This is a genomic window from Dethiobacter alkaliphilus AHT 1 (genome assembly GCF_000174415.1).
Lineage (GTDB): Bacteria > Bacillota > Dethiobacteria > Dethiobacterales > Dethiobacteraceae > Dethiobacter > Dethiobacter alkaliphilus.
Genome location: NZ_ACJM01000017.1, coordinates 1 through 53,489 on the forward strand (window position 1 = coordinate 1; position 53,489 = coordinate 53,489).

General features: G+C 51.0%; 57 protein-coding genes, 6 tRNA genes, 1 rRNA gene, 1 riboswitch and 2 other annotated features. Of the genes, 8 read left to right on the top strand and 56 right to left on the bottom strand.

Annotated features, from left to right (window positions below; translation table 11 throughout):
* From DEALDRAFT_RS13115 to DEALDRAFT_RS13135, 5 genes are all read right to left on the bottom strand, one after another.
* Window positions 1-917: ribosomal RNA gene (locus DEALDRAFT_RS13115) — 16S ribosomal RNA — on the bottom strand; the annotation flags it as partial.
* A 458-nt stretch (window positions 918-1,375) separates the two neighbouring features.
* Complete coding sequence (locus DEALDRAFT_RS13120) at window positions 1,376-1,759, bottom strand: hypothetical protein (protein WP_040379133.1); 384 nt, start codon at window positions 1,757-1,759, stop codon at window positions 1,376-1,378.
* Complete coding sequence (locus DEALDRAFT_RS13125; protein WP_008518300.1) at window positions 1,759-2,301, bottom strand: DNA polymerase ligase N-terminal domain-containing protein; 543 nt, start codon at window positions 2,299-2,301, stop codon at window positions 1,759-1,761. Before DEALDRAFT_RS13125 ends, DEALDRAFT_RS13120 begins: the two co-directional genes overlap by 1 nt.
* Window positions 2,298-2,963: a 2Fe-2S iron-sulfur cluster-binding protein gene (locus DEALDRAFT_RS13130; protein ID WP_008518302.1), complete on the bottom strand. Its 666-nt coding sequence runs from the start codon at window positions 2,961-2,963 to the stop codon at window positions 2,298-2,300. Before DEALDRAFT_RS13130 ends, DEALDRAFT_RS13125 begins: the two co-directional genes overlap by 4 nt.
* Window positions 2,960-4,627, bottom strand: a complete 1,668-nt coding sequence (locus DEALDRAFT_RS13135) for an FAD-binding protein (protein ID WP_008518304.1) — start codon at window positions 4,625-4,627, stop codon at window positions 2,960-2,962. The genes DEALDRAFT_RS13130 and DEALDRAFT_RS13135 overlap by 4 nt, the downstream gene beginning before the upstream one ends.
* Window positions 4,628-4,789: 162 nt before the next feature.
* On the opposite strand from DEALDRAFT_RS13135, the gene DEALDRAFT_RS13140 reads away from it, so the two are divergent.
* From DEALDRAFT_RS13140 to DEALDRAFT_RS17450, 3 genes are all read left to right on the top strand, one after another.
* On the top strand, window positions 4,790-5,626 hold the full coding sequence (locus DEALDRAFT_RS13140; protein WP_008518305.1) for an amidohydrolase family protein: 837 nt from the start codon (window positions 4,790-4,792) through the stop codon (window positions 5,624-5,626).
* 38 nt (window positions 5,627-5,664) lie between these two features.
* Entirely contained in the window at window positions 5,665-6,582 is a 918-nt protein-coding gene (locus DEALDRAFT_RS13145) for a DMT family transporter (protein WP_008518308.1), read from the top strand.
* A gap of 101 nt (window positions 6,583-6,683) precedes the next feature.
* Window positions 6,684-6,818: a hypothetical protein gene (locus DEALDRAFT_RS17450; RefSeq protein WP_008518310.1), complete on the top strand. Its 135-nt coding sequence runs from the start codon at window positions 6,684-6,686 to the stop codon at window positions 6,816-6,818.
* A gap of 2 nt (window positions 6,819-6,820) precedes the next feature.
* Here the strand turns inward: DEALDRAFT_RS17450 and yunB are convergent, their stop codons facing one another.
* Window positions 6,821-7,513, bottom strand: a complete 693-nt coding sequence (gene yunB, locus DEALDRAFT_RS13150; protein WP_008518312.1) for a sporulation protein YunB — start codon at window positions 7,511-7,513, stop codon at window positions 6,821-6,823.
* Between the two features lie 106 nt (window positions 7,514-7,619).
* Here yunB and DEALDRAFT_RS13155 point away from each other — a divergent pair, with 106 nt between their 5' ends.
* Window positions 7,620-8,183: a 2'-5' RNA ligase family protein gene (locus tag DEALDRAFT_RS13155; protein WP_008518313.1), complete on the top strand. Its 564-nt coding sequence runs from the start codon at window positions 7,620-7,622 to the stop codon at window positions 8,181-8,183.
* Window positions 8,184-8,216: 33 nt separating this feature from the next.
* On the opposite strand, the gene DEALDRAFT_RS13160 is transcribed toward DEALDRAFT_RS13155, so the two are convergent.
* The 3 genes from DEALDRAFT_RS13160 to DEALDRAFT_RS13170 are packed head-to-tail and all read right to left on the bottom strand — an operon-like array spanning window position 8,217 to window position 10,361.
* On the bottom strand, window positions 8,217-8,948 hold the full coding sequence (locus DEALDRAFT_RS13160) for a P-II family nitrogen regulator (protein WP_040379136.1): 732 nt from the start codon (window positions 8,946-8,948) through the stop codon (window positions 8,217-8,219).
* On the bottom strand, window positions 8,872-9,672 hold the full coding sequence (locus DEALDRAFT_RS13165) for a DUF1538 domain-containing protein (protein ID WP_008518317.1): 801 nt from the start codon (window positions 9,670-9,672) through the stop codon (window positions 8,872-8,874). The genes DEALDRAFT_RS13160 and DEALDRAFT_RS13165 overlap by 77 nt, the downstream gene beginning before the upstream one ends.
* The gene (locus DEALDRAFT_RS13170; RefSeq protein WP_008518319.1) at window positions 9,669-10,361 is read right to left on the bottom strand and encodes a DUF1538 domain-containing protein; all 693 of its coding nucleotides are present in this window, start codon (window positions 10,359-10,361) and stop codon (window positions 9,669-9,671) included. The genes DEALDRAFT_RS13165 and DEALDRAFT_RS13170 overlap by 4 nt, the downstream gene beginning before the upstream one ends.
* A 416-nt stretch (window positions 10,362-10,777) precedes the next feature.
* Here DEALDRAFT_RS13170 and DEALDRAFT_RS13175 point away from each other — a divergent pair, with 416 nt between their 5' ends.
* On the top strand, window positions 10,778-13,456 hold the full coding sequence (locus DEALDRAFT_RS13175; protein WP_008518321.1) for a transglycosylase domain-containing protein: 2,679 nt from the start codon (window positions 10,778-10,780) through the stop codon (window positions 13,454-13,456).
* A 59-nt stretch (window positions 13,457-13,515) separates the two neighbouring features.
* Here DEALDRAFT_RS13175 and DEALDRAFT_RS13180 read toward each other — a convergent pair whose 3' ends face one another.
* Window positions 13,516-15,843 carry an endonuclease MutS2 gene (locus DEALDRAFT_RS13180; RefSeq protein WP_008518322.1) on the bottom strand — a complete coding sequence of 776 codons (2,328 nt, stop codon included), beginning with the start codon at window positions 15,841-15,843 and terminating at the stop codon, window positions 13,516-13,518.
* A 6-nt stretch (window positions 15,844-15,849) separates the two neighbouring features.
* Complete coding sequence (locus DEALDRAFT_RS13185; protein ID WP_008518324.1) at window positions 15,850-16,440, bottom strand: DNA-3-methyladenine glycosylase; 591 nt, start codon at window positions 16,438-16,440, stop codon at window positions 15,850-15,852.
* 78 nt (window positions 16,441-16,518) lie between these two features.
* Between DEALDRAFT_RS13185 and DEALDRAFT_RS13190 the strand changes: the two genes are divergently transcribed.
* Complete coding sequence (locus DEALDRAFT_RS13190) at window positions 16,519-16,962, top strand: hypothetical protein (protein ID WP_008518326.1); 444 nt, start codon at window positions 16,519-16,521, stop codon at window positions 16,960-16,962.
* A gap of 9 nt (window positions 16,963-16,971) precedes the next feature.
* Here DEALDRAFT_RS13190 and DEALDRAFT_RS13195 read toward each other — a convergent pair whose 3' ends face one another.
* From DEALDRAFT_RS13195 to DEALDRAFT_RS16575, 15 genes are all read right to left on the bottom strand, one after another.
* Window positions 16,972-18,513 (bottom strand): PHP domain-containing protein, encoded by a 1,542-nt coding sequence (locus DEALDRAFT_RS13195; protein ID WP_008518328.1) that lies wholly within the window; start codon window positions 18,511-18,513, stop codon window positions 16,972-16,974.
* A 133-nt stretch (window positions 18,514-18,646) separates the two neighbouring features.
* Complete coding sequence (locus DEALDRAFT_RS13200) at window positions 18,647-19,204, bottom strand: CvpA family protein (RefSeq protein WP_008518330.1); 558 nt, start codon at window positions 19,202-19,204, stop codon at window positions 18,647-18,649.
* On the bottom strand, window positions 19,201-19,485 hold the full coding sequence (locus DEALDRAFT_RS13205; RefSeq protein WP_008518332.1) for a cell division protein ZapA: 285 nt from the start codon (window positions 19,483-19,485) through the stop codon (window positions 19,201-19,203). Before DEALDRAFT_RS13205 ends, DEALDRAFT_RS13200 begins: the two co-directional genes overlap by 4 nt.
* Window positions 19,486-19,567: 82 nt before the next feature.
* Window positions 19,568-21,976 carry a phenylalanine--tRNA ligase subunit beta gene (gene pheT / locus DEALDRAFT_RS13210; RefSeq protein WP_008518333.1) on the bottom strand — a complete coding sequence of 803 codons (2,409 nt, stop codon included), beginning with the start codon at window positions 21,974-21,976 and terminating at the stop codon, window positions 19,568-19,570.
* Window positions 21,977-22,005: 29 nt separating this feature from the next.
* Window positions 22,006-23,031 (bottom strand): phenylalanine--tRNA ligase subunit alpha, encoded by a 1,026-nt coding sequence (gene pheS / locus DEALDRAFT_RS13215; protein ID WP_008518335.1) that lies wholly within the window; start codon window positions 23,029-23,031, stop codon window positions 22,006-22,008.
* Window positions 23,032-23,172: 141 nt separating this feature from the next.
* Window positions 23,173-23,391: a binding site (T-box leader), on the bottom strand.
* Between the two features lie 156 nt (window positions 23,392-23,547).
* A complete protein-coding gene (locus DEALDRAFT_RS13220; RefSeq protein ID WP_008518338.1) occupies window positions 23,548-24,342 on the bottom strand; it encodes a TrmH family RNA methyltransferase in 795 nt (264 codons plus the stop codon).
* Window positions 24,343-24,346: 4 nt separating this feature from the next.
* On the bottom strand, window positions 24,347-25,000 hold the full coding sequence (locus DEALDRAFT_RS13225; RefSeq protein WP_008518340.1) for a potassium channel family protein: 654 nt from the start codon (window positions 24,998-25,000) through the stop codon (window positions 24,347-24,349).
* A 12-nt stretch (window positions 25,001-25,012) separates the two neighbouring features.
* Window positions 25,013-26,356 (bottom strand): TrkH family potassium uptake protein, encoded by a 1,344-nt coding sequence (locus tag DEALDRAFT_RS13230; protein WP_008518342.1) that lies wholly within the window; start codon window positions 26,354-26,356, stop codon window positions 25,013-25,015.
* 68 nt (window positions 26,357-26,424) lie between these two features.
* Window positions 26,425-26,778, bottom strand: a complete 354-nt coding sequence (gene rplT / locus DEALDRAFT_RS13235; protein ID WP_008518344.1) for a 50S ribosomal protein L20 — start codon at window positions 26,776-26,778, stop codon at window positions 26,425-26,427.
* Between the two features lie 52 nt (window positions 26,779-26,830).
* On the bottom strand, window positions 26,831-27,025 hold the full coding sequence (gene rpmI / locus DEALDRAFT_RS13240) for a 50S ribosomal protein L35 (RefSeq protein WP_008518345.1): 195 nt from the start codon (window positions 27,023-27,025) through the stop codon (window positions 26,831-26,833).
* Window positions 27,026-27,037: 12 nt separating this feature from the next.
* The gene (gene infC, locus DEALDRAFT_RS13245; protein WP_164473698.1) at window positions 27,038-27,550 is read right to left on the bottom strand and encodes a translation initiation factor IF-3; all 513 of its coding nucleotides are present in this window, start codon (window positions 27,548-27,550) and stop codon (window positions 27,038-27,040) included.
* Window positions 27,551-27,738: 188 nt separating this feature from the next.
* Window positions 27,739-29,649 (bottom strand): threonine--tRNA ligase, encoded by a 1,911-nt coding sequence (gene thrS / locus DEALDRAFT_RS13250; protein ID WP_008518349.1) that lies wholly within the window; start codon window positions 29,647-29,649, stop codon window positions 27,739-27,741.
* Between the two features lie 61 nt (window positions 29,650-29,710).
* Window positions 29,711-30,304, bottom strand: coding sequence for a DUF445 domain-containing protein (locus tag DEALDRAFT_RS16230; RefSeq protein ID WP_008518350.1), 594 nt, complete (start codon window positions 30,302-30,304; stop codon window positions 29,711-29,713).
* 71 nt (window positions 30,305-30,375) lie between these two features.
* Window positions 30,376-31,158 (bottom strand): putative sporulation protein YtxC, encoded by a 783-nt coding sequence (ytxC, locus tag DEALDRAFT_RS13265; protein WP_083798802.1) that lies wholly within the window; start codon window positions 31,156-31,158, stop codon window positions 30,376-30,378.
* Window positions 31,159-31,417: 259 nt separating this feature from the next.
* Entirely contained in the window at window positions 31,418-31,588 is a 171-nt protein-coding gene (locus tag DEALDRAFT_RS16575; protein WP_008518356.1) for a DUF1540 domain-containing protein, read from the bottom strand.
* Between the two features lie 161 nt (window positions 31,589-31,749).
* On the opposite strand from DEALDRAFT_RS16575, the gene DEALDRAFT_RS13270 reads away from it, so the two are divergent.
* Window positions 31,750-31,824 (top strand) — tRNA-Val (locus DEALDRAFT_RS13270).
* Window positions 31,825-31,881: 57 nt separating this feature from the next.
* Here the strand turns inward: DEALDRAFT_RS13270 and DEALDRAFT_RS13275 are convergent.
* The 9 genes from DEALDRAFT_RS13275 to DEALDRAFT_RS13315 form a co-directional block, all read right to left on the bottom strand.
* On the bottom strand, window positions 31,882-32,229 hold the full coding sequence (locus tag DEALDRAFT_RS13275; protein WP_008518358.1) for a DUF4164 family protein: 348 nt from the start codon (window positions 32,227-32,229) through the stop codon (window positions 31,882-31,884).
* Window positions 32,230-32,411: 182 nt separating this feature from the next.
* Window positions 32,412-32,675 (bottom strand): hypothetical protein, encoded by a 264-nt coding sequence (locus DEALDRAFT_RS13280; RefSeq protein ID WP_008518360.1) that lies wholly within the window; start codon window positions 32,673-32,675, stop codon window positions 32,412-32,414.
* Between the two features lie 58 nt (window positions 32,676-32,733).
* A riboswitch (cyclic di-GMP riboswitch) is annotated at window positions 32,734-32,821 on the bottom strand.
* A 143-nt stretch (window positions 32,822-32,964) separates the two neighbouring features.
* Window positions 32,965-33,053, bottom strand: a tRNA-Leu gene (locus DEALDRAFT_RS13285).
* Between the two features lie 22 nt (window positions 33,054-33,075).
* Window positions 33,076-33,150, bottom strand: a tRNA-Cys gene (locus DEALDRAFT_RS13290).
* A 113-nt stretch (window positions 33,151-33,263) separates the two neighbouring features.
* Window positions 33,264-33,338: transfer RNA gene (locus DEALDRAFT_RS13295), tRNA-Gly, on the bottom strand.
* 1 nt (window position 33,339) lies between these two features.
* Window positions 33,340-33,415: transfer RNA gene (locus tag DEALDRAFT_RS13300), tRNA-Phe, on the bottom strand.
* Between the two features lie 8 nt (window positions 33,416-33,423).
* Window positions 33,424-33,500: transfer RNA gene (locus DEALDRAFT_RS13305), tRNA-Asp, on the bottom strand.
* 118 nt (window positions 33,501-33,618) lie between these two features.
* Window positions 33,619-34,266, bottom strand: a complete 648-nt coding sequence (locus DEALDRAFT_RS13310) for a redox-sensing transcriptional repressor Rex (RefSeq protein ID WP_008518362.1) — start codon at window positions 34,264-34,266, stop codon at window positions 33,619-33,621.
* A gap of 152 nt (window positions 34,267-34,418) precedes the next feature.
* Window positions 34,419-35,381, bottom strand: a complete 963-nt coding sequence (locus DEALDRAFT_RS13315) for a polyprenyl synthetase family protein (RefSeq protein ID WP_008518365.1) — start codon at window positions 35,379-35,381, stop codon at window positions 34,419-34,421.
* Window positions 35,382-35,537: 156 nt separating this feature from the next.
* Between DEALDRAFT_RS13315 and DEALDRAFT_RS13320 the strand changes: the two genes are divergently transcribed.
* Entirely contained in the window at window positions 35,538-36,263 is a 726-nt protein-coding gene (locus DEALDRAFT_RS13320; protein ID WP_008518367.1) for a 4Fe-4S double cluster binding domain-containing protein, read from the top strand.
* Here the strand turns inward: DEALDRAFT_RS13320 and DEALDRAFT_RS13325 are convergent.
* The 21 genes from DEALDRAFT_RS13325 to DEALDRAFT_RS13420 form a co-directional block, all read right to left on the bottom strand.
* Window positions 36,240-36,794 (bottom strand): tRNA (mnm(5)s(2)U34)-methyltransferase, encoded by a 555-nt coding sequence (locus tag DEALDRAFT_RS13325; RefSeq protein ID WP_008518369.1) that lies wholly within the window; start codon window positions 36,792-36,794, stop codon window positions 36,240-36,242. The genes DEALDRAFT_RS13320 and DEALDRAFT_RS13325 overlap by 24 nt on opposite strands.
* A 32-nt stretch (window positions 36,795-36,826) precedes the next feature.
* Window positions 36,827-37,522 (bottom strand): YetF domain-containing protein, encoded by a 696-nt coding sequence (locus DEALDRAFT_RS13330; protein WP_008518370.1) that lies wholly within the window; start codon window positions 37,520-37,522, stop codon window positions 36,827-36,829.
* Window positions 37,523-37,599: 77 nt separating this feature from the next.
* Window positions 37,600-37,968: a response regulator transcription factor gene (locus DEALDRAFT_RS13335; RefSeq protein WP_008518372.1), complete on the bottom strand. Its 369-nt coding sequence runs from the start codon at window positions 37,966-37,968 to the stop codon at window positions 37,600-37,602.
* Window positions 37,958-38,734 (bottom strand): sensor histidine kinase, encoded by a 777-nt coding sequence (locus DEALDRAFT_RS13340; protein ID WP_008518373.1) that lies wholly within the window; start codon window positions 38,732-38,734, stop codon window positions 37,958-37,960. The genes DEALDRAFT_RS13335 and DEALDRAFT_RS13340 overlap by 11 nt, the downstream gene beginning before the upstream one ends.
* Before the next feature lie 94 nt (window positions 38,735-38,828).
* Complete coding sequence (locus DEALDRAFT_RS16235) at window positions 38,829-39,050, bottom strand: PAS domain-containing protein (RefSeq protein WP_008518375.1); 222 nt, start codon at window positions 39,048-39,050, stop codon at window positions 38,829-38,831.
* 21 nt (window positions 39,051-39,071) lie between these two features.
* A complete protein-coding gene (locus tag DEALDRAFT_RS13345) occupies window positions 39,072-39,854 on the bottom strand; it encodes an epoxyqueuosine reductase (protein WP_008518376.1) in 783 nt (260 codons plus the stop codon).
* 28 nt (window positions 39,855-39,882) lie between these two features.
* On the bottom strand, window positions 39,883-41,178 hold the full coding sequence (locus tag DEALDRAFT_RS13350; RefSeq protein WP_008518377.1) for an MFS transporter: 1,296 nt from the start codon (window positions 41,176-41,178) through the stop codon (window positions 39,883-39,885).
* Between the two features lie 13 nt (window positions 41,179-41,191).
* Complete coding sequence (locus tag DEALDRAFT_RS13355) at window positions 41,192-42,892, bottom strand: long-chain-fatty-acid--CoA ligase (RefSeq protein ID WP_143753465.1); 1,701 nt, start codon at window positions 42,890-42,892, stop codon at window positions 41,192-41,194.
* 73 nt (window positions 42,893-42,965) lie between these two features.
* Window positions 42,966-43,748, bottom strand: a complete 783-nt coding sequence (locus tag DEALDRAFT_RS13360; protein ID WP_008518380.1) for a DUF169 domain-containing protein — start codon at window positions 43,746-43,748, stop codon at window positions 42,966-42,968.
* 142 nt (window positions 43,749-43,890) lie between these two features.
* On the bottom strand, window positions 43,891-44,436 hold the full coding sequence (gene pyrR / locus DEALDRAFT_RS13365; RefSeq protein WP_008518382.1) for a bifunctional pyr operon transcriptional regulator/uracil phosphoribosyltransferase PyrR: 546 nt from the start codon (window positions 44,434-44,436) through the stop codon (window positions 43,891-43,893).
* A complete protein-coding gene (locus tag DEALDRAFT_RS13370) occupies window positions 44,426-45,364 on the bottom strand; it encodes an RluA family pseudouridine synthase (protein WP_008518384.1) in 939 nt (312 codons plus the stop codon). Before DEALDRAFT_RS13370 ends, pyrR begins: the two co-directional genes overlap by 11 nt.
* Window positions 45,364-46,104, bottom strand: a complete 741-nt coding sequence (gene lgt, locus DEALDRAFT_RS13375) for a prolipoprotein diacylglyceryl transferase (protein WP_008518386.1) — start codon at window positions 46,102-46,104, stop codon at window positions 45,364-45,366. The genes DEALDRAFT_RS13370 and lgt overlap by 1 nt, the downstream gene beginning before the upstream one ends.
* A 1-nt stretch (window position 46,105) precedes the next feature.
* Window positions 46,106-46,561, bottom strand: coding sequence for a signal peptidase II (lspA, locus tag DEALDRAFT_RS13380; protein WP_395858053.1), 456 nt, complete (start codon window positions 46,559-46,561; stop codon window positions 46,106-46,108).
* Window positions 46,562-46,614: 53 nt separating this feature from the next.
* Window positions 46,615-47,226 carry a TraR/DksA C4-type zinc finger protein gene (locus DEALDRAFT_RS13385; RefSeq protein ID WP_008518390.1) on the bottom strand — a complete coding sequence of 204 codons (612 nt, stop codon included), beginning with the start codon at window positions 47,224-47,226 and terminating at the stop codon, window positions 46,615-46,617.
* A gap of 14 nt (window positions 47,227-47,240) precedes the next feature.
* A complete protein-coding gene (locus DEALDRAFT_RS13390) occupies window positions 47,241-47,543 on the bottom strand; it encodes a DUF5665 domain-containing protein (RefSeq protein ID WP_008518393.1) in 303 nt (100 codons plus the stop codon).
* A gap of 134 nt (window positions 47,544-47,677) precedes the next feature.
* Window positions 47,678-50,422 (bottom strand): isoleucine--tRNA ligase, encoded by a 2,745-nt coding sequence (gene ileS / locus DEALDRAFT_RS13395; RefSeq protein ID WP_008518396.1) that lies wholly within the window; start codon window positions 50,420-50,422, stop codon window positions 47,678-47,680.
* Between the two features lie 46 nt (window positions 50,423-50,468).
* Window positions 50,469-50,683 (bottom strand) — a binding site (T-box leader).
* Window positions 50,684-50,791: 108 nt separating this feature from the next.
* Window positions 50,792-51,292, bottom strand: a complete 501-nt coding sequence (locus DEALDRAFT_RS13400) for a DivIVA domain-containing protein (protein WP_395858054.1) — start codon at window positions 51,290-51,292, stop codon at window positions 50,792-50,794.
* Window positions 51,293-51,351: 59 nt separating this feature from the next.
* Window positions 51,352-52,137, bottom strand: a complete 786-nt coding sequence (locus DEALDRAFT_RS13405; protein ID WP_008518400.1) for a photosystem II S4 domain protein — start codon at window positions 52,135-52,137, stop codon at window positions 51,352-51,354.
* Window positions 52,138-52,163: 26 nt separating this feature from the next.
* Window positions 52,164-52,475, bottom strand: coding sequence for a YggT family protein (locus DEALDRAFT_RS13410; protein WP_008518402.1), 312 nt, complete (start codon window positions 52,473-52,475; stop codon window positions 52,164-52,166).
* Window positions 52,476-52,482: 7 nt separating this feature from the next.
* Window positions 52,483-52,905 (bottom strand): cell division protein SepF, encoded by a 423-nt coding sequence (locus tag DEALDRAFT_RS13415; RefSeq protein WP_008518404.1) that lies wholly within the window; start codon window positions 52,903-52,905, stop codon window positions 52,483-52,485.
* Window positions 52,906-52,922: 17 nt separating this feature from the next.
* On the bottom strand, window positions 52,923-53,489 hold a 567-nt coding region (locus DEALDRAFT_RS13420; protein ID WP_008518406.1), incomplete at its 5' end, for a YggS family pyridoxal phosphate-dependent enzyme.

Sequence of the window (53,489 nt, forward strand, 5' to 3'; positions counted from 1 at the left end):
GGGCCCCCGTCAATTCCTTTGAGTTTCAGCCTTGCGGCCGTACTCCCCAGGCCGCGGTACTTAATGTGGTAAACTGCGGCACAGAGGGCATCTAAACCCCCCTACACTAGTACCCATCGTTTACGGCTAGGACTACCAGGGTATCTAATCCTGTTTGCTCCCCTAGCTTTCGCGCCTCAGCGTCAGTTACAGGCCAGAAAGTCGCCTTCGCCACTGGTGTTCCTCCCAATATCTACGCATTTCACCGCTACACTGGGAATTCCACTTTCCTCTCCTGCACTCAAGTCAACCAGTTTCAAGTGCACGTCCAAGGTTGAGCCTTGGATTTTCACACCTGACTTGATTGGCCGCCTACACGCCCTTTACGCCCAGTAATTCCGGACAACGCTCGCTCCCTACGTATTACCGCGGCTGCTGGCACGTAGTTAGCCGGAGCTTCCTCCAGGGGTACCGTCAGAACTTCTTCCCCCTTGACAGAACTTTACGACCCTAAGGCCTTCATCGTTCACACGGCGTTGCTGCGTCAGGCTTTCGCCCATTGCGCAAGATTCCCCACTGCTGCCTCCCGTAGGAGTCTGGACCGTGTCTCAGTTCCAGTGTGGCTGATCGTCCTCTCAGACCAGCTACCCATCGTTGCCTTGGTGAGCCGTTACCTCACCAACTAGCTAATGGGACGCGGGCTCATCCGGAAGCGAAAAAACATTTCTTCACAGAGTCATGCGACTCCGCGAAGGTATCCGGTATTAGCAGCCCTTTCGGGCTGTTATCCCAGTCTTCCGGGCAGATTGCCCACGTGTTACTCACCCGTGCGCCACTAGGTCGGTCGGGTAGCAAGCTACCCTAGGACCCCGTTCGACTTGCATGTGTTAAGCACGCCGCCAGCGTTCGTCCTGAGCCAGGATCAAACTCTCCAAAAAGTATATCAGAACCGCTAAGCAGTCTGGTCTTCATTAGAGAAGATTTGAATGGCTCCAATTTGTTTTGAAGCATTGTTGTTCGTCCGGTTCAGGGTTACCCCTGCCTTGACAAAACGTAAAGTGTTACATCGTAATCGATGTTACTTCGCATGGCATTTCCTGTTTAGTTTTCAAAGAGCAAAACTCTCTTTACATCCTTGCCGCTCTCGCGACCGGAACTCTATCTTATCATATTCAAGGCCTTGAATCAAGAACCTTTTTTTGGAAGATGTCGTTCCGTGCTGGAAGCTGACAAGTATGTATCCCGTTGCGACAGGAAGTTAATTATACCATACTGACAACGCCCTTACAAGCATCATTTTCTGGTAATTTTCCCGGTTACTTGTGCAAATAACCTTGTCGCTTGCCGTTGCGGCACGAATCTTATATTACCATGGTTCGCGAAAGTTGTCAACCGGTTAAAGCATAATTTCGCAGGGGTTTTCGGCACTTGCTGCCAACCGCTTTAAAGCCTCACAAAACTGCGGCCAGCTTTCCGGGTACCCGTTGGTTCCGCGGGTTTGTATGCGACGATTACCCGCCTGTAAATCCAATGACCAGGTAGCTCCGTCCAGCATACAACAATGCATATAGTGTTCCTCCCACGCAAAGACACCGCTTTGTTCCGCTTCCTTAATAAAGGTATCGATTTCTGCAGCAGATATAGTTTTGGTCTTTTCCTGAACCACTTCACCGTTAGTGGACTTAACCCAGTATAGGGTGTCCCCTCGCACATCCAGCTGCCAGGACGGGCCAAAATAAGAATGCAGGGTAACCAATAACCTAAACTGCGGCACAGTCATCACTCCTCATCCCAAGAATCACTGCTAAGAGTCCCGTCTTCCTCTGTGATCTCTTCTATGCTTTTTCCCGAAACCACAGATTTCCGTTCCTTTTCAAGTATATCTTCCTCCGCAGCAAACTCATCCTTCTTTTTTATAAGCAACCAGGAATCTTCCCCGTATTGCTTGCTCTTGGTTTTAATCAGTGCCCACTGTCCTTTTAGCTTTTCACCATAAAGGGTAAATTCCAGCTTACCATCCGCCAGCCACGACCGGTGCAAATCTGCAGCGGGATCGGCTCCTGCCGGTTCGTAGTACCCGCTATCCCAGATAATTACCTTCCCTGCTCCGTAATCGTCACCGGTAATCACACCTTCAAAATCTTTGTAGCTGAACTCATGATCCACAACCCGGATAGCCAGCCGTTTATTAGCCGGGTTCAAACTGGGTCCTTTGGGGATAGCCCAGGAGACCAATACGCCGTCCATCTCCAGGCGAAAATCCCAGTGCATATGGGTGGCATCATGCTGCTGCACCACAAAGGATAATTTCTTTTTACTCATTCAACTTCCTCCGCCACCGTCTTATTACCCTTAAGGGATAAAATAGCCTTTTTTATAGGAATCCCGTTGGGACAACTGCACTTGCCGCAGTCTGCGCATTTATCTATCCCATTGGCCCTAGCCTGCGCCTGGCGGTCTGTTTCGTCCCGGGGATCCAGGTGAAGTTGGGCCAGCTTTACAAACACATAGGGATCCACAGAGGAGTTATCGCCTTCTGTATGTTGTGAGCAGGACGATACGCAGCAAAGGCATTCCAGACACTTCATTAAGTTTTTATGCAGCGAGTCCTCCTGCAGTTCACCCAACGGTTCAACGGCCCCGCCCTGTGGATACAAGGCCAGATCCTGCAGCTTTTTCATATAGCCGGAGCGATCCACCACCAGGCTGCGCAAAAGAGGCAGCCCTGTAAGCGGAGAGATTTCCGAGACTGAATCCAGCTTTACCTTGCAGGCCAGCCGGGGCTTGCCGTCAACCATCACGCCGCACAGTCCGCAGTGATTGTAGCGGCAGCCGTAGCGAAAGGCCAGTGACCCATCCAGCTCTTCATAGATATATTGCAGTGCCTGCAGTACGGTGGCCCCGGGCGAGTTGGGAACCTGATACTCCGTCTGTACCAGATCCTTTCTTTCGGGCACATATTGGTTTATTCTGATAGTCTTCATTGTTTATGTCCGCACCTTTCTTGGCAGTGCCTGATTTGACCGGAATCATCCTGCCAGAGGACAATATTTTGCTCCCAGTTGCTGCCGCCGTGTTGGGGAAAGTCGGAGCGCAGATGTGCACCACGTGATTCTTCCCGCTCCAAAGCGGAGATTAAAACCAGCTTGGCGGTCTGTAGCATAAAATCCAGTTCAACGGCATCACGCAGGTCACCGTTATAGACTTGCTCTTTGCTTACAGAGAGATCATGCGCTTCTGCCTGGAGTGCATCCACCCCGGCAAGGGCGATTAACAGGCCGTCACGGTCTCGGACCAATCCGGCATGGTGCCACATCAATTGCTGCAGCCTACGGCTTAAATGGGCCGGGCGGTGGCTGCCCTGAAGCCCGATTAACGGGGAAGGAACGCTGTCTGCAGAGAAAGAGGGTTGTACATGATCTTTGGCAAACTTAGCTGCCGCCCGGCCGGCGCGCAGGCCAAAGACCATAATTTCTGCCAACGCCGCCGATCCCAGTCGGTTTGCACCATGAACGCCTCCCATCACTTCACCCGCCGCATATAATCCGGGCACAGCGGTGGCGCCATCTGCATCGGCCTGAATTCCGCCCATAAAAAAGTGAGCGGTGGGCAGCACTTCCCAGGGCTTCTCCCAGTCGTAAGCTTTCTTCCCGTATGCAGGCAGCACGTTATCAGTTATACCGGAAGAACGGATGCGATGGCGAATTTCAGCTCCATTATCCAGCTTCATGTTCGGCGTTAAATCCAGCGTCAACCCACCATGCTCGGCGGTTTGTCCATTACCGATGGGCCTGGCCATGGCCCGTACCACCTCAGCACGGCTCATACTGTTAATAGCGCCGTCGAGCACCGTGTTTCCTTCACCATCTATAATCCGGCCTGCCGGGCCCGCCACCACCGGTTCTCCGCAGAGCAGGCCCCGGTAAGCATCGGGGTGGGTAATACCAAAGGGGATGGCCTGTACCTGTTCCATATCCTGCAACCGGGCGCCATGGCGAAGCGCCAGGGCGTAGCCGTCTCCGCAGGAGCCACGGTTATTGCTGGTCTGGGGATAGAAAAGCCAACTGCCTCCCCCGGTGGCCAATACCACAGCTCCCGCCTGCAGTGTATGCTCCAGACCCGTTGAAAGCTCCAGTATCCTCACGCCACAAACCATGTTTTCCCGGCGGCAAAGATCCAGCACAAAAGCATCTTCAATCAGGTCAATGGGAAATTTCTGCAAAGCGGTGCGCAGGATTTGCCCCATGCCCACTCCGCTTCCCGAACTATTGAGCGTCCGGGAACGGGTGTGGCCGCCTGCACGGTTTATTGCCTTACCTTCCAAATATCCCTCTTCATTGCGGACAAAGGTGTGGCCCAATTCCTCCAAAAAACCCAGTGCGTCCCGGGTTCCGTCCACCAGTGTCTCCACCAGTTGAGGATTACACAAACCATCACCCGATTTCAGCAAATCCTCTACAAATGCCTGCCGGTCATCTCCGGGCAGCCCGGCACAGGATGTGATACCCACCGCCATCCTGGTGTTGCCGTAACCGACGGGCTCTTTGCAAACTAAAGCTGTCTTGGCACCTGCCTGGGCGGCGGCTATGGCGGCCATTACTCCTGCACCGCCACCGCCGGCAATGATTACGTCATAGCGATTCTTCATTATTTCACCCGCATTCTATGTACTGGTTGTCTTAACCTTTATCTTATTACGATTGCAACAGAGGGTCAAACCATGAGCTTTTGAATATATGAGGATAAAGTTGAAATAAGGGCGTTTATGTTTTATTATAAAGATATGTCAGAATATTCAGGCGGTGGCTTTATGAAGCATATCGACACCCATATTCATATGTATCCGGAAAAACTGATGAATGCCATATATGGCTACTTTCAGCGTCTGGGCTGGGAGTTCCCCTTTAGCGGCAATGTAGAAGAAACGCTGCTACATCTGCAGGAAAATGAGGTGGAAAAAGCTTTTTTGCTGCTGTATGCCCATAAACCGGGCATGGCTTTGGAGATTAATCGTTGGGCGTATGAACTGTGCCGGAAAAACCCACATATTTATCCCTTTGGCTGCTTCTTTCCCGACGATGAAAATCCGGAAGCTAATGTGAGAAAGTGCCTGAGGGACTGGGGCTTTAGCGGCATGAAGCTGCACTTTAACGTTCAGCCCGCCGAGCCCGATGATCCCCGCTATTTCCCCGTTTACCGGCAAGCCCTGGAGTACGGCCGCGGTGTTATTATGCATATCGGCTCTTTTCCCGACCAAAGCGGTAACCAGCCGGGGACATATCATTTGCAAAAAGTATTGAAGCGCTTCCCCGGGCTAAAGGTTATCGTGGCCCATATGGGCTGCTACCGGACAGAAGATTTCTGGCGCCTTATGGACCGCAATCCCGGTGTATATCTGGATACTTCTTTTATTTTGGGCAACCCGCAGTTTCCAGACGGGCATACTCTGGTTGCCGACTCCCTGGCGCGCTTCCCGCACCGGATTCTCTACGGGAGTGACTTCCCTCTGATCCGCCACCGGCTCTCAGACGGCCTGGACTATATAACCCGTCTGCCCTGGGATGAAAAAACAAAGAATAATCTGCTGCGGGAAAATGCCCTCAGATTTTTGACGCAATCGGATATTGCCGCCTGCAAGCACCTATAGTATAATAGACCCGTTATTTTACTTAAAGGGGTCATATTTTGGAGACAAATAAAATTCGTGCCGTGGTGGCTGTTTTGGCCACAACTTTTTTTTGGGGTCTTTCGTTTTCCAGTACCAAGGTGCTCTTAACCAGCCTTACCGCTATCCAAATTGCTTTTTTTCGTTTAATACTGGCATCCGCCGTGCTGGGCCTGGTATTTTTAATGTCCCGCTCCGGCAGGGTTTCCCGCAGTGATTTGCCCCGCATGCTTGCCGGAGGAGTTTTTGGTATCTTTTTATACTTTATCCTGGAGAATAACGGCCTGCGCTTTACCACAGCAGGCACCGGGTCGCTGATTATTGCCACCATTCCTGTTTTGAATGTTTTGGCCGGCGTTTTCTTTTTCCGCGAGAAAAACTCCTGGGCTGGATGGGTGGGCGTCACCCTATCTTTTCTTGGTGCCTGGCTTTTGATTCGCTCCGGCAGTGGCGGCGCATTATCGCTGGCGGATTTGCGGGGCAATTTACTGGTCTTTGGCGCCGCCTGCTCCTGGGTGGTTTTTACCCGCATCAATGAACCGCTGATGCAAAAGTATAACAGCCTCACCATCAATCTGTATCAGTCGGTGGCGGGAATGGCGCTCTTAGGGCTGTTTATTGCTCCTGCCGGTGTAAATACCGCCCAGTTCACAGGGAGCGTCCTTTTTAACCTGGCCTATCTTGGGATCTTCTGCTCGGCGGTGGCCTACTTTTTGTACCTGTATGCCCTGAAAACACTGGGGTCTTCTGCCATCACCTGCTTTCTCAACCTGGTGCCGGTATTTGGGGTACTGGGCGGAGCCGTTATTTTAAAAGAGGCGCTGGGAACGGGACAAATCCTGGGAGGACTGGTGGTCATAACCGGAGTCACCCTGGTCACCATGGCCGGAAAACCTGCGGATAAGCCGAAAACCATTCAGGCCACAACCGAAGTGTAGAAGAAAAACACATCCATTGGCGGATGTGTTTTTTTATTTGCCGGTCATCTTCGGCCAGGATTTTTAATAATCTGTAACAAATCGCCTGAAGGAGGTTTTTTATGGATTATTCCAAGCGTTTAAAACAGGGATTCATGTTCGGCCTGGGTTTTTGGACCGCCGGCCTTGTCATCGGCCTGCCGCCGGTGTTGGTAATTTACTTTGTGGCCCGGGCTGTTTTATTACATATGCTTTAGCATTACGGCTCCGCAGGCAGCTGCGGCGAAGGAGGCAGGGGGGCAGTCTGGCCGGAGGGGAATTGCAGGTTAATCACCGTATCCGGCACTTCTCCGATATAGTTTGCGTCCACAATGGGCACGGTGGTGGAGACCTTTGTCACCTGGGAGACAAAGGGGATAATGATTTCCACCTCCGCATGAATATCCAGATAAATTTTGTGGCGCACCTGATTTATACCCGCTTCTTCAAACTGGTCTATAATTTCTGTGTTTACAAAACCAATGGGAATGAGGGTAATGGGGATGCGCGGGCCTACGTTTGCCAACAGATAACTGCCCAACGCCTGGCCCAGCGGTATGTATATTTTTTCTCCTTTGAGGCTGGTGAGAGTTTCCTGTACCCGCATGGTGGTTTCGGACATCAGACGGTTTACTTCCATATTGTTGGTCTGGGCCATCACAATGCGGCCTTCCCGGTCCTTCTCCAACAGAATCAGGTCCTGATAAAGTATATTCCGGGCCACTTTTTCAGATACTGCGCTGTTGATGGCTTCAGTGGCAATAATATCCGCCCGGGCGCTGGCTACAGATAAAATGGTGGGGCGCAGATTCCTGTCAAAGTACAGGAACATGCGAATTATGCCGAAAATAAAAACGGCAATAAGAAAAAAAATAAATGCTTCTCTGCTGACATAAACTTTTCGGCTAAGCACGCGAATCCCTCCCGTACATTGTATGCAAAAGAGGAAAAAAGGTGACAGTTAGAAAAATTTGCTACTTTATGATAGTATAGGAGGAGAGGCGAGAGGAGTGAGCGCGTTGCACCATAAGCCATTTTATCTGGTTGCCATTCCTGAAGGTGACATTATGGCGGACTTATCCCGCCTGCAAAAATTTATCTCCAGACGCTTTGGCATGTATTCGGCTCCCTACCCCGATCTTCATCTGACCGTGGGAGTTATTGAACCGCAGAAAAATATCGCCAAGTGCTACCCCATCCTGGACGAAGTTATTAAGAGGTCCCAACCGTTTTCCGTCCACATTGGTGGTGAGCGTTGTTTTGGCGAACCATATTCCTCGGTGGGCGTTGCCGTTACCTCGCCCATGCTGGCACGGCTGGCAGGAGAATTGGAGGGTGCCCTGACAAAAGCCGGATACGCTCCCCGGACTTTCTCCGAATGGGATTTCCATATCAGCCTGGTCACTCCCCTGTTTGCCCGCAGGCACTGGAGTCAGGAAGAATATCTGGAAGCTTGCCGTATTATCGCTGAGCATTCCCCCGCCGGGTGGTGCCGCCTAAACCACCTGGAACTCTGGGATCCGGATTTTCCCCCGCTGAAGGTAATTGAGAGATTTAGCTTTGCCAAAGACAGCTCCACTTAATTAAACAAAAAACCCGCCATGTGCGGGTTTTTCTTAGCTTTTTACCTTGGAGTCGCTCATCTTTTCACTGACCATTTTGTTCAGGATGTGATTGATGCCGGCCACCTGCTGTACTTCCAGTACAAAAGCAATGCCTTTTCCCGGTTGATCCAGTTTTGCTTTTTTAATAATGCCCTGCAACACATCGGAGGTTTGCTCCCGGTTAATTAAAGTCAGAACTATTTCTTTTTCCGGCTCAATGGAAATACCAAAAAGCTTAGCCTGTTCATGAATGCCTGTGCCGCGGCCAAAGAGAATGGTACCACCTTCAGCCCCCGCTTCTTTGGAAGCATCCACCACCAATTCGGCATTATCTTTGTTGACGATGGAGACAATCAGGTCATAAAGAATTGCGTTTTCCACGGGCTCCCCCCCTACATTACTTGGTGTACTGAGCACACACAGATGGCAAATTCCCGCCACCTGCTTAACATTTAGCACAAAGGATACGCCTTTTCCCGGCTTGTCCATACAGCCGGCCGCCACCACCGCATCCAACACTTGCTGCATATCTTTTTTCTGAATAACTGTAAAGATAATTTCTTTTTCCGGTTCCATGGAAATGCCCAGAAAACGATGCAGGCGTTTGGAGGCGGTGCCGCGCCCCATTATGGTGGTTCCTCCTTCAGCGCCTGCTTCTTTGGAGGCTTTAACCACTTTCCTGGCCATCCCTTTGTTGACGATGGTCATCAGGAGCGCGCAATCCATCTGCGGGCCTAGGCTCATTTTCTCTCTCCTTTCTGCCATACAGCAGTCCTAACACCAGTACCGATAAAATAGGGGCCAAAGCCACCAGGGATATCATGCCGAACCCTTCCAAGAGAGGGTCCCGACCCTCCAGGGTGGTGGCCACACCCAAAGCCACCGCGGAAATAAAGGTTACCGTCATGGGGCCGGTGGCTACACCCCCGGAATCAAAGGCAATGGCGGTAAAGGTGCGGGTGGAAAACCTGGTCATTATCAGCACCGTGGCATAACCAATAATAATAAAAGGCCACAAAGACAAGCCAAGCAGGATACGGGTCATGGAGACGGCGATGGAAGCGGCCACCCCCAACGACAAAGTGTAGAGCATAAGGGTCTGCGGTATATAGCCGCCGGAGGCCTTTTCCACTTCGTAGTTGAGCACCCGGACCGCCGGTTCGGCAAAGGTGGCCACAAAGCCCAGGACAAAGCCAATGGGAATCAGTATCCAGTTATATGACAGCGAAGCCAGAGCTGTCCCCATTTTCTGGCCCACCGGCAGAAAGCCCACGTATACGCCCTGCAAAAAAAGGGACAGGCCGGCAAAGGCCAAGACCAGGCCGATACCAATTTGTTTTAGTTTATACACAGGCATCTTTAAATAAGTAAGCTGAAAGAAAATAAACAGGACTAAGAGCGGCAAAAGCGCCGCCGCCACTTCCAGCAGAATGTGACTGAACCCGGCAAAAACCTTAATCTCGCTCATCCGTAAAACACTCCCAACAAGAGCACCGCCAGGATTGGGCCAATGGAAGCCAGCGCTACCAGGCCAAAGCCGTCGGATGAAGCGCTTTTGCCGCGCAAAACCGAAGCTACCCCTACTCCCAGGGCCAGAATAAAGGGCACCGTCATGGGTCCGGTGGTAACCCCGCCGGCATCAAAGGAGATGGGCACAAAATGTGCCGGAGTAAATGCGGCCAGGGCAAAAACCACCAGATATCCGCCCACTAGCAGATACTGCAGGGGGATGCCCAAAAAAGTTCGCAGCATGGCCAGGCCCACAAAAATGGCAACCCCCAGGGCCACAGTATAGATCAGCATATTTTTGGATACGGCGCCGGCGGAAACCAGGTCCACCTGTGTGGCCAGCACCCGGACATCCGGCTCGGCCACGGTAACCACAAAACCTAAAAGCAAGCCAAAAAAGACCACCAGCCAGACCTTCCCTGTTGCCGGCAAAGCGGCACCGATATGTTCCCCCACCGGGAGCATACCCATCTGCACGCCTAACAGAAATAAGATGAGTCCGGCCGTTACCATAATGACGCCCACCATGAACTGAATAAACTCCGCCAGAGGGAGCCAGATTAAAGTAAATTGTAAAATGATTACCACCACGGTAATGGGAAGCACCGCAAAGAGAACTTCTTTAACCGTTTCGTTAACAGTCTGCATGGGCACCTCCTGTACTCTTGGTTTCCCTGTATATAATTGTCCCCAAGAGCTAATAATTCCTGCCGGAAAAGCGGAAATGAAGCATCCTGAGACCGTGTCATCATAATTTGTTAAGACTTTTTTCTTTAAATATCGGGCTGCCGCTACTCACGGATTATTTAAGTTTTTTTAACAGCTCTTCTTCTCAGATAAACTCTATGGTATTATTCCTTATAATATGGTACTGTCGCCGAGCTTCCAGGAAACAAACCAGCGTATTTGGCTAAATAGGCGCCCTGAGTTCATTCTTATTCATTCTGCCAAGCCATTTGACGTTTTGCAAAGCAGCTCTCTGCCTGGCAAACAAATTGCTCGGTTACCGAATTTTGTAGTATATGGTATAATCATTTAGAAGTTTCTCTTGAAAGGAGAACCCTATGTCAAACGACCAAAGAAAAAATGGTAAAAACAAAATAAAAAAACAGCGCATCCTGCGCCTCTTACTTATTCTGGTTGCAATATTCATTGTGCTGGCAGTGGCCACCGGCTTTACCACCTATACCATAGTAGCCGCCTATATGGAGGACATCCCGGAATTTGATCCGGAACAGATTCTGCCTTCACAAACCTCTTTTATTTATGACAAAGACGGCAATGAAGTTACGCCGCTTTTGGGGGCGGAAAACCGCATCGCCGTCTCTCTGGATGAAATTTCTGAAGATCTGATTAACGCCTTTATTGCCATTGAAGACGAGCGGTTTTACGATCATCCCGGCTTTGATGTGCGGGGTATTACCCGCGCAGCGTACCACAACTTCTTTGGCGGCACCGGCACCATCCAGGGTGGCAGTACCATTACCCAGCAGTTAGTAAAAAACGCCTTTTTAACCACAGATCGCGAAATGAAGCGTAAGGTTCAGGAACTATACATCGCCTATCAAATGGAGCGCAGCTACACCAAAGAAGAAATTCTGGAATTCTATTTAAATCGTATTTTCTTTGATTTTAACGCCTACGGTGTGGAAGCTGCGGCGCAAACCTATTTTGGCAAGAGCGCTTCAGATGTAACCCTGGCGGAAGCCGCCATTTTAGCCGGCATCCCCAATTTGCCCGGCAGGTACTCCCCATACCGTAACCTGGAAGAATCTCAAAAAAGGCAGTCTCTGGTTTTAAACCGCATGGTTGACCTGGAGATGATCACTGCAGCGGAAGCACAGGAAGCGCGGGAGGAAGAACTGGAGCTTGTGGGTCCGCCCAAACGCAGCTATTCGTATCAGTGGTTCATCGACTCTGTGGTTCCGCCACCGGATCGCCGGGGAGCAAAGGATAATGTCCTGGCAATCCTGGCCTCTCTTCCCCAATATGACGGACTCTCCAGATCAGAACTCTATGATATCATTTATCGCGGCGGCCTGAGAATCTACACCACCTTAGACCCTGAAGCACAAAAGTTTGCAGAAGAGACAATTAACAATCCCGATCTCTATACCAAACGAGATATCCGTGAAGAAGGCAAGCCGGTGCAGAACCAGGCTGCCATGGTTATCGCCGACCCCAAAACCGGTTATGTATCAGCCATTGTTGGCGGCCGGGAATATGATGTCAGCACCAACCAGATAAACCGGGCCATCGAAGGAAGGTTACAGGCCGGCTCCACCATTAAACCCATTGTGGCCTTTGCCCCGGCCTTTAATGAAGGCGTTATCAGCCCCGGGACCGTTGTAGACGATGCTCCCAAATCCTGGCCCGGCTCTACCCGGGATTATCAGCCAAACAATTTTGACCGCCGCTATCAGGGACTGATGACTGTGCGCACAGCACTGCTCCGTTCCCGCAATATCCCTGCCGTAAGCGTACTGCACGAACTGGGCTTGAGCACAGGCAAAGATTACGCTCAAAGAATGGGGATTGAATCTTTGTCCGACGAAGGGTTGTCTGTTGCACTGGGTTCGGTAACAACAGGTACAAACCCCTATGAAATGGCACAGGCCTTTGCCGTGCTGGCCAATGAAGGTGTGCGCACCGACCTTACCACCGTTACCAGAATTGAGGACAGCAGAGGTAACGTGCTATATGAATACACACCAACCCATGAAGAAATCCTTTCCCCGCAGGCCGCCTGGCTCACCACCGATGTCCTGGTGGATGCGGTAAGGCACGGTACCGCCGCAGGCTTTCGCATCGGCCGCACCGTGGCGGCAAAAACCGGCACCAGTGACAATAAACAAAACGTCTGGCTGGCGGCATATACTCCCGACTATGTAGCAGTCTTCTGGCAGGGACGGGATCGCTGGGACGACAGGTATGAAGACGGCGGCTTAAGCTCAGGGGCCGATACAAATCCGTTCATGATTCCGATTATGAGACATATTCACGAGGATTTGCCCGACAGAGGTTTTGAGCGCCCCGACGGGCTGCGCAGGGTTTCCGTCTCCAACAAAAGCGGCCTGCTGCCCAGTGATTATTGTCCTAAAGATACCATTGTCAGTGACTGGTTCCTGCCGAAAAACGTCCCCACTAAAGTGTGTGACCTCCACGTGGAGCTGGAAATCTGCAGCGAAACCGGACTGTTGGCCAGCGACTACTGCCCGGCCGAACACAGGAAAACAAAAGTCTTCTTTGACCGGCCTGAATTTGAAAGCATTCAGGGACGTCCCAAGCCTGCCGATGCCGACGACGGCAAAAAACCGCCCAAAGAGGTCTGTGACCAACACACTTACAGGCCCGGCGATGTAAGTAACCTCAGAGGCAGCGGCAGTGATGACGGCAAGGTATCACTGTCCTGGGATGAGGCCAAAGATGCTTCCGGTTATCTCATTTTCCGGGAAAGGGGCAGCAACGGGGAATTGGAGCAGATTACTTCTAAACCAATAAAAGGCACCTCATATACCGATAAAAAACTTTCCCCCGGTGCCTACACTTACCAGGTTGTTGCCGTAAGCTCTGAAGGGGTAACCTCTTCTCCCGCCTCAGTCAGTGTCTTGGTAGATGAGCCGAAGCCCGAACCGGAGCCTGACCCGGAACCCGACGACGATGACAACGATGATGATAATGATGACAATGACAACGACAATAATGGTAATGAGAATCGAGGCAGAGGCAATAACAACAACTAACGGTTAGTTAAAGCCCCCGGTCAGTGTAACTGAAACTGATCCGGGGGCTTTTGTGTTTCTTATTTTATTTCAATTACCGTGGCACCGGTGCCGCCCTCTGCAGGCTGGCCCATCCGCATGGAGGCCACATGGGGGTGGCCCTTTAAATAATCCTGTAATCCGGCACGGAGTCGGCCCGTACCCTTACCGTGAATCAGCCGTACTTCCTTCAATCCGGCCAGAGCAGCTTCATCCAGATAAGTTTCCACTTTCATGGCCGCCTCATCTAAGGTGTGGCCACGCAAATCCAACTCGGGCGGCACATCCCGCCGGCTAACCATGGTTGTGGGCCGGGGGGATTCCTTTTTCGTTGGCTTCACATAGGACAGGTCGGCGGGCTCCACGGTAATCCGCATCATACCCACCTGCACCTGGATTTGGCTTTGCCCCGCCTTAACCACCGTGCCACGCTGCCCCAGGCTGTTGACATATACTTCACTGCCTTCTGTCAGCTCCTCGGCGGAAAGCGGTTTAGAGGTGGACTGGGAAACCTGCAGTTCTGTAAAATCAGTGTCCAGTTTACGAAGCTTTTCCGCTGCGTTTTCCACCTCCTCCTGGAGAGGAGAAGCGGCTGCAGCCATTTTGCGCAGCTGTTTTAAGAGCTGCTGGGCTTCCCTTTTGGCGGAAATCACCGTTTCCTGGGCATCACGTCTGGCTTTTTCCAGTATTTCGCTTTTGCGCCGGGCCAGGTCCTCTTTTTCCTGTTGGATTTGCAAAAGCAGTGCTTTTGATTGCTGCCTTTCATCTTCCACCTGGCGGGATACCACTTCAATGCGCTGGCGGTCGGCCACCAAATCGGCCACCACCTCCTCCAGACGGGTCTCCTCCTGGGAGAGAAACTCTTTGCCGCGACGGATAATGTCCTGATCCAAACCCAACCTTTGGGCAATGGCAAAGGCGTTGCTGACACCGGGAACGCCCACCAGAAGCTGATAGGTGGGGCGCAGTGTGGCCACATCAAACTCCACCGATGCGTTTTCCATGCCTTGGGTAACATAGGCAAAAGTCTTTAACTGACTGTAGTGGGTGGTGCCTACGGTAACCGCTCCGAAGTTATGCAGGTACTCCAGAATGGCCATGGCCAGGCCCGCTCCTTCGGTGGGATCGGTGCCGGCACCCACTTCGTCCAACAATACCAGGGAACCGGGGACCAGTTGCCCCAGGATGTCGATGATGTTTTTTAAGTGTCCGGAAAAAGTGGACAAGGACTGGGTGATATCCTGCTCATCACCGATATCGGCGAAGATGCGGGGAAACACGGCAAGTTCGCTGCCTTCCTCAGCCGGGACATGCAGCCCGCTTTGCGCCATAATGGAGAAAAGGCCCACAGTCTTTAAGGTAACTGTTTTTCCTCCCGTATTGGGCCCGGTAATAACCAGTGTGCGTAAATTCTCCCCCATTTCCAGGGAAATGGGTACCACGTCACCGGTCAACAGTGGATGCCGCCCCGAGAGGATATGCAGATAACCCCGGTCGTTTAATTTGGGCTCGCTGGCTTTTTGCGCCAGGCTCAGCCGTGCTTTGGCTATGATAAAATCCAGTTCCGCATAAAGGGTCAGGGACGTTACCAGCGTTTCCTTTTCACCGCCGGCCCATTGCGACAGCCTGACCAGGATTCTTTCCCTTTCCTTTTCCTCTTCCCGCCGCAGCACAGTAAGCCGGTTATTGGCCTCCACCGCCCAGAGCGGTTCGATAAACAGCGTGGCACCGCTGGCAGACTGGTCATGGACCACTCCGGGGACCTGAGACCTGTACTCCTGCCTAATAGGCACCACCAGCCGGTCTCCCCGTACCGTAACCAGGTTTTCCTGCAAAGCTTTATGATTGCCGGGGTTGCGGACAAAACGGTCAAAGCGCTCCCGCAAGTCCTGCTCTCCCCCATTGATACTGCGTCGCAGGCGCAACAGTTCGGCACTGGCCTGATCACGCAGGCGGCCTTCTTCATCCAGGGTATTTTTCAGCTCCTCACGCAGGTTAGGCAGAGCATCCATCTGCCGGGTGAGGCCGGTCAATACCGGATAGCCCTCTTTTTCCTTAAAGAAGCCTTTTAGCTTTGTCACCGCCTGCAGCAGGCGCCATACACCAAAAAGCTGTTCTTCCCCTAACATGCTGCCGCGGGCTGCCACATCCAGAATGCGGCGCAAATCCGGCACCCTCTCCAACCCAATCTGGTTGCGTTTAATTAAGGACACCGCTTCAGTGGTTTCAGCCTGCCAGCGCCGGGCCAGCTCCAGCTGGGATGTGGGGGTTAAATCCTCGGCCAGCTCCCTGCCCATGGGGGTAACTGTATAATCCATCAGAGCCTGTCGGATTGCGGCAAACTCCAATAAGCGAATCTCTCTCTCCATTTACTATCACTTCCTCGATACATAAGGGTTCCCGCTTACATAAAAGCGCAGCGGCAAATCCTCTGCCACTGAAATACCTATCCGGGTGGTGGTAATGATTTCCCCGGGTTCTTCTCCGTCATCGGCCAGAAACAAGGGCCCGGCGGTCAAATCCGCCTCGTTTAACGTTTTATCTATGGCCATGGCCTGGCACAATTTTCCCGGGCCGGAGGTCAATTGCCTTTTTACTTGTGTTTTCCGCCTTTGGGCCATTAATTCCAGGCCATAGACGGGCTCCAGTGCCCGGACCAGCACCGCTTCTCCCTCTCCCGGAGGCGCGGCGACCACATTAAAACAGTAATGAATCCCGTAAATTAAATAAACATAGGCGTACCCCGCCTCACCAAACATAGCCTGGTTGCGGGCTGTCATTCCCCGGCAGGCATGACATGCCGGATCATTATGAAACAGATAGGCTTCAGTCTCCACAATCCGGCCGGCAGTAATTCCTTGTGCAGATTTATGAACCAAAAGTTTGCCCAGCATCCGTCGGGCCACTTCTTCAGTAGGTTTACGGTAAAACGTTTTCGATAGGGGTTGTTGGAAAAATTGATCCATAGTACTCACCTTTACTTATAAACTGTATTATCTACGGCACACTAACAACAACGGCAGCAAAGATTTGAGGTGATAGATATGACAGTTCAGATGTGGGAACAAAAAGATCTGCAGGAAAACATTGAAAACCTGCACGGGGCCATTAAAGAGCAGCAGCAACTGGCCGAACAGGCGCTGCAGCAGACCCTGCAGAAAGCAGCAGCTCTGCAGGCCCAGCTGCAAAAAATCAAGGCCATGCACGCCCAGGTACTGGCCATGCAGGAGGTGTTGGAGGAGCAGGGCCCGCGCAACAATCCTCAATTCCTGCTGGAAATGGTCAAACAGCTGGCCAACAGCGTACAGGAGCAGCAGGAAGACTCGCAAAAGCAGGTAACGCAGGCTCTGCAGCTGGCAGTCTCCGCCCTGTCCGAATCACAAGGGGCGCTTTCAGAGAACCGCTGCTTCTCGCAAATGGCCCAGATGGTTAAAGAATGTGAAATTATGATGCAGCAAAACCATACTCATCAAAACCACATCCATTAAAACCGGCAATTACTGCCGGTTTAATTTTTTTCGTTGCAATAAAGGGAGTAGGTCTGAGGCAGAGCGGGTATTTACCACATTTTCCGCAGTAAGCCAGCCCCGGCGGGCGGTGGCAATACCCAGACCTACGTTGGCCAACTCCAACTGGCTGTGGGCATCGGTATTAATGGCAATCTTCACCCCTGTCTCTTTTGCCCTGCGGGCATAATCACCGTTGATATCCAGGCGGTCCGGAGAAGAGTTTATTTCCAGCACTGTGCCGGTGCCGGCAGCAGTACGGATTAACTCCTCCACATCCACATCATAGGGGTCCCGCTTGCCCAGCAGCCGTCCGGTGGCATGGCCGATAATCTGAACATACTTATTTTGCATGGCACGGCAAATTCGCTGCGTTAATTTCTGCCGGCTCTGCCTGAAACCGCTGTGCACCGAAGCCACCACCACATCCAGGCCGGAGAGGACCTCATCCGGAGCATCCACACTGCCGTCATCAAGGATATCGGCTTCAATCCCGGCCAAGATGCGGATATTCGGATATTTTTCCTGCAGGGAGGCGATAAACTTTTTCTGTTCCGCCAGCCGCTCCAAAGAAAGGCCGCGGGCAATTTTCAGGGTGCGGGAATGGTCTGTAACGGCAAGATATTCATAACCCAACTCCGCAGCCGCTTTAACCATTTTTTCCACATCCGCCGTACCGTCGCTCCAGTCGGTATGGACATGCAAATCACCGCGATACTGATCTGCAGTTATCAGGGCGGGAAGGGCTCCTTTGGCAGCTGCCGTCAGTTCACCGGCATCTTCCCGCAATTCCGGCGGCACGTACGACATTTCTGCCAGTTCATATATCTCCTCTTCCTCCATGAAGCTGTGCGGCATGGTTTTTGCTTCCTGGCTAAGCAGGTCATGGCCGGTAACCTTTTCTATGGCGGCGGCCACCTTCTGCACGTGATTTTTGCTGCCGGTGGTTACCCAATGTGTCAGGCAGAAATCATCCCGGTGGACAAGATACAGAGCCACTGGGATCCCGTAGCTGTGTATTGCCCGGCAAAAGTTGCCGTCCCAGCTTAGTTGATGCAGAAAGTCACTTTGCTTAAAAGATTCTCTGGCGGCGGCCAAATCATCTGCCCCCACCACCACAGCTACCTCTGACACCATTTCCCGGCTGCGGCGCACATCTCCGGTAACTTCCACCCGGCCCACGCCGGAGAGCTCCTTTAGCTGTGGGATAAGCTCCGACACTAAGGTCAGAGCCGATGCCAGCATAATTTGCCGATTCTGTTCAAGGGGTGGTAGTTTTCCCGTTTCCAGCCTCTCCAACAAGGGCAGCTTACCGGTCCTGACTATCTCCTTAATCTTGGCAGCCAGGCCACTACCCACTCCCTCCAGGGATTGCAGCCGGTTTTTACGGATTAACTGTTCAATTTCTTCCGGTGCTGATATTACTGCGCGGGCGGCCCGTTTATAAGCACGGACCCGATAACGGTTTTCGCCCCGCAGGGCAAGGATACGTGCAGCCCGGTCCAGCATCTCTGCCACATCACGATTGTGCATAACATTCACTCCAGCTGTGAGGTTTCTTCTATCTTACAGATTAACGGCTTTGCAAAAATTAAAGCAGTATTATATTTTACTAGAGAATAAAAAAGTAACCGTGTTTTCACACGGCTGTTAGCTTTACTTAAATTCAGAAAGTCACACTAATTTGATTCCCTAACAAGAAACGAACCATCTGGTCGTAGACCACAGGTAAAATGTCTAATAAAACAGAGGCCACCAGGGACTGCTGCATGGTCTGCTGCCAAAACGGGGTGCTGATGAGCTGCCCTGCCGCCACAATAATCAAGATAAGCAATAAGCCTTTGAGCATCCCCATAAGCATGCCGCCGGCGCCGTTGATGGTTCCCAACACCGGCAGACAAAAAATACTGTGCAGCAAACCGCCCACCACCCGAAAAACCAGGCGCACCGCAAAAAACAGGATAAAAAACCCCAGTAAACGAAGCAAAATCTCCCCCACCGCAAATCCCAAGGGAGAGGTTTCGCTAAACCAGGCAGGAAACCACTCGGCCAGTGGGATAAAGTTGTTTAGCCACAGAACAAATTCTCTGCCAAAAAACAAAGCCACCGCATAGGCGGCAATTACTGCAGCCACATCAAAGAGCTGACGGATCAATCCCCGGCGCCAGCCCATTGAAATGGAAAAAATAAAAAGCAATATAAGAAGTACATCAAGCCAGTTCATCGGCGGTTTCTATGCTCCTGTCGGTTCTTTTGTTCCATACGGGCCTTCATCTCCTGCAGTTCCTTACGGGCCCGAAATAGCTCATCGGCCAGATTAAGCGAAGTCAGCACCGCCACCTTGTTAATACCAAGACGGGTATTGGCCTGGCCGATTTCCTTCATTTTTTCATCTACATAATGCGCTATGCTCAACATATGTTCAGGCGTATTGGGTCCGCGCATCACATATTCTTCTCCGTAAATTTTTACATTTACGCGTGCTTTGTTGTCATCATGGGTCATGGCGGTCTACCTCCCCAGAAATTGCTATTTGGTAAAGAATTCGCCTCCATATGACAAATTTCCTGCCCGCTCTCCTTCTTTCTTAACGGCGCAGGCTGGCACCAAACCGGGAAGCCAACGCTTCTTCTATTTTCTGATGTTCTCGGGACACCACATCATCGCTTAGTGTCCGCGCCGCATCACGGTAGGTGACGGCAAAGGCCAGGCTGCGGCTGCCTTCAGGGATTTGCGGGCCGCGATACAAGTCAAAGAGGGTAATATCCTCCACAATTGACCCGCCGGCATCACGCATCAGGTCAATTACTTCCGCTGCGCTCACCGAATCGGGCACCACCACCGCTATATCCCGCAGAACCGCCGGATACCGGGGCAAACTGGTATATTGGGTAATGAGGCTGGCCTTATCCAGCAATTTTGCCAAGTCCAGCTCGGCCAGGTAAACCGGTTTTTCCAGGTCGTACTCATCCGCCACTTCCGGATGCACCCGGCCAATCCAGCCCAACTCCTCATTGTCCAGATACAAGAGAGCGGTCTGTCCGGGCTGACACCAGGGAAGCTCTGCTTCTGTAACCTGTACCCCATCAATTCCCAAAACCGACAGCACCGTCTCCACAACCCCTTTTACATCAAAGAAATCCACGGATACCGGTTTGTGACGCCAGTGTTCTTTGGGAAATTCTCCGGTCATGGCAATTCCCAGAATGGTCTTTTCTTCAGGCAACTCAACAAGAGGCAGTTCCTTGGGCAGGTACACCGCTCCCAGTTCAAAAACCTTGATGTTCTGTTCATTTCGGTTACTGTTATAGGACAAGGTATCCAGCAGGCCGCCGGTAAGCAGCGTACGCATCACGCTTTGCTCTTCAGACAGAGGATTGGCAATGGTCACCGCTTTTCTCAGCTGACTTTCGGCGGGAATCCGCAGTTTATCAGACATCTGCGGACTGACAAAGGAGTAATTGATTACTTCCGCCAGGCCGCAGGAAATCAGCGTTTCCCTCACTTTTTTTATGGCCCGTTGTTTTTCTGTCCTTCTGCCCTGGGTCATAGTCCCGGAAGGCAGAGTGGTACCGATTTTGTCATAACCGTGAATGCGGGCAACTTCTTCAATTAAGTCCACTTCTTCCTGCAAATCGGCCCTACGGGTGGGCGCCGTTACATGAAGCTGAGTACCTTCCTCCACTTTAAAGCCCTGACGCTGAAAAATGGTGGACATCTCCAGCTGGGAAATTTCCAGACCAATCAACTGCCGCGCCCGGTCGGGGCGCAGCCTGATTTTCTTGGGATATTGCGGCGCAACATATTCGTCCACCACATCTCCGTTCACCCGTCCTGCATTTAAAAGGTCAATAAGGCGGGCGGCACGACGGATAGCCTGGCCGCAGCCATTAACATCCACCCCTTTTTCAAAACGCTGCTGTGCTTCCGAATACATGCCCAGACTGCGACCGGTGCGGCGGATAGATACCGGGTTAAAATGGGCGGATTCCAACAGCACTGTATCGGTTGCCGCCGTCACTTCCGTGGCCAGGCCACCCATTACCCCGGCCAGCGCCACCGGTTCTTTGGCATCGGCAATAACCAGCATCTCAGAAGTCAGTTCACGCTCCTGATCATCCAAAGTTACCATGACCTCGCCCTCCCGGGCTTTGCGCACCACAATACTGTGTTCCGCCAGTGTATGGTAGTCAAAGGCATGCAGGGGCTGCCCCCATTCCCACATAACATAGTTTGTGATATCCACAATGTTACTGATGGGCCGCACTCCGGCCTGCAGCAGGCGGACCTGCATCCACACCGGCGCCATATCTACCCGGATATCGGAGAGCACCAGCCCGGCGTAGCGGGCACAGAGGTTTTCATCTTCTATGGAAATTTTGGGCACCGGCTGTGTGGCCTTTTCCACCGGCAGTGACGTATCGGGCATCTGCACCGCTTTTCCGGTGAGCGCCGCCACTTCGTGGGCCACACCCAATAAGCCCAGACAGTCGGCCCGGTTTGGCGTCAGTCCCAGCACCAATACCGGATCGTTTAAGTACAGCGCCTCTTCCAATGACACGCCCACAGGCGTTTCGCCGTCCAACACCAAAATACCGTGGACACCGGGATTTAGCTCCAGGCCCAACTCCTCTGCGGAGCAAAGCATCCCGTTGGACTCAATGCCCCGCAGTTTGGTGCGCCGGATTTTCAAATCACCGGGCAGCCTGGCGCCGGGTTTGGCCAGAGGCACTTTGTCCCCCGGAGAGAAATTATTAATGCCCGCCACCACGGTGCTTTCTTCAGTTCCGTCATGAACCTGCACCACAAACAGCTTATCTGCTTCCGGATGTTTATCCAGAGATTTTACTTCCGCCACCACCACATTGGTGAAAGCCGGTTTCAGCGTGGTTATTTCCTCCACTTCAATCCCGGCGTTAGTTAACATCTCTGCCAACTCCTGGGCAGAGTGTTCCAAGTCGATAAAATCTTTTAACCATGTATAAGGTACCCGCACTGGTGCTACCTCCTTTACCGTTTCGCTCTTTATCTGAATTGCCGCAGCATACGTACATCATTATTAAAAAACAGGCGCAAATCGTCAACACCGTACTTCAGCATAGCTATCCTCTCCACACCCATACCAAAGGCATAACCGGTAAACTGTTCCGGATCGTACCCGGACATTTCCAGTACCCGGGGGTGCACCATGCCCGAACCGAGAATCTCAATCCAACCCGTATCTTTACAGATCCGGCAGCCGTCCCCTGAGCACAGGAAACAGGAAATATCCACTTCCGCACTGGGCTCAGTGAAGGGGAAAAAGCTGGGCCGCAGGCGAACCTGTTGGTGAGGCCCAAACATTTGCTGTGCAAAAAGCAGAAGCGTCCCTTTCAAATCGGACAGAGAAATATTACGGTCAATTACCAGCCCTTCCACCTGGTGAAACATGGGGGAGTGGGTGGCATCATCATCGCGGCGATAAACTTTCCCGGGAGCAATAATGCGTACCGGCACCTCAGGGGCCACCTTTTCCATGGTTCTGACCTGCACCGGCGAGGTGTGGGTGCGCAACAGAATATCAGGTCTTATGTAGAAAGAATCCTGCATCTCTCTGGCCGGATGTTCTTTGGGAATATTCAGCGCTTCAAAGTTATAATAATCGGTCTCAATTTCCGGGCCCTCGGCAATGGTAAAGCCCATACCAAGAAAAATCTCGGCAATTTCATCCATCACCCGGGTCAAGGGATGCATATGACCCAATTCCTGCGGCCGGCCCGGCAGGGTAACGTCCACCCTCTGGGCCGCCATATCCTTCTGGCGCTCAGCGCTGCGCAGCTCTTCTTCCCGGGCGGCAAACAGCTCGGTCAGTTCATCACGAATCTGGTTTGCCAAACCGCCCACCACCGGCCGCTCCTCCGGCGGCAGCTTGCCCATGCCACGCAAAACAGCGGTCATTTCACCTTTTTTGCCTAAAAAGCGGACCTGGATTTCCTTTAACTCTTTTTCTGTCGCGGCAGCGGCAATCTCCTGCCGGGCGTTTTCGGCTATAGCCTTTAGCTTGTCCTGCATATCGTCAACTCCTTTACCAAAAACATCGGATAATAAAACGCGCTGCATTCGGTTAAACTGGCGCTTTGGGTACTGGTTTTCTTAGCAGCGTTACAAACTGCATAGAGTTATAATTTCCAGTATAAAAAAATATCGTCCCTCAAAAGGGACGAAAGCATACTTCCGCGGTACCACCCAACTTTAGCAGATTCCTACTCACTCTGATTCTGTAACGGGATTACCCGTACCGACCTACTCAAAAACTTTTCAGCCGGCTGCTCGGGGAGGAACTTCCGACCAACCCTACACAGAACGCTCTCAGTCTCGACGTTCCTTCCTGTGGTGCGGTTATTGGCGTACTCGTCCCGTCATCGCCTTTAGCATATTTTTGATGTCATCATCTGCTTATAAAGCAGGTACGCCGCTACAGAACCCGTCCTTTCAAACAAAACCCAAAATAATTCTGCATTTGCCATTTTTATGACCACTCCTTGCTTCTGGAATGGAACTGTTTTAATTATAGCATAAGGATTTCCCTTACACAAGCTTCCGACGCTGCCGGGCTGCTTCAAAAAAGATAACAGACATGGCAATGGCGGCATTTAATGATTCCACCGCTCCTGCCATGGGAATGGAAACTCTGGATTTGGCCGCTTCGGCCATAGCCGGTGAAACACCGGACCCTTCGTTACCAATCACAACGGCCACAGGGGTATTCCAGTCATAACGGTCATAGGCTACTTCAGCCCGGGCAGCGGTGGTCACCAGCGAAACCCCGTGTCCGGCAAGGGCCGAGAGACAATCTTGATGATTTGTTTCCACCACAGAAAGGGCAAAGTACGCCCCCATGGCAGCACGCAGCGCTTTGGGGTTTGTGGCATCCACGGTGCCGGGCAGCAAAATTGCGCCGTCAGCACCGGCGGCGGCGGCGGAACGCAGCATGGTACCCAAATTCCCCGGATCCTGCACGCCGTCTGCTACCAACAACAGGGCAGGTTTTTTGACAAACAGATCTGTCAAATCACTTTTGGGGCGCGGCGCCACCGCCAGAATGCCCTGTGGTGAATCGGTAAAAGCGGTACGGTCGAAAAGCTTCTCTGCGATACTCAGGACGGGAACCTGAGATTCCAGCGCCTGCAGAAACGGGAACTCCTCCGGCGTCAGGCCCTCACGCAGATAAACAACTTCCGGTAGAACCCGGCGCTCTATGGCGTCCCGGATTAGCTTCTCCCCTTCCAGTGGCACCAGATTTTGCTGGATCCTGATTTTTCGTTTTTCCAGACTGCGATACAGTTTAACGTACCGGTTCTGTGTACTGGAAATTACAGTCACGGCCTCACCTGCTCAGATTCTGGATTTTTTCATTTTCTCCCACCACAATCAACAGGTCCCCCTCTTTAATGTGATCGTGAGCTGCGGGAGATACATTTATCTTTTTATCTGCACCACGAATGGCCAACACGTTTACACCGTATTTGGCCCGCAAATCCAGCTCTCTGAGAGATTTATCCACCATATCACCGGGAGCAATAATTTCCACGATGCTGTAGTCGGGAGAAAGCTCAATAAAATCGATAACATTGGTGGCCACCAGGTTGTTTGCCACCCGGATGCCCATATCCCGCTCAGGGTAAATAATCCTGTCGGCCCCGATTTTTTGCAATACCTTACCGTGCAGGGAGGTCCTGGCCTTGGCCACGATATATTTTACATCCATTTCTTTAATCACCAGTGTGGTAAGAATGCTGGCCTGGATGTCCTGACCGATGGAAACAATGACCACGTCAAAATTTGTGATACCCAATGAGCGCAGCGCCGTTTCACTGGTACTGTCGGCCACCACTCCATGGGTTACCCGGTCAATTATTGCTTCAATTTTTGATTCACTGGTATCAATTACTAATACGTCATGACCCATATCATAAAGCGTGGTGGCCACACTGGCCCCAAAACGGCCGATACCAATAACTGCAAACTGTTTCACTTTCATTTGTTTCACTCCCTACCCCAGCATTATTCTTTCCGATGTATAGCGAATGGGGGATTTTTTTTGCATTCTGCGGGCCAGTGCAAACATCAGGGTCAGGGGACCCAGACGGCCGGCAAACATGGTGATAATTATGATAATCCGGCCCAGCGGAGACAATTCACCGGTTATGCCTGTAGAAAGACCCACCGTACCAAAGGCGGACATGGCTTCAAAAAAGACCGGCAGCAATTCGCCTCCCTCGGTAATTAACAGAAGCAGGGTTACCAGAAACACCAACGTAATGGAAATTACGGCAATGGATAATGCGCGGCGCAAGATTTCCACCGGGATTTGCTTTTTGAAAATAACCGGATCATCGCTGCCGCGAATGGTGGAGATGACCGCCACCAAAAGTCCGCCGAAAGTGGTGGTTTTAATGCCGCCCCCGGTGGAGCCCGGCGATGCACCGATAAACATCAGGGCCAGCATGAAAAATAACGTGGGGTGCAGCAGCCCGCCGGTGGGAACCGAGTTAAAACCGGCTGTCCGGGTGGTGGCTGAAGTAAAGAAAGCATTTAACACTTTTCCCAAAAAGCCCAGCTGCCCTAGTGTCTCCGGATTGTTGTATTCCATCACAAAAATTATCACTGTTCCCAAAACCAATAAAACAGAGGAAATGATGAGAACCATTTTTGTATGCAAAGTCAGCCTTCGCAGGCGTCTTTTCTGATAAAACTCCATCACCACGGAAAAGCCCAAACCACCCAGGATAAACAAAGCGGCAATGGTCAACAGGATCACCGGGTCATTGGCAAATGGGGTCAGGCTTCTCCCCTCTCCGATTAAATCAAACCCGGCATTACTAAAGGCGGAGACGGCATGAAAAACAGAATAAAAAAGGCCTGTCCCCAAACCATATTCAGGAATAAAGCGGGTACTTAAGAGTAATGCTCCCACTGCTTCCACGGCAAAGGTCAGCAAAATAACAATCTGCACCAGACGCACCAAACCTTCCATGGTAATCTGGTTCATGGCTTCCTTTATTACTAATCGCTCCCGCAGGGTAATCTTCTTTCCCAGCAGGATAAACACCACCGTGGCGGCTGTCATAATCCCCAGGCCGCCGATTTGAATCAGAATCATAATCACGGTCTGGCCGAAAACTGTAAAATATGTACCGGTATCCACCACCACCAGGCCGGTTACACAAACAGCGCTGGTGGCTGTAAAGAGCGCATCCAGAAACGAGATCTGACCGCTGTGCGTGGCTATGGGCAAAGTAAGCAGGAGGGCACCGATGAATATTACGGCAGCAAAGCCCACCACCAAAATCTTGGCCGGCGATACTTTAGGTGCCTGAAAGGGGTTAAGTTGCACTGTGGCTACCTCCAAACAAGTTTAAAAGGGAAAGCCAGAAGCTTGCGCTTCTGACTTACATTCTAACCCTATTGGTTTTCTTTTGCAACTCCAATTAACTGACTGAAGCCTTCCGCATCGTTTACTGCCAAATCGGCCAGCATTTTACGGTTGATATCAATCCCTGCACGCTTCAAGCCATACATCATGCGGCTGTAGGACATACCGTTTACACGTGCTGCGGCGTTAATCCTGGAAATCCATAACTTCCGATAGTCACGCTTGCGCAGACGACGATCGCGATAAGCGTTGGCCAGCGATTTCATAACCGCCTGATTTGCAGTTTTAAACAACTTGCTTTTGGCGCCAAAATAACCTTTGGCCAGTTTAATAACTCTTTTATGGCGTGCGCGCGTGGCCACACCCCGTTTAACCCTAGGCATGGGTAAAACCTCCCTGCATTGTTATATTTATAAATGTAGATGTAACCTGTTTTTAGTAGGGCAGCATTTTGTCCAAACGCTTGGTCTCTGCAGCGCAAACCACGGAGTTTTTGCGCAGACGACGCTTACGCTTGGGAGCTTTTTTCTCCAAAATATGGCTATGGTTAGCCCGGCTGCGCTTATACTTGCCGCTGCCGGTTTTCTTAAAGCGCTTTGCTGCACCACTGTGTGTTTTCATTTTAGGCATAGCTGTTCCCTCCTAGCTTGTTTTCGGCGTTAGAATCATAATCATGTTTCGCCCTTCCACTTTAGGAACGCGCTCCACATTGCCCAGGTCCTCTACATCCTTTGCGATGCGCAGAAGCAGCTTCTGCCCCAGCTCCGGGTGGGTAATTTCTCTCCCGCGGAACATGACCGTGGCTTTCACCTTATCACCGTTTTCCAGAAAACGGCGGGCATTCTTAAGCTTTACCTGGAAATCGTGTTCTTCAATGTTGGGACGAACTTTTACTTCCTTCATTGTGATGGTTTTCTGATTTTTGCGGGCTTCCTTTTCCCGCTTGCTCTGCTCGAACTTGTATTTCCCAAAATCCATAATGCGGCAGACAGGCGGTTTGGCAGAAAGCGACACAGCCACAAGATCCAGGTTTTTCTCCCCGGCAATCCGCAGCGCCTCTTTCAAGGGCATAATCCCCAGCTGGTTCCCTTCCTGATCAACAACCCGTACTTCCCGTGCCCGGATTTGTTCGTTAACAAGTGTGTCCTTACTAATTTTATATCACCTCCAAAATATCATACCAAAAACCAATAAGAAAAAGCAGGTGAGAATCCACCTGCTTTTCATAGCAAAATATACACACATAAACTGTGGTTATTGCTGACCCTTTCGGCTTTGCCTTGGGGTGAGAAGCGGTGGCTTCTGCTTGACGCAACTAACTATATCATATTTTTCCTCTTAAGTCAACGCTGCTTGTTGGCGATCTCTGCTGTGATCTTGGCCAGAAAAGCATCCACTTCCATGGAGCCCACATCTCCTGCAGCACGTTCCCGCACCGAAACTTGGCCGGCTTCCATTTCCTTGTCGCCCACCACCAGCATATAGGGAACTTTCTGTACCTGGGCTTCCCGGATTTTATAGCCTATTTTTTCATTGCGCACATCGGCCTCGGCACGAACACCGGCTTCTCTAAAGCGCTCCACCAGTGTCTGGGCGTACTGATGATGCTTGTCCGTAATGGGCAGCACCACAACCTGCTGCGGCGCCAGCCACACCGGAAAGGCTCCGGCAAAGTGTTCAATCAGTACCGCCATGAAGCGTTCAATGGAGCCGTAGATTACCCGGTGAATCACCGCCGGACGGTGCTTTTGACCGTCCTCACCCACATAGTGAATATCAAATTTCTCCGGCATCTGGAAATCCAGCTGGATAGTGCCGCACTGCCAGGTGCGGCCAATGGAATCCTGCAGGTGGAAGTCAATCTTTGGTCCGTAAAAAGCACCGTCTCCCTCATTTATCACAAACTGCATGCCGCGCTCCTCCAGCACCTCACGCAGCGCATTGGTGGCCACATCCCACATCTCATCGGAACCCATGGCTTTTTCCGGCTTGGTGGACAGTTCCACATGATAATCAAAGCCAAACACATTATATACCCGGTCGGTAAGCTCAATTACCTTGGCCACCTCTTCTTTAATCTGCGAAGGCAGCATAAAGATATGGGCGTCATCCTGGGTAAAAGCCCGGACCCGCATCATGCCGTGCAGTGTCCCGGAAAGCTCGTGGCGGTGGACCAGACCCAACTCTCCCATCCGCACCGGCAAATCACGGTAGGAATGCATTTTTGTTTTATAAACCAGCATGGATCCCGGACAGTTCATGGGCTTTACCGAAAAATCCTGCTCATCAATTTTGGTAAAGTACATATTTTCCTGATAATGGTCCCAGTGGCCGGAGCGTTCCCACAATACCCGGTTGAGAATTATGGGGGTCTTAATCTCATCATAGCCTGCTTTACGGTGCTCCTCACGCCAAAACTCCTCCAGCGCATTGCGGATAATCATGCCGCGGGGATGCAGCAGAGGAAATCCGGGGCCTTCATCCTGAATGCTAAACAAGTCCAACTCCCGGCCCAGTTTGCGATGATCGCGCTTTTTAGCCTCTTCCAACCGGTGCAGATACTCATCCAACTGCGAGCGCTTGGGAAAGGATGTGCCGTAAATCCGCTGCAGCATCGGATTATTTTCACTGCCCCGCCAGTACGCACCGGCCAGGTTTAAAAGTTTAACCGCCTTTACCCGTCCGGTGGTGGGCAGATGCGGACCGGCACAAAGATCCACAAACTCGCCGCAGCGGTAACAGCTAATCACCGCATCTTCCGGCAAATCCTGAATCAACTCCACCTTATAATCCTCACCCAGTTTGTTGAAATACTCCACCGCCTCCTGCCGCTCCAGTTCAAAACGCTCCAGCGGCAGGCTTTCCTTGATAATTTTCTCCATCTCTTTTTCGATTTTCTCCAGATCTGCCGGCACAAAAGACTCACTGTAGTCAAAATCGTAATAGAAGCCGTCTTTAATAGCCGGACCGATACCCAGCTTAACACCCTTAAACAGCCGCTTTACGGCCAGGGCCAGAATATGGCTGGAGGTGTGACGATACACCTCTGCCCCTTCATCATCGGCAAATGTGAGAAAACGCACCTCTGCATCCTCTGTAAGCGTGTATGTCAGATCCCTTACCACACCGTTAACCTTAGCCGCCACCGCCTCTTTTTTCAGCCGGCCGCCAAGATCTGCCACCACATCACTTACGGTGGTGCCGTCGGTATATTCACGTACTGATCCGTCAGGTAATGTAACTTTAGGCAACATCATCACTCCATCCTACATATGTCTGCAATCATCATAAAACCTGGAAAACAGCCTGTCAAGTTTAGACCAGCCAGAACACCAAAAGGGCCTGCAGCAAACCGATTATAAAACCCAACAGCGCACCCAGCCATTCAATCTGTTTTAGTTCACGCCGCGCCACGGTAATCACCATCTGTTCCACCTCAGCCAAAGAAAGGGCATTAATCTTATCCTCCACAATGGTGCGCACATTGACCTGCTCCCGCATACGGGAAAAAAACATCCCGGCCATCCGGGGAAACTGCCGGGCCACCTCTTCGGCCACCAAATCCCGCAATACATTGCTGCAGTACTGGCGCAGTGGGCCTGGGAACATTCCCATCCTTTCACCGCACCAATCCTGAACCGCCTCTTTCACCAACCGCTCCACTTCCAGCTGCATCTGAGGCATGTCCACCCGACCTGCCAGCTCGTCCACAGAGAATAGCTGTGCAGCCACCACTTCTCCCACGTTTTCAGCAATCTGGCCTCTTCTTTTGGGAATCAGGCCCTGCAGCACAATGGGGAACGGACCCAGCCGCACAGGCTCCAGCGGGCGAAACAAGAGGCGAATCGCCAGCACATTGGTAATCCAGCCAATAACCGCGCCTGTCAGAGGTAAAAGGACAAAAATCATTATCTCTCTCCTTCCACCCCTATATTTTACCACGTTCGCCACAAAGAAATAAAGACCGGCTGTCAGCCGGCCTATTTCTCCTTTAAAGTCAGGTGTTTACTTACTTCCTGACACAGTTTGCATCGCTTGCATAGTGTAACCCGGTTTTCAAAAACATGTTTTAAGGTGTCCGCCGCTTTGGGAAACCTGGCATGCACATTACGGTGCAGCATCACCCGATGCGGAGCCACGGTTATCAGCATACTTACCAACTGGTCTTCTTCGTCCACAAAGCTGTCGTCCCAGTCCCACTGCATATTATCCTCGGACCACTCAATGGCCTGATAATGTTCATCAAGCAAATTAATCTGTCCGTCCTCATTGGCGGTGACATGGATTAAATCCATCTTGGGCTCCTGCAGTGCCACAAAATACTTCAGCAATTTGATAAATTCCTGATATTCCTTTTCCAGCAAGAAATCATTTACCGCATTATCCACACATTTTCGCAGCAATTCCAGCCAAACCCGCAGGCGAAACACAATAAAGCCGTGCAGGTTAAAATATCTGCTGCCCTCCAAAAAACCGCGCATCTGTTCCAACACTTCGCTGTAAACCTGGCCGCCACCGTCTTTTACCCGCTCATTTTCATAGTGTTTCTGTGCCAGAGCAAGAATTTCCCGCCGTTCATCACTGGGAAAGTAAAAGTAGTAATGTGATAAAATATCCGCCAAATATGGCACAGACTGCTCACTCATCACAAATTCCGTTAAATTCTCAGCTAATATCCGCTTAAACAGCAAACCTGCCTCATAATCAGTTTCTGCGCCTTTCTTTTCCAGAACACAAAGATAGTGGGGCCAGTCGTTCATCATCTTCTCCCGAATCTGTACCCTACACCCCGTTTTTTTAAAAAAAACATGCCCTCTTCCAGTCTCTCTAACAGCCCAGGCGTGGTGTATTTTACAGCTATCGCAATCATTGCCAACGCTGTCAACTCCCTTCTCCTGTATTATATGACTGGAAGAAAAAATGTATACTTTTTCCCCACATCTTACCAAACCTAAGAAAGACGTGCTGTGAGCACGTCTTTTTGGGACACGGGGACAGGTCAACTGTCCCAAAACTTCTTTCCTAGTGCTTGGGACGGAATGTTGCGCAATCAGTTTCTTCCGTATCGGAAGCTGCGGGAGGCTGAATCTCAATATTTGAAGCCATGCAATGATCACCGTTATCCCAATACTCGCAACTGTCCACCACACATTTTACCCGTGTAATAGGATTCGATTCTCTTGAAGCGCTCATAAAATCCCCTCCTTTTCATATTCTGTTCTTATATTTTGCTTCTGTGGGCATCATTATTCCTTCCTTATTCACTATTCACCCTTCCAAAGATTTCTCCAAGAGAAACCTTGCTTTTCACCCCGTTTTCTGGTACAATAATTCTTGCGTTTAAAAATAAATATGGGTCGTTAGCTCAGGGGGAGAGCACTACCTTGACACGGTAGGGGCCACTGGTTCAAATCCAGTACGACCCACCATTATTAAAGATAAAACCTGTCCGGAAACGGACAGGTTTTTTGTTTAGCTTTATTATGTTAGCGAGCTATTTTCTTAAGTAATTCAATATCTGTCTCATGGCGCTGCAACGTTTTGACTGTCTCTTCCTGAAACCTCACCGTTGCTGTTTTAAATTCCAGCAAACCGGCAGTCTCCTCATAAATGTAGTCAACTTTTCTGCTCATTGCAGCCTGAGCATGCTCCAGGCGATCCATGCGGGAATCTTGCTGGTCCATCCGGCCTTCCAGCTTGTCCATCTGACCTTCCAGCCGATCCATGCGACCTTCCAGCCGGTCCATCCGGGCATCAAGCTTGTCTATTCGTCCCCCAAGTGAACTTTCCAGTCCATCGATCTTGTCTAGAATCTGGTTTAAAATCTGTTCCATACAGATTCCTCCAAAACACATATTTCCAACAGGGACATTATATCATGCCTTCATTAGATTTTAAACATATTTATCACCTCCCGAACACCTGTTTGCCTATAATTTAACATGAAATGTATTGTGCTGTCAATAGTACTTAAAAGAAAAAGAAGCCTTTATGTATAAGGCCTCTTAGGTATTCTTTAAGCGGGAAGCATGGCGGCAAAACGCTCCAGGCGCCGCTCCATCTTTTCTTTTTTATATGGTTCCCAATATCCTTTTTGCCTGCCCGCCGCATCTTTTATGTCTTCGTTTAATTGATTGACAATTGCGGCCTTTCCTTGGCGAATCCGTTCTTTTTCCTGAAGCAAATCAATACCTTCGGTTATTTCTTCCTGCAGTTCCCTGCATTCCTGACGCATCTGCTTCAATAAGCTGTTAAGCTGATAAACATCGGACTGGTACATATCGGCCTCCTTTTAGGCAATAAAAAAACTGCTTACCGAAAAGCAGGCTCAGAACCTGCCCGGCAACCGGCTGTCATCGCTGTAAAAACAGCATTAGACCCTTGGCTTTGCGTCCCTGCCTTTCGACAGGTTTGCCTTTTTCAAGCATAAAACTATATATTTTTCACCATAACCTATTCTGTAAAAACAGCTAATATCCTGCCTGTTTCGACAAATTTTTGACCAAGATTTAGACCAAAAAGACCATCCTGTTTGGATGGCCTGTAAGCATTGCGCTTTATATTATAAATGGTGCCGGAGACCGGAATCGAACCGGTACGGCCATGGTGGGCCGAGGGATTTTAAGTCCCTTGCGTCTGCCTGTTCCGCCACTCCGGCAAATAGTTCTTTACATAAAAAATGGAGGCGACACCCGGATTTGAACCGGGGAATAAAGGATTTGCAGTCCTCTGCCTTACCACTTGGCTATGTCGCCCCGCCTGTTATTTAGTTGGCATATCCATATTAGCATACGGAAGCCCGGCCGTCAAGTACGGCCAATATTTGGATTAATTAAGGCGCACGGTGTGCGCCTGAGTTAGTTTCTTATGGAGCGGAAGACGGGATTCGAACCCGCGACCCTCGCCTTGGCAAGGCGATGCTCTACCACTGAGCTACTTCCGCGTGGTGCCGAGACCCAGAATTGAACTGGGGACACGCGGATTTTCAGTCCGCTGCTCTACCTACTGAGCTATCTCGGCAAAATAAATGGCGGAGCTGACGGGAGTCGAACCCGCGATCTCCTGCGTGACAGGCAGGCATGTTAGGCCTCTACACCACAGCTCCGCAATCTTTTTGCGCACTCAATCTTGAGCACTTCTATAGTATACACAACGGCATATGAAAAGTCAACAGCTTCTATGCATGTTTTTTGCTGGAAATAAGAGTAAATTTGAGCGTAAATTTATTCGGCGTAATTCTTCTTTTCGTCTTCCAGAGTGTAATAAATAAGGCTCTGCAATTCAATGGTCAGATCAGCATTGTGCACATGGACTTCCTCCGGGACATGCAGCTTGGTGGGAGCAAAATTGAGAATTGCTGTGATGCCGTTTTCCACCAGTTGATCCACCACATCCTGGGCCGGCTCAGCGGGTACTGTGATCATGGCTACCTTTACATCATGCTCTTTGATTACTCGCGGCATTTCTTCCATGGACATCACTTTGTGGCCTTCAATTTCTGAGCCGTGCTCCTTAGGGTTGGCATCAAAGATACCCACCACTTTTACATATGGGTTTTTGGTAATATTGTAACGGGTCAGCGCTTTGCCCAGATGACCCACTCCCACAACAACTAACTTGGTCTCTTTGTCCAGGCCAATAATGCGTAGGAGCTTTTCACGCAGATAGGTGGTATTATATCCGGTGCCACGGGTGCCAAAGGCTCCGAAGTAAGCAAGGTCTTTACGTATCTGCTCTGCGGTAAATCCGGTTTCCTCACTTAGGACACGGGATGAAATGATTTCCACGTCCCTGCGAATCAGGTTATCCAATATTCGCAGATAAACCGGCAACCTTTTAATTACTGATTTTGGGGCATTCCGACGAGACATTCTTTTTCCTCCTCCTTCACGATCCTGCTTCTTTTTTTTTTATTATTTCACATATAGCATGCAGTACTGGTTGTAAAGAGTGATTACCAAACTTGTTAATATTTTAACACATTCCATGGAATAAAAACACAAAAAATTTTATATTTCGGCAATTAAAACCATCTTTCTACGATGAAGCGGGAAGCTGTGTCTAATGTCTGACGGCATGGGTTCCGGGGCAACGGCTCTAGCGCCCGCTGAGCAGCCTTTACATATTGCCAGGCGTAATTTTTGACAAATTCTGCGCAACCATGTCGTTCCATTTCGGTTGTTAGAGTTGAGAGTAGTGAATCATCTATCTGACGGGATGCAATCTGAGCGGAGAACTCCCTGCCATGAGGTGAAACCTGCAATACATGGAGGATTGGCAGGGTTATGACGCCTTGGCGCAAGTCTTCGCCCAAAGGCTTGCCAATGGTGTCTTCATTGCCGGTCACATCAAGCAGATCATCGATTAGCTGAAAGGCCATCCCCACATTATAACCGTAGTTTTCCAGGGCACAGATAGCTTCGGTATCCTGGGGCCGGGCCACAATCCCTCCGCTTTTGGCACAGACCATAAAGAAACGGGCAGTTTTTTTGGCAATACGCTGCAAATAGTTTTTTATATCTAAATCGGTGCAAAACCGTTGAGCCTGTTGTTGAATTTCTCCTTCACTCATATCGCGCACTAACGCGGACATCTCTTTAATCAGAGAAATATTGCCGTATTCGGTCAGTAACTCAAACGCCCTGGCAAAAAGATAGTCTCCCGTTAAAACAGCAGTATGATTTCCCCAGGCTTCATTTATGCTGGGCTTGCCGCGGCGCACTTTTGAAGCATCCACCACATCATCATGAACCAACGTGGCGGAATGGATCAGTTCCAGGGCCACAGCTACCGACAAGTGTTCTTGCGGCTCTTCTTTCCACAGTGCCAGGGACAGAAAAAAAAGGGCAGGACGGATGCGCTTTCCCGGTGTTTCCAGAAGATATTTGTTGATTTCCTGAACCACAGGTTCCTGGGAAGTTAGTATCAAAGACAGTTCCTCTTCCAGTTTTGCCAGAGGACCTGAAATCTGTGAAGTAAAATCCAAAACCACACCACCTTTGGTAACCGCAATGTTTAGATTTATTCAAGATTTTCTAAAAGAACTCCTTCTTTAGTGCCTGTAGTAATTATATGACTCATAGCAGGGAACAATTGCATTTGCAGCAATTTTTTGTTATTCTGCAATAAAGGTGGGGTGAAAATGACAAAAAAAGCTGAACAACTAAAAGAAGAAATAATATGTACGCTAAAAAGCGGCGGTGCTCCCTATGCGGGCATTGCTGATTTAACTAAGGCAGAAAACGGCATGAACCTTCACGTGGAGCCCAGACTAAAGCGTTTTGAGCGGGCTGTGTCCTTCATAATACCTTTTCCCCGCTCCGTTATTGAAGAACTGCTGGAGGGGCCCACTCATACATACCTGCACTATTACCGTGCAGTAAACACTTTGATTGATGATTTATCCATCCGCCTGTGCGCCTTAATTGAGGCGCATGGTTTTGAAGCATTTCCTGTTCCATCTTCTCAGCGAACCGGCAAACACCGACTCGACAGTATTTTCCCGCACCGGATTGCCGCCTTTTTGGCCGGCATGGGCTGGATTGGCAAAAGCGGCTGCCTGGTAAATCCCACCTTCGGGCCACGGGTCCGTTTGGGAACGGTGCTGACCACCGCTCCTCTTGTGCCCGATGAACCCCTTGAGGTCCGCTGCGGAGAATGTACCCGCTGCGCCGAGGCCTGTCCTGCCCAGGCCATCAAAGGCAGGCTGTTTGCTCCGGACATACCGCTTACTGAGCGCCTGGCACCGGAGCGCTGCGACAGCTATCAGAATGAAGTAAGAGATAGGTTTGGTAAGCGTGTCTGTGGTTTATGCCTGGCGGCCTGTCCGTACGGAAAGCCGCATTCAGCGGCGGGTAATGGCCAGTAACAGCGGCGGCCGGTTAATCTGGTTTATTAGCTGATATTCCAGCACAATGTAGTCCCTCTGCGGCAGGGTGGCGGCAAATTTGCGCACCGCCTGGTATTCCTCCGGGCCACCGGCATGGCCGGTGTAGACCACCAGAGTTATTATGCCGTTTTTGTTTAGTTTTTCCACCGCAACTCCCAGGGCAGCCACTGTTGTTTGGGGCTGAGTGACAACCTCATGGTCGCTGCCGGGCAGATACCCCAGGTTAAACATCATGGCGTCAATGCCGCTTTGGACATAATCGTCAAGATTGGCATGGCTGTCGGTATAGAGCTGTACTCTGTCCAAAAGGGCTGCTTCTGCCAGCCTTTCTTTTGTGGCATCAACGGCCTGCTGTTGAATATCAAAGGCCAGGACGGTGCCGCCTGGACCCACTTGCTGGGCCAGAAACAGCGTATCATGCCCGTTGCCGCAGGTGGCATCCACGGCAACGCCGCCGGTAGGCAGCTTTTCTGCAATCAACTCCCGTGCAAAAAGTAACGGTTTTTTCATTATATCACCCGGTTTTCTTAAAAAGCCTGCCGCTAGTCGGCAGGCTTTCTTGATGATTCTTTTTCACTGATGTAGAGATTGCCGTCGGTATCCAGGCTGGCAAAAAGCACATCTTCAATGCGGTCCACCCCTTTTTTCTGCACCTCTTTTAACAGCCATTGTTCATCAAGATGAAGTCCGCGCAGGTTGTTGAAGTGGATATGACCGTCAAAAACCAGGGGCGTGGGCATACCCTCATACTTGGTGGGCAAACCCAGATCCTGGGGAGTTACCGGACGTTTCTCCGGCCTGAGAATTACACTCAGTTCTCCGGAAGTTTCCAGCACCGCATATTGGACGTCCGCAATATTGGGAACGTCCTTTACGCGCAGTTGAGTAAGTAAATCGGACATATTATAGCGGAGTTTGCGCATTTCCTTTTCAATAATCTTGCCGTTGGCAATAACTATACTGGGTCCTCCGTCCACAATGCCGCGGATAGTATGGCTTTTCATACTTAAAAAGGCAAATAAAATCTCCAGAGCCACCAGCGTAAAAATGGGAATCAGGCCTTCATGGAGGGGCATATCAATTTGTTCCATGGACATGGCCGCCAATTCGGCAATCATAATGGCCACCACCAGGTCAAAAGCCGATAGTTGCCCCACTTCCCTTTTGCCCATGATGCGGATGGCAAGCAAAACCGCCAGATATAAAATCGCTGACCGTGTGAACAAAGCCCATTCCAAGTAAAGCACTCCCTTAATTTTGGTACTACATTAGCTTTACCAGGAAGAGACTCTTTATGCTGTTTTGCGGCTTTGGGTTACCGTCCCAGCACGCGGTCAATTACCGCCAGCAGCTCATCGGGACGGAAAGGCTTGGCCATATAATCATTGGCGCCCAAATCCATGGCGCGCTGGATATCCTCCTCCTGTGCACGGGCACTGAGGACAATTACCGGGATATCCTTCATTTCTTCCTTCTCTTTCATAATCTGCAGGGCATCCAATCCATTAAGCTTGGGCATCACCAAATCAAGAAGCACCAGCGCCGGTTTTTCTGCTTCAATTTTACGCAAGGCATCTGCTCCGTCTTCGGCCACTTCCACCTCCAGGCCTTCACTGCGCAGGCAGATGGTAACACCAAGTACAATGTTCTTTTCGTCTTCAACTAACAGAATCTTATTGCTCATGTATTTTTTCCTCCTCCTCTTTTACCGGTAGCGTAAACTTAAAGCAGGCACCCTTATCCAGGTCACTCTCCACCCAGATACGGCCTCCGTGGGCCTCTACTATCTCTTTGGCAATGGCCAGGCCCAGTCCGGCGCCTCCGGCACTGCCGTTACCTTTCACCTGTGCGTATTTGTCGAATATTTTTTTATGATTACTCGGTTCAATGCCCACACCGCTGTCACAGACAGAGATGAAAACTTTCCTGTCCCTATGCCAGGCAAAGATATTAATATCGCCTTCTTCCGGCGTGTAGCGGATAGCATTACCCACCAGATTGGTAACAATCCAGGTGGCTTTTGTGGCGTCCACCAAAACGTTGGGCAGATCCTCAGGGATCTCAATATTTAACTTAATACCCTTTTCCTTTAGCTGAAGCTCCAGCGGGCCGATGGCGGCCGTAACCATTTCACACACCCGGGCGCTCTCCAGCTCCATTTTAATTTCCCCTTCTTCCAGCTTGGACAGGTTTAAAAGGTTGCTGACCAACCGGGTCAGCCTCTGGGCATCATCACGGATAGCCTGGGTCAGGGCCAGCCCCTCGCCGCTTAGTTCCACCTGTTTTCCCGCCAAAAGCAATTCCGCCGCCATGACGATGGAAGTTAGGGGATTGCGAAACTCATGGGAAACGGTGGCCACAAATTGGGTTTTAAGCCTGTCTGCCCGCTCGTAGTGGGTAACATCGGTGACAAGCAGCACGGTACCCACCAGTTTACCGTCCTCCATCATGGGAGAGACCTCAACCTTGAAATATTGCTCCTTGCCGTTGATGGTTACATTCAGAGTTTTCGGCGCCCCATCCTGATGCCACTGCCCGCCGGCATCAATTTATTTTTTTTATGGTCCGGTTAATTTTGCGATGGCCAAAAACGTTAATAAAGGGTTGTCCCACCGCGGCAGCCACATCCACCGCGAAAATCTCTGCGGCACGTTTATTGATGAAGCGGATTGTAGCGTTAGCATCGGTGACAATAGTTCCTTCCGGCAAGCTTTGCAACACCGCCTCCGCCTGAATTACGGGAAGCTGCCGCTTGGATTTGGACATCTTCAGACCCCCTCTGACTTATTAACAGGACCCGGGACCATCCCAGGCTGGGCAGGCATTTATGCAGCGGAAGCAGTTATAGTACATACCCAAAGCCAGCGCCTGATAGTAGTTCCACCAATTAGGGTCACCTAATGCAGCTTGTGCCCCCTGTGGATTTTCCATCTGTTTGGCCAACCAGATATTGAAATTAGCCAATCCGTATGGTTGGACATGTGTCAGACATTTAAACACATCCACCTTGCCGCTGTCATGAATGGCCTGCACCGGGCATGCTTTAACACAGGCACAGCAGTCCTCACAGGGCGATTCATCTGTCATTTCATGGTCCGGCACCAACTCCGCTGTGGTAACAATGGCAGCCAGCCTGACACGCGATCCAAATTCTTTTGTCAACAGCAAACCGCTACGGCCTATTTTTCCCAGACCGGCAGCCACAGCCAGATGCTTAAGCGATAGGTCTCCCGACATCCCTTTGCGCTCCCGGCTCATTTCGATGGGAAGCATCAGGGGAAGTGTGGCGGCCTGATAATTCATCCGCTCCAGAAAGCAGCCCGCTTCATAACAATCCCGCTCCAGCTGCCTATAGTGTGAATTGCTGTGTGCCGTGGAGACACGGGGGCTGGGACTTTCAATGGATCCCCGCAGCATGCGGCGGCCGATCACTACAACAGAACGGGCGCCGGGCAGAACATCTTCCACAACCCGCGGTGGATGATAGGACGGGATCTCATCAATAGCTGCAATACCGACCAAGTCAACACCTTGCCTGTACAAAAAGTCCTTAACTTCTCCGGTCATCATGATACAACATCCCCTTCCTGATCTGATCTTACTTTTTTTCTACATAACAATTTTTTCCGTATGTTTCTTTGGCAAGTAACGCCCCGATTACCGCCAGGGCCATAAAGGCCAGTCCAAAGCTAAATGCCCAGAAGTAAGCCTGTTGGGGATAAATTTTTACCCCTTCCCGTAAAACTCCGTCCCACTGCAGGTCCAAAAGAAAGCCCAACAAGGGCTGCATCAGGGCAATCCCCAGAAACCCGCCGATATTTACCACCGCAACTGCGGTACCTGCAAATTCAGGGGGATTTACTTCCTTGCCCAGCGTAAAGGTCAGCGTCATACCGCCGCCGGCGACGCCAAATAAGAAGCAGATGGGGTACAGTGCGGCCACAGGCGGGCGTCCCTGGTTCCAGAAAACAAGCAGTGCCCAGCATAATGTCCCCAAAGCTGCCAGGAATATATAAGGTGCTTTGCGCCGGGCCAAACGGTCTGAGAAGAAGCCGATAAGGGGTGATCCCACCGCCATGCCGGCACCCACCAACAACATCAGGTTGGCCGCAGCGGTCCTGCCCATACCATAAACCTGCATCAAATAAGGCACGCCCCACATGCCCTGGAAAGTTATCAGGGTGCCGTAAAGGCCAAAAGCCACCAAAAAAAGCGGCCAGGTTCGCCAGTTACGGATTACCAGCGTCATCTGCACAAGATTTTCTCTCAGCCGCACACCTATGGGGCGGGTTTCTGCGGCTACAACCACATTTGGCGGTACATCCCGCACAATAATCCAGGAAGCCACCGCAATCACCAGGGAAAAAGCGCCGATTACCACAAAGGAAAACTGCCAACTGGTGGCGTCAACTAAAAACGCCAGCGGAGTAGTGGCCAGCATGGCACCAAAGTTTCCCACCAACAACAGTAATCCGGTGATAAAAGCAAACTCCCGCGGCAAAAACCAGACTGCGTGGAATTTAAGAATGGAAACAAAAATAATGGAAACGCCAAGCCCTACCAGGAACCTGCCGAAAAAAGCCATGGAAATGGTGGGCGCAGCAGCAAATAAAAGAGACCCAAGGCCGGCAAACAGCACCCCGATGGTGACAGTGGCCCTGGGGCCCAGTGAATCGGCCATTAAGCCGCTGGGCAGCTGCATAACGGCATAAACATAAAAATACATGGCAGCCAGGCTGCCCAGCACCGCGCCGTCACGAATGGCAAATGTTTCCATCAATTGATCGGCCACCACACTGGGGGCTACCCGGTGAATATAAACAATAATATACGCCAGCGCCAGAGCGGCCCACATCAGCCAGCGTCCGGCGCTTTGTCTTGTCTCTTCAGTCAAAAAAACACCTCGTTTAGAACCCCGACGGACGACTTTTCTCTTCCTCAACCAGCATGCGGCGTAGTGTTTTGCCCACCATGTTTTTGGGCAACTCCCGGCGAAAATCAAGGAGCCGGGGAATCTTATAAGCCGCCAGCCGTTCCTTGCAATGGGACAGAATATCTGCCTTGGTCAGGTTCGCGTTTTCTTTCAGTACAATGTAAGCCTTCAGTGTTTCGCCACGGTAGCGGTCGGGGATGCCCACCACCGCCACATCTTCCACTTCAGGCATTTCCAGAATCACTTCTTCAATGTCCTGCGGGTAAATATTATATCCCCCGGAAATAATCATATCTTTTTTCCGGTCCACAATAAAAGTATATCCTGATTTATCAAGACGTGCAATATCACCGGTATATAACCAGCCGTCCCGCAGCGTCTCTTCTGTTTCTTCCGGCTTGTTCCAGTACCCTTTCATCACCTGGGGGCCCCGGATAATCAACTCTCCGGCCACACCCACCGGCATCTCTTTTGTTCCATACTCCAAATCCACAATTTTACACTCCGTATCCGGCATGGGAACTCCCACACTGCCCGGTTTACGCTCCTTGGTCAACGGGTTACAATGTGTAACCGGCGAGGCCTCGGTAAGGCCGTATCCCTCCACCAACATGCCGCCTGTAATCTCTTCAAACGCATAGGCTACATCGGGGGAAAGTGCCGCCGCACCACTTACGCTGACGCGCACCGAAGACAAATCGCGAAACGGTGTATCTTTATGCGAATTAATGGCCACATACATGGCCGGTGCGCCGGGGAAAATGGAGACCCTGTAGCGCTCTATGTCTTTTAGGGCATGTTCGGTATAAAACCGGGGATGCAGCACCATGGTGGCCCCCATCTCCAGAGCCACGTTCATCACACAGGTCATACCGTAAACATGAAAGAAAGGCAGCGCAGCTAAAAAGACTTCCTTTCCCTCTTCGCACCCCACAAACCATTCTTTAATCTGCAGCGCATTGGCTACCAGATTGAAGTGGGTCAGCATGGCCGCCTTCAGTGTTCCTGTGGTTCCGCCGGTATACTGCAGGACTGCCAAATCGTTTTGCGGATCTATTTCTGCCCGGGGAGCTTTTGGGGCGGACTTTTCCAGCAGATCAGAGAAATTAAGCACGCCCGCTTCCGGCTCCACAGTAAGGGACAAGCCTTTGCGGTACTGTCGGTAGCGGTAATTAAATGAGGCAATATAGGGCATAAAATCCTGCAGCCCGGTATAGATGGCATTCTCAATACCCGCTTCCTCACGGACCGACCGGATCAATGGATGGCGGGTGTCAAGATAAATAATGGTCTTACAGCCCACCTCCGTCAACTGCGGCACCAACTCACGGCCCACATTGACCGGATTAATGGGAACCACCACCGCACCCAAATGCAATACGGCAAAATAGCTAATTATGGTTTGCGGGCAGTTGGGCAGCATCACTGCTACCCGGTCACCTTTTTTAATGCCCAGTTCAGCCAGTGCTGCGGCAAAGCGCTCCACAGCATCAGCCAGTTCGGCATAAGTCATTTTTTTGCCAAAAAATATTGTGGCCGTTTGATTAGGCCATTGGGAGACGGCGCGCTCCAAAAAAACAGACAACGACTGCTCAGGATACTGCAAATTAGCCCTCACATCAGAAGGGTACGACTTCAGCCAGGAAAACGGTTTTGCCTCACGCAACTGCCTCACCCCCAAGCAAATTCATTACCATTGTATTCGCCCTGAAACTGAAATATCCTGCGCACAGCGGACGTAGAGCGCTTTAATCTTCGATGCCAAACTGTTTTGCCACCTCATAATACTTTTCCGGATACATGGGCTCGGCACGCATACCCATAAACGGCGTGGGAATCCGGGCAATGCCGCTTTTATGGGTTGTTTCCACCCCAAAAGCAACCTCGTCCAGCTTGCAGGCCGGAATGGCAAAGACCAACTCGTCATCGGCGGTATGGGCAAAAACCCTCTCTCCGCCACCGGGTATAATTACTTTGCATTCCTGGGTTTGATAAGGCACCACGATTTCGCTGCCGCAGGCGCCCCGGCCGGTAAAGCTGGAGTCAATTTTTCCACCATTGCGGTAGAGCGCTCCCTGAACCAAACGAATGATTTGCGCAGAATTGCCGTACACCAGCACCACGTCGGCGGCAAAATCAGCCTTGGCAAGGGGTGCGGCCACAATTCCTTTCACCGAATCAAGGGGCAGGCGGGGGGTCATTTCCTGGGTCTTTTTGCCCGCCTCCGCAGTTTCTGCATAATAAGGATAGACGATTTCCCCTTCTTTTACCGCTTCCGGCTCTTCCTCATAGCCAAATATCATCATGGCCACTATACAGGAATGGTCTTCCCGCCTAAAACCTACTTTCCAGCCCACACGACGGGCCATGGAAATTCCCTGACACAGCGCCCAACGTCCGGCCACATCTTTGGGGAAGCGGGTTTTTGCCGGAAAATCCTCTCCTTCTTTTATTAACTTCACAGCCACCGGATATGTCAGCGGACGAATATAATCTTCAACCACCTGTAGGAACTTGTTTTGACAAAGCATATCTACCACTCCTTCTATGTATTTTTGCTTCAAAGATTATTTCTGTTTTGAGAGGCAAATTCCCTGCACGTTGTCGAAATATTGGGACTATTTTGCGCACAGCACCAGCTATCGTGCCGCTTCCAACAAAAGCGATAACACTTTAATGACCGGATTCGGTAATTAAGGCCTGATCCGGCTCGTTATCCACTTCTTCCAGTACCACGGCGATGTTCTCGCGGTGGCTGGTGGGGACATTCTTGCCCACATAATCGGCGCGGATGGGTAGTTCGCGATGTCCACGATCCACCAGCACAGCAAGCTGAATGCACTGCGGGCGCCCCCAATCAATGACCGCATCCATGGCAGCACGGATTGTGCGTCCGGTAAACAGCACATCATCCACCAAAATCACCTTACTGTCTGTAATGGGCACATTCACTTTTGTCTGAGCCGCTGGCGGCTTCTCCTCAAAATAGGTCAAATCATCACGATAAAGGGTGATGTCCACATACCCCACAGGGGGCATGGTCCCCTCAATGATACTTATTTTTCGCGCAATCCGTTCGGCCAGAGGTACGCCGCGGGTGCGGATTCCCAACAGCACCAGCCCTTCGGTGCCTTTATTTCGTTCCACAATTTCATGGGCAATACGGGTCAGGGCACGCCGCACACCTTCGGCATCCATAATCTGTTTCTTAATCCTCATCCTGGGCTTCTCCTTTCCCCCGCAACAAATTTAACAGTCGCCTGAATTCCTCCGGCGGCTCACCGGCAAACTCCAGGTAGCGGTGGTCTGTCGGGTGATTAAACCCCAGCAGGCGGGCATGCAGGGCCTGTCCGGACAACTTAAATTTCTGCTTTTTATAGCCATAGACCGGGTCTCCCACAACCGGGTGCCCCAGAGAAGAAAGATGCACCCGGATCTGATGAGTACGGCCCGTTTCCAAACGCAATGCCAGATAAGAGTATTCTCCAAAACGATCCAGAACTTTAAAATGAGTGACGGCGCGACGGCCTTTTTCCGCCGTGGTCAGAGCCATCTTCTTTCTTTCCTTAGGATGACGGGCAATGGCGGCATCAATGGTCCCCTGCTCCACCGCAGGTTCACCATGCACTATGGCCACGTACTCCCGGGTGACACTGTGTGCTTTAAATTGCCGGGAAAGGGACAAATGAGCCCGGTCGTTTTTGGCCACCACCATCACTCCCGATGTGTCTTTATCCAGCCGGTGCACAATACCGGGGCGGGCTTCCCCACCTATGCCTGATAAATCATCACAGTGATGCAAAAGGGCATTAACCAGTGTCCCCCCCGCATGGCCGGCGGCGGGATGAATCACCAGTCCCTTAGGTTTGTTAAGAACCAACACATCCTGATCCTCATATAAAATATCCAGGTCTATTTTTTCCGCGGCAATTTCCGCCGGTTTTACCTCCGGTACTGTTACTTCCACCGTTTCACCGGCCCGGAGTCGATAATTTGCTTTTTGCGGCTTACCGTCCACCTGCACATAATCTTCTGCAATGAGCTTTTGCACCCTGGCTCGGGTCAGCTCTTCAACATGGCGGGACACCGCCACATCCAACCGTTCACCGGCCAAAACCTCATCCACGGTGATAAATGATGTGGCCATCAGGCTTTCCTCCCCAGGGGCCAGATGCGGATGGCCACAAAGGCGCCCACCGCACCAATCAGGCTGACGGCCTGCCCCAGTGTGAGAAAACCGGCGTAGGCGCTGACTTCACGGAAATGCTCCACCACAAAACGATAAATACTGTAGTATAGGATAAATTCCAAAAACAACTGGCCGTCAAAACGGGTTTTATTTCTCCGCCACATTAACACTGCAAAAATCAACATGGAAGCCAAAAAAGCATAGAGCTGAGTGGGATGGCGCAGGGCATCATCCACATAAGAGGCGGGAAGAGCCCAGGCAACATCGCTGCGCCGGCCAAAACAGCAGCCGTTTAACAGGCAGCCGATGCGCACTATGCCATAGCCCAGCATCAAAAACGGCGCCACCAGGTCCGCCACTTTACCCGGCGGCATGTTATGGCGCCGGGAATACCAAATACCTACGGCGATTCCGGCAATAAGACCGCCGTGAAAAGAAAGCCCGCCGCTGCGGACATGAAACACCGTAATGGGATCCGCCAGATATCTGGGCAGCTCCAGCAATATATAGAGGATGCGGGAGCCCAGAATGGCAGCAATCATTATCCAGATAACCATCTCAAAGAGCCTGTCTTCAGAGAGTCCCGCCCGTTTTCCTTCCCGGGTCAGTCCCCACACACCCACAGCAAAGGCAATGGCCAGCATGGCTCCATATCCGTAAACACTCAAACCGCCAACCTCAAACAAAATCGGATGCATATTAAATTCCTTCCTCCCGGGATGTCCTGATTAAGTCAAAAAGAAGCAGGCCAATACCCACCACAATGGCTATATCGGCCACATTAAACACCGGCCAGACACGAAAATCGAAAAAATCGATCACAAAACCAAAACGCAGCCGGTCTATCAAATTACCAATGGCCCCGGCCAGCTGAAGAGCCAGAGCCACACGCATCAGCCGATATTCTGCAGGCAGTTTGCGCAAAAAGCCAATAATTAAAAGTACCACCGCCACCGTAATAATAACAAATAATCCGGTTCGGTGGGCCAAAATACCAAAAGCAGCCCCATAATTCCGCACATATGTAATATGAAACACATTGGGAATTACGGGGACACTTTCGGTCAGGTTCATAGAATTAATCACCAAATACTTTGTTAGCTGGTCCAGAAAAACCATTACTGCAGTAATTATAAATATTGTCAAATTTAGCACCCCAACTGTTGCATATTTCACTTTATTTTACCACAGGGGTGCTGTGGGCACAACTAATCTGGCAGCTGCTCCTCAAATTCATCGTTGGAGATACGGTCCGTATCCTCCACCGCTCCGATGGTTTCATCATTTTCATCCGCCGTCTCTTCATAAAAAACATGATTCAACTTATTATACTGCGCCACATCCTGCCAGGCATCCTCGCCGTCATAGCCGGTATAATCCTTATCCCCCATATAGGAGCGGGCAAAGGGCGAATTAAGGTTCAACTCTTCCACCGGCCGGGGATAATCATGGGGAACACCTTCCGACTTCTTTTTACATTGCACGCAAAACTCCGCATACGGCAACGCATCCAGCCTCTCTTCCGGAATGGGCTTGCCGCAGTTCTCACACATTCCATAGATATCGTTATCCAACTTTTCCAAAGCTTCCTCTACTTTATCCAGTACCATTTGATTTTTTTCATGCAGGGAAATATCCTTGGCCCGTTCATAATTTTCGCTCCCCACATCGGCGGGGTGATTGTCAATTACCGACAGCTCCTGGGTAGCATCACGCAGTCCTTCGTGTTCCTGCATCCCTTCGGTAAACTCGGTCTGCTCCAGCAAATCCTTTTTCAACTGTTCCAACTGCAGCCTGTGACGGATTAAATTCTTGTCCATATTCGTCCCCTTCTCTACAATTGATTTTGTACAATCTTTACGATTTCTGCAATGTAATCACCGATAATGGGCAAATTCAAAACAACCATACGCTGCATGACAAAAATGATGACGGCGGCAACAACGGTGGCGCCCAAAGCCGCACCCACACCGCGGCCCACGCCACCCAGAAAGTTCACCCAGAAAAAACGGCGCGGGTTATTTAAAAGCAGCATGTATTCCGCGATATTAAACTTGTCGATCTCCTGCAGCATCCGGCTTACACGCTGATTTAAACGATTCAGCAGGAATTCGTCATGGCGCGATGGTCCATCCATTTTATCGCCTCCTTCTCCTTAAATTCTCCAATCCGGCAAATAAAATTACAAGCAAAGCGTTATGATTTCCGGCACAGTAAAAACGAAACCAGCCTGAAGAAATCTCCGGGCTGGTTTCGGTAAAATATTGTTTTTTAGAGGACACCGCTGCAGCGGGGGCAGAGGGTGGGATGCTCCGCGCTATCCCCAACGCCTGGATGAATCATCCAGCAGCGTTCACATTTCTCACCTGCTGCGGTACTTACTTTAACGTCCAGGCCCTTATTTCCGGTGGGCTCGTGGAGAGTGCAGGCGGAGACGATGAAAATCTCCGGCAGGCGGTCTTTAAACGGCGCCAAAGCCGCAAAAGCTTCTTCATCGGGATAAAGATCCAGGGCCGCACTTAAGGAAGCTCCGATGAGCTTTTCCTTGCGGGCCTCTTCCAGGCGCCGGGTTACCACATCGCGGTAGTCCAAAAGCTTCTGCCAGCGGTTGGCCAGTTCTTCGTCTTTGTACTCCGGACGGCTTTGCGGCCAGTTGGAAAGCTGAACCGATTCTTCTTTTTCTCCCGGCAGATAGCCCCACACTTCCTCGGAAGTAAACGTAAGGACCGGAGCAATAAGCTTGGTGAGGGTAACCAGAATTTCATGCATCACCGTCTGAGCAGAGCGGCGTCCCGGTGAGGCGGCCGGCGAGGTATAAAGACGATCCTTTAGCACATCCATATAGAAATTGGACATTTCAATGACACAGAAGTTATGGATGGCATGAAAAACCACGTGGAATTCAAAATCATCATAGGCGCCGCTGACCCGCTCCACCAGCACCTGCAAACGGTGCAGGGCATAGCGGTCCAACTCATCTAAAGCATCGTAGCTTAGCGCATGGGCCTGGGGGTTAAAATCATGGCAGTTACCCAGCATATAACGAATAGTGTTGCGGATTTTCCTATATACTTCCGCCAACTGTTTTAGGATGTCCTGGGAAACCCGCACATCACTTCTAAAGTCGGTGGAGGACACCCACAGACGCAGGATATCGGCACCGTACTGCTTGATGATGTGCTCCGGCGCCACCACGTTGCCCAGGGATTTGGACATTTTTTTCCCTTCACCGTCCACCACCCAGCCGTGGGTCAGGGTGGACTTATAGGGGGCGCGGTCTCTGGTGGCCACCGAAGTCAGAAGCGAGGACTGGAACCAGCCGCGGTATTGGTCCGAGCCTTCCAGATACAAATCCGCCGGCGAGGTCAAATCCGGGTTTGTTTCCAGCACCGCTACGTGGGTGGAGCCGGAATCGAACCAGACATCCATGATGTCACTTTCTTTGCGGAACTCATTGTGGCCACAGCCACAGGTTGTGCCGGCGGGAAGAATTTCGTTTGCTTCCCGGGCAAACCAGGCATCGGAGCCTTCTTTGGCAAAAAGTTCCGAAACCGCTTTGATGGTTTCTTTATTAATTAATTCTTTATTACATGAAGTGCAGTAGAAGATGGGAATAGGTACACCCCAGACACGCTGGCGGGAAATGCACCAGTCGTGGCGGTCCACAATCATGTTATGAATCCGTTCTTCTCCCCAGGCAGGGATCCACTTTACGTCTTTGATGGCCTCCAGCGCTTGTTTTCTGAAACCTTCCACCGAAGCAAACCATTGTTCCGTGGCCCGGAAAAGGACCGGCTCTTTACAGCGCCAACAGTGGGGGTAGGGGTGCTTTAAGAAGGAGAGGGAAAGCAGTGCACCTTCTTCTTCCAACGCCTGGGATACCCTTTTGTTACCTTCGTTATAATGCAGTCCGGCAAAAGGTCCTGCCTCCTGGGTGAAACGGCCGGCATGATCCATGGGTGCAAAGATATCCAGGCCGTAGCGCAGCCCCACTTCATAGTCCTCCTGGCCGTGGCCGGGGGCGGTATGGACACAGCCTGTACCGGCCTCCAGAGTCACATGCTCTCCCAGCACAACCACAGACTCCCGGTCATAGAGCGGATGCTTGCAAACAATACCTTCCAGCTCTTTTCCTTTATATTTGGCCACAACTTCATAGCCTGTGATCTCAAAGGTTTCCATCACATCGCCAAAGAGCTCTTCGGCCAGAATCAAGTCCCCGTGCTTTGGTGTGCGAACCCGCACATAGGTGAAGTCGGGGTGAAGGCTGATGGCCAGGTTGGCGGGAATGGTCCACGGTGTGGTGGTCCAAATCACAAACCAGACATTCTCCGGGTCGGCAATTTTTCCCTTGGCATCGGTCACATTGAAGCGAACGTAGATTGACGGCGATTTATGTTCCGCATATTCAATCTCTGCCTCCGCCAGTGCCGTTTCACACTGGGGGCACCAATGAACAGGTTTTAAACCTTTGTAGATGTAGCCTTTATTGGCCATTTCGCCGAAAACTTCAATCTGCCTGGCCTCAAATTCGGGCTTTAAGGTAACGTAAGGGTTATCCCAGTCACCGCGTACGCCAAGGCGCTTAAACTGCTCACGCTGTATATCAAGAAAGCGCAGAGCATAATCGCGGCAGTGGCGGCGAAACTCCAGCGGGGTTACTTCGTTGCGTTTTACTTTACCCTTCTTGACCACCTGATGCTCGATGGGCAGTCCATGGGTATCCCAACCGGGTACGTAGGGAGAATCAAAACCGCTCATGGACTTATGCTTGACAATGATATCTTTTAACACCTTGTTTAAAGCATGCCCCATATGGATATCGCCGTTGGCATAGGGGGGGCCGTCATGCAGCACATACTTTTCCTTACCCTGCCTGCTGTTTCTCACCTTCTGGTAAATATCCGTTTTTTCCCACTGCTCTAAAAACTCCGGTTCACGTTTGGGCAAACCGGCCCGCATGGGGAAATCTGTTTTAGGCAGATTCAGCGTTTTGCCATAGTCTTTTTCTTCCATCATCCGACCTCCAAATAGTATTTAAGAAAAATAAAAACCCGTCCTGCATGAGGACGGGAGTTTTTCCCGCGGTACCACCCCGCTAACCGCAACATAAAACGCTGCGGTCACTTCAGTTGATAACGGCCAAAGCCGGCGCCGGCTACTTAATTCACCTGCAACTCCCGGGTGATTTTCGGCAAAGGGGTGTATCGGGCTTGCACCATCCCCGACTCGCTTACACACCGGACTTTACATACTCGTCCCGTTCATGGTCTTTATGTTTTGTAATTTTTTGTGTCCTAACTAATCGACATAATTTTCTACAGTATAAACAAAAAGGCCATACGCTGTCAAGCAGTGCGTACAGCCCGCATTAAATGCAATTTTCTAAGCGCCTCGCCTGGCCTCTTCTTCGGACTGTTCATCCAGGGTGATCCAGTCTTCCATCTCCAGTGCGGCCAGTTGGGCCTCCACCAAAGAACGGAAACGCATTTTGTAAATTTGCGCCTGCTTATAGACCTCGTCTTGGTCGGCAAGAATCCGGCTTGCCTTATAACGGGCCTCGTCCAGCATCCGGTTGGCATCTTTTTCCGCTTCCCGGCGAATCAGGTCCGCCTCTTTGGAAGCGTTACGCTTTACCTCTTCCGCCGTTTCCTGAGCAACCACGATGGCGTTATGCAGGGTTTCCTCCAGCTTATGATAATGGCTAAGCTTTTCTTTTAACTGAGACATCTGCTCTTTGGCTGAAATATTTTCCTTAATCAGCTCTTCAAAGTCTTTGGCCACACGCTCCAAAAACTCATCTACTTCACTGGCGGACAGGCCGCGCATAGACCGGCTAAACTCTTTATTTTGGATATCAATCGGTGTTAATGGCAAATCAGTCACCCCCGCATAATTTTCCACTCTAACCATAATTTCGTGCTAATTCCCAAAAAATCCTGCTCTTAAATACGTTTTTTCAGCAAAAGCTGAATGCGGCCTTTTTTGCTCTGACCGCGCACCTCCGCCACCTCCACCCGGCCCCGGCCCGCCAGGGAGATAATATCTCCCTCTTTAACGGTGGCGCTGGCGCTGGTTACCGATTGCCAGTTCAATTTTATCTGTCCGGATTTGACCGCCGGTGACAGCTTGCTGCGGGACATGCCAAAGCCGGCACTGGCCACCGAGTCCAGGCGCAGACTGGCCACCGTGGTTTTGATCTCTCGCACCCGGGGAGGAGTGGGTGCCAGCTCATCTGCAGTGATTTCCTTTACAGAGACGGAATACTTACCCACCTCACCCCAGTTTGTTAAAAGAAATGACAGGATTTCCGGGTGTACCACCAGTTGGGCTTTTGACTCACCGATTAACAGAATATCACCAAGTTTTTCACGGCGCAGCCCCAAGCCCAGTACCGCACCCAGATAGTCCCGATGTGTCAGGCCGTCGGCCTTATGGGCCTCCACCTCTATAAAAGCCAGCGGCACACTTTCTTTATCGGCCTGGCGCTGTGAGGGATAAACCAGCAGCCGGGCCCGTTCCGCTTCAGGATAGCCGCCCCAGGTCACTGATTTTACATCCTTAAACAGGTGCAGCACCCGGTCGGCGGTGCGCTGCTGAAAGGGGTCCAAAAAATCGGTACTCTGGGGCTGAGCAGTTTTTTCCAGTAAAGCAATGCGGTCCAAAACCGCACCGGCGGAAATGCGTTCAATATCCTGTTCAAAGCGTTGCAGTATCTTTTCTCGTTCCATATGGCCTCCATTGATGCGATTCTGTTTTAAAAGAAGGTCAGCAGCCTAACTACCAGTCCCTGTACTAGGGGAAGCAAAATCAGCACCAGAATCGGTGATAGGTCCAGATAGGCACCGCCCCCCACACTGACCGGCTTAACCACATTTCTCACCGGCGCCAGCACCGGCTCGGTGAAGCGGTAGGAAATCCGTCGCAAAGACAAAATCAGCGGATGGGTATTGCGGCCCAACTGAATAAAGGAAAAAATGATCCGCGCAAACAACAGCCAGCGAAAAATTTCAAAAATCCAGCCAACCAACCAGATTAACGTAAAAGTTCCCGTACCAAAAATGGTCACCAGCTCCTTACTCTTCCAGAGTTGCGGCCACACCGCGATCCGTCAGCTCTTTGCGCACTTCTGCGTTTACCTCCACCTGGGATGGTGCAAAGACAAAAATCTGCTGACTGACCCGCTGCATATTCCCGTCCAAAGCAAAGGTGGCTCCGGAAATAAAGTCAATGATGCGCTTGGCCTCTTCCTTATCCGTTGCTTCCAGGTTCACCAGTACAGGCTTCCGGCCCTTAATATGCTCCACAATCTGCTGGGCTTCGGAGAACTCCTGTGGCTTGGTAATTACCAGCCGTAAATTCTTGTTATTATGTAAGTTCAGCACCGCACCTTTGCGGGCAGGAGGCCGGGCAAACTCCGACTCCTCCACAATTTCCTCTTCTTCCGTTTCTTCAATTAACCCTAAAAACGACAACGCCTTGTCCCATATCTTTGCCACTTTACTTCCCCCCTGACTTAGTTTCTTTCTCCGAAAATTGCGCTGCCAACGCGCACCAGGTTGGCCCCTTCTTCCACAGCCACCGTATAATCATTGGACATTCCCATGGATAAATACTTCATGGGAAAACCTTTGTTGCTGCACTCCACAAACAAACGGTTCATTTCCCGGAAGTACGGGCGCGCATCTTCCGGATTCTCAGTAAAGGGTGGAATGGTCATCAGCCCCTCAATTTGCAGGTTTTTGCATTGCACTGTTTCTGCGAGAAAATCCTGCAGTTCGGTGGGGGAAATACCGCCCTTTTGCCCTTCTCCCCCCACATTGACCTGAATCAGAGCCCTGACCACCGTTTCCTGCTCCTGGGCCTGTTTTTGCAAAGCCTGAACCAGCCGCCAGCGGTCCACCGAATGAACCAGGGCAAAGTGCCCCACCACTTCTTTGGCCTTATTGGTTTGCAGCCTACCGATAAAATGCCACTGGGCTCCGGGAAAAGCGGCAACTTTGGGCAGAGCCTCCTGAACGCGGTTTTCACCGAATGTGTTCAGGCCCAACTCCAGCGCCTGGCCCACCACCTCCTGGGAGAC

What these genes read in the sequence shown, in the direction of transcription:
- DEALDRAFT_RS13120 (WP_040379133.1), bottom strand. Translation starts at nt 1,759, where the DNA reads ATGACTGTGCCGCAGTTTAGGTTATTGGTTACCCTGCATTCTTATTTT.
- DEALDRAFT_RS13125 (WP_008518300.1), bottom strand. Translation starts at nt 2,301, where the DNA reads ATGAGTAAAAAGAAATTATCCTTTGTGGTGCAGCAGCATGATGCCACC.
- DEALDRAFT_RS13130 (WP_008518302.1), bottom strand. Translation starts at nt 2,963, where the DNA reads ATGAAGACTATCAGAATAAACCAATATGTGCCCGAAAGAAAGGATCTG.
- DEALDRAFT_RS13135 (WP_008518304.1), bottom strand. Translation starts at nt 4,627, where the DNA reads ATGAAGAATCGCTATGACGTAATCATTGCCGGCGGTGGCGGTGCAGGA.
- DEALDRAFT_RS13140 (WP_008518305.1), top strand. Translation starts at nt 4,790, where the DNA reads ATGAAGCATATCGACACCCATATTCATATGTATCCGGAAAAACTGATG.
- DEALDRAFT_RS17450 (WP_008518310.1), top strand. Translation starts at nt 6,684, where the DNA reads ATGGATTATTCCAAGCGTTTAAAACAGGGATTCATGTTCGGCCTGGGT.
- DEALDRAFT_RS13160 (WP_040379136.1), bottom strand. Translation starts at nt 8,948, where the DNA reads ATGAGCCTAGGCCCGCAGATGGATTGCGCGCTCCTGATGACCATCGTC.
- DEALDRAFT_RS13165 (WP_008518317.1), bottom strand. Translation starts at nt 9,672, where the DNA reads ATGAGCGAGATTAAGGTTTTTGCCGGGTTCAGTCACATTCTGCTGGAA.
- DEALDRAFT_RS13170 (WP_008518319.1), bottom strand. Translation starts at nt 10,361, where the DNA reads ATGCAGACTGTTAACGAAACGGTTAAAGAAGTTCTCTTTGCGGTGCTT.
- DEALDRAFT_RS13175 (WP_008518321.1), top strand. Translation starts at nt 10,778, where the DNA reads ATGTCAAACGACCAAAGAAAAAATGGTAAAAACAAAATAAAAAAACAG.
- DEALDRAFT_RS13180 (WP_008518322.1), bottom strand. Translation starts at nt 15,843, where the DNA reads ATGGAGAGAGAGATTCGCTTATTGGAGTTTGCCGCAATCCGACAGGCT.
- DEALDRAFT_RS13185 (WP_008518324.1), bottom strand. Translation starts at nt 16,440, where the DNA reads ATGGATCAATTTTTCCAACAACCCCTATCGAAAACGTTTTACCGTAAA.
- DEALDRAFT_RS13190 (WP_008518326.1), top strand. Translation starts at nt 16,519, where the DNA reads ATGACAGTTCAGATGTGGGAACAAAAAGATCTGCAGGAAAACATTGAA.
- DEALDRAFT_RS13195 (WP_008518328.1), bottom strand. Translation starts at nt 18,513, where the DNA reads ATGCACAATCGTGATGTGGCAGAGATGCTGGACCGGGCTGCACGTATC.
- DEALDRAFT_RS13200 (WP_008518330.1), bottom strand. Translation starts at nt 19,204, where the DNA reads ATGAACTGGCTTGATGTACTTCTTATATTGCTTTTTATTTTTTCCATT.
- DEALDRAFT_RS13205 (WP_008518332.1), bottom strand. Translation starts at nt 19,485, where the DNA reads ATGACCCATGATGACAACAAAGCACGCGTAAATGTAAAAATTTACGGA.
- pheS (WP_008518335.1), bottom strand. Translation starts at nt 23,031, where the DNA reads ATGCAGGACAAGCTAAAGGCTATAGCCGAAAACGCCCGGCAGGAGATT.
- DEALDRAFT_RS13225 (WP_008518340.1), bottom strand. Translation starts at nt 25,000, where the DNA reads ATGAAAGTGAAACAGTTTGCAGTTATTGGTATCGGCCGTTTTGGGGCC.
- rplT (WP_008518344.1), bottom strand. Translation starts at nt 26,778, where the DNA reads ATGCCTAGGGTTAAACGGGGTGTGGCCACGCGCGCACGCCATAAAAGA.
- rpmI (WP_008518345.1), bottom strand. Translation starts at nt 27,025, where the DNA reads ATGCCTAAAATGAAAACACACAGTGGTGCAGCAAAGCGCTTTAAGAAA.
- thrS (WP_008518349.1), bottom strand. Translation starts at nt 29,649, where the DNA reads ATGTTGCCTAAAGTTACATTACCTGACGGATCAGTACGTGAATATACC.
- DEALDRAFT_RS16230 (WP_008518350.1), bottom strand. Translation starts at nt 30,304, where the DNA reads ATGATTTTTGTCCTTTTACCTCTGACAGGCGCGGTTATTGGCTGGATT.
- ytxC (WP_083798802.1), bottom strand. Translation starts at nt 31,158, where the DNA reads ATGATGAACGACTGGCCCCACTATCTTTGTGTTCTGGAAAAGAAAGGC.
- DEALDRAFT_RS16575 (WP_008518356.1), bottom strand. Translation starts at nt 31,588, where the DNA reads ATGAGCGCTTCAAGAGAATCGAATCCTATTACACGGGTAAAATGTGTG.
- DEALDRAFT_RS13275 (WP_008518358.1), bottom strand. Translation starts at nt 32,229, where the DNA reads ATGGAACAGATTTTAAACCAGATTCTAGACAAGATCGATGGACTGGAA.
- DEALDRAFT_RS13280 (WP_008518360.1), bottom strand. Translation starts at nt 32,675, where the DNA reads ATGTACCAGTCCGATGTTTATCAGCTTAACAGCTTATTGAAGCAGATG.
- DEALDRAFT_RS13310 (WP_008518362.1), bottom strand. Translation starts at nt 34,266, where the DNA reads ATGTCTCGTCGGAATGCCCCAAAATCAGTAATTAAAAGGTTGCCGGTT.
- DEALDRAFT_RS13320 (WP_008518367.1), top strand. Translation starts at nt 35,538, where the DNA reads ATGACAAAAAAAGCTGAACAACTAAAAGAAGAAATAATATGTACGCTA.
- DEALDRAFT_RS13325 (WP_008518369.1), bottom strand. Translation starts at nt 36,794, where the DNA reads ATGAAAAAACCGTTACTTTTTGCACGGGAGTTGATTGCAGAAAAGCTG.
- DEALDRAFT_RS13335 (WP_008518372.1), bottom strand. Translation starts at nt 37,968, where the DNA reads ATGAGCAATAAGATTCTGTTAGTTGAAGACGAAAAGAACATTGTACTT.
- DEALDRAFT_RS13340 (WP_008518373.1), bottom strand. Translation starts at nt 38,734, where the DNA reads ATGATGGAGGACGGTAAACTGGTGGGTACCGTGCTGCTTGTCACCGAT.
- DEALDRAFT_RS16235 (WP_008518375.1), bottom strand. Translation starts at nt 39,050, where the DNA reads ATGTCCAAATCCAAGCGGCAGCTTCCCGTAATTCAGGCGGAGGCGGTG.
- DEALDRAFT_RS13345 (WP_008518376.1), bottom strand. Translation starts at nt 39,854, where the DNA reads ATGATGACCGGAGAAGTTAAGGACTTTTTGTACAGGCAAGGTGTTGAC.
- DEALDRAFT_RS13360 (WP_008518380.1), bottom strand. Translation starts at nt 43,748, where the DNA reads ATGCTTTGTCAAAACAAGTTCCTACAGGTGGTTGAAGATTATATTCGT.
- pyrR (WP_008518382.1), bottom strand. Translation starts at nt 44,436, where the DNA reads ATGAGGATTAAGAAACAGATTATGGATGCCGAAGGTGTGCGGCGTGCC.
- DEALDRAFT_RS13370 (WP_008518384.1), bottom strand. Translation starts at nt 45,364, where the DNA reads ATGGCCACATCATTTATCACCGTGGATGAGGTTTTGGCCGGTGAACGG.
- lgt (WP_008518386.1), bottom strand. Translation starts at nt 46,104, where the DNA reads ATGCATCCGATTTTGTTTGAGGTTGGCGGTTTGAGTGTTTACGGATAT.
- DEALDRAFT_RS13385 (WP_008518390.1), bottom strand. Translation starts at nt 47,226, where the DNA reads ATGGACAAGAATTTAATCCGTCACAGGCTGCAGTTGGAACAGTTGAAA.
- DEALDRAFT_RS13390 (WP_008518393.1), bottom strand. Translation starts at nt 47,543, where the DNA reads ATGGATGGACCATCGCGCCATGACGAATTCCTGCTGAATCGTTTAAAT.
- ileS (WP_008518396.1), bottom strand. Translation starts at nt 50,422, where the DNA reads ATGGAAGAAAAAGACTATGGCAAAACGCTGAATCTGCCTAAAACAGAT.
- DEALDRAFT_RS13405 (WP_008518400.1), bottom strand. Translation starts at nt 52,137, where the DNA reads ATGGAACGAGAAAAGATACTGCAACGCTTTGAACAGGATATTGAACGC.